The following is a 57000-nucleotide window of genomic DNA, read 5'->3' as shown; positions in this document are numbered from 1 at the left end:
CTGCTGGTGCATCCTGCCGCGCGATGGTGCCCGCACGCAGTACCCGGGCTCGGTTGATGTCGCCGACAAAGGCCTCAATGTAAGGGTCAGCCGGGTTCATCACGATATGCTGCGGCGCGCCCTGCTGCACCAGCGCGCCGTCTTTCAAGATCACCAGATGATCCGCCAGTTTCAGCGCCTCGTCCAAGTCGTGTGTGATAAAGACGATGGTCTTGTGCAGCTCGGTCTGCAGCTCAAGCAGCAGATCCTGCATGTCGGTGCGGATCAGCGGATCCAGGGCCGAAAACGCCTCGTCCATCAAGAGGATGTCACTGTCTGCCGCCAATGCCCGGGCAATTCCCACGCGCTGCTGCATGCCGCCCGAGAGCTGGCTGGGGTAACGGCCCTCAAACCCCTCCAGACCGACCCGGGCCAGCCACTTGCGGGCTTCCGCCTCACAATCTCCGCGCTGAAGCCCTCGGATTTTCAACGCTGTTGCCGCGTTCTCCAGCACTGTCTTGTGCGGCAGCAGGGCAAATTTCTGAAACACCATCGACATGGCATTCTGGCGCAATGCCTGCAGCTCTGCCGCGCCCATCGCCATCACGTCGCGCCCGTCCAGCAGGATCTCTCCGGCGGTGGGTTCGATGAGCCGGTTCAAATGCCGGATCAGGGTCGACTTGCCAGAGCCCGACAGCCCCATGATCACCGTGATCCCGCCCGCCTGCATATCGATGCTGATGTCCTGCAGACCCAGCACATGCTGATGCTGCTCCAGCAGTGCCGTCTTGCCAAGGCCCTGCTCGCGCACCAGCGGCAGCACCTCAGAAGGCCGGGCGCCAAAGATCTTGTAGAGATTGCGGATGCTGATCTTGGGGATGCTCATCGCCGGCTCCTATTTGCTTTTGTGGGCGGGGTCGATGCGTTGCAGCGCAGCCTTGGAGCAGCGGTCCAGCACCACCGCCAGCAGCACGATGCCGAACCCTGCCACCAGGCCGACGCCCAGCTCCAGATTGCGGATGCCGCGCAAGACCAGCACGCCCAAGCCCGGTGCCGAGACCAGCGAAGCGATCACCACCATCGCGAGGCTCATCATAATGGTCTGGTTCACGCCCGCCATGATATTGGGCAGCGCCAGCGGCAGCTGCACCCCGAACAATTTCTGCCGTTCCGACATGCCAAACGCGTCTGCTGCTTCGATCACATCACGGTCCACCAGGCGGATACCCAGATCGGTCAGCCGGATCACCGGCACAATGGCATAAAGGATGATGGCAATGCCGTAGAGCTTCGGCTCGGTCACCGAGAACAGGAAGATCAGCGGGATCAGGTAGACGAAACTGGGCAGCGTCTGCAGCATGTCCAGAACCGGCAGCATCACCCTTTGGGTGCGGTCGGAGCGGGACATCAGGATGCCAATGGGCACTCCGAACAGCACGCATAGACCGGTGCAGACAAAGATGATCGACAGCGTCTGCAGCGCCACGTCCAGGTGATCGATCAGCCCGAAGAACAGGAACACCACAGCCACAAAACCGGTCACCGCCCGGCGCCGGGTCGCAGCCCAGGTGGCCCAGATCAGCACCGGGATCAGCACCCACCAGGGCACCGCGGTAAAGACATAAAGCGCGGCCTCCAGCAGCCAGGACAGGGGCTGGGTCAGCGGGTCCAGCACGAATTTCAGCCCGTCTTTCACGGCCAGGAACGCTGCTTCGACACCGGCAGTCATGTCGCGCGTCTGCGGGATCGCACCGCAGGCCTCGTGCAGCGTGTCCAGCGACGGGAACGGCAGCGCCTCGCCGCCTTCCGCGTTACTGCCATTCGTCTGGGCCAGCAGCTGCGCCATGCTCATCGGCGTATCGGCGGCGCCGTCTTCGCACCAGCTGCGCAACCCCAGCCGGTCAATTGCGGTGTCGTAAAATGCCATTGCTGCCGTGCCCGTTCTGTCTTCTGCGAAGAGGCCCCGCCGCAGCAGAGCCTCTCCAGAGGTCAAGTTACTTCAGCAGCGCCGAGACGTTTTCGCGCGCACTATCGCTCAGCCACTCGGGCCAGATGTCCTTGTGCCTGGTCAGGAAGTACACCGCCCCCTCCTCGGCCGAGGCGTTGTTGTCTTCCATCCAGGCCAGGATCCCGTTCATCTGCGCATTGGTGAACGTGACCTTGGACATCAGATCGGCAATCTCCGGCTCGCGCTCCTGGAAGCTGGCGGTGGCTGCAGTCTTCACCGCTGCGCTGGGATAGGCGGAAACACCCGGTGCGGCGCAGTCCTTGTCGCCGTTGCAGGTGTGGGTCTCCGCGTCATGCCCGCCCATGTCGACCAGCACCATCGGGTACTTGCCCAGCACCGCCGTCGGCGCCCAGTAGAAGCCGAACCAGGGCTTTTCGTCCGCATAAGCCGAGGCCAGCGCTGTCGCCAGCGTCTCGCCCGAGCCGTGGTTGAACACCTCGATGCCCTTGCCTTCCAGGCCGATCACCTTGTTCATGTTGTCGTTGACCGTGCGGCAGCCCCAGCCGTCCGGGCAGTTGTCGAACCGGCCTCCGACCAGTGCCGGATTGGCCAGGATCCCCTCCAGCGTCGCGGCTTCGGGGTTGGCATCGACCACATACTGCGGCACCCACCATCCCTCGACACCGCCGTCGGACAGCACGTCGGCCAGCTCCACCAGCTTGCCCTCCGCCACCAGCTCCGCATAGGCCGGCGCGGTGTTGACCCACAGCTCGGTCAGAACGTCCGGCGTGCCGGTCTCCGCCACCGAGGTCAGCGCGGTCGGGGTCGAGGACGGCACCGTGGTCACCTTGCAGCCGTATCCCTGCTCCATCAGAAACTTCGACACCGAGGTCACCACATTGGCCGAGGCCCAGTCCATCTGGGTGATGGTCACCTCGCCGCAGCTCCCGGCCCAGGCAGGCGCCGCAAAGCCCAAGGCGCATACGGATGATAACAGCAGTCTTTTCATTCTGATCTCCCTGAAACAGCTGGCAGGGCTCCGCGGCCCGGCAGGTTGTTATGGGAGGGAACGCTTCCACATTTCCCAGGATCAGCAGACACAGAACGCACTGCTCCAAGTTTTTGCTATCATTATTCAGAATTTTTGCGAAACCTCATGACGCAGCCCTGTGTCTGTGGAAGAGATGCGCCATGCCTAGCCAAACCGCCCGCAAAGACCTGAGCCTCAAGGGGCTGGAACTGTTTCAGATCACCGCCCGCAAGGGCTCGCTGCAGGACGTCGCCGAGGAGACCGGCCTGTCGGTCAGCACCATCTCGCACCATCTGCGCAATCTTGAGGATCATCTGGGCGTGGAGCTGTTCAATCACAGCCGCCGCCCGATGGTGCTGACGCCCAAGGGCCAGGTGTTCCTGCGCAATATCGACGACGCGCTGCACGCGATCCGCAAAGCCAAGGCCGAAGCCTCAGCCGGCAATATCTCGGAAGCAAGCTATCTGCGGCTTGGTACGATCGAGGATTTCGACAGCGACATCATGCCGGAGCTGGCGGTGTTCCTGTCCTCCAGCATGCCGCGCTGCGATTTCATGTATCACACAGATTCCAGCCACGCGATCCTGGCCATGCTGCGCGACCGGCAGCTGGATCTCGGCATCACCACCACTCCGGCCGAGCGCCTGCGCGACCTGCAGGATGCGCCGCTGCTGCGCGACCCCTTTGTGGTGGTGCTTCCCAAGGCCGGGGAGCACCTGCTGCAGGAAGTTATTGAAGGCAAAAGCAAACTGCCCTTCCTGCGGTTCTCCGGCAGCCTGATCATTGCCCGGCAGATCGAATCCCAGCTGCGGCGCATGGGGCTGTCGCTGCCGCACCGCTTTGAATGCGCCAGCAATCAGACGCTGATGGCCATGGTCGCGGCAGGTGCCGGCTGGACCATCACCACGCCGCTCCTGTTCTCCCGCGCCAAGCGGTTTCAGCCCAAGCTGAAGATGGTCGCCTTCCCCGGCAAAAGCTTCTCACGCACGCTGGCGATAGTCTCCACCCCGGACTGCTCCCGCTCGATCCTCGACCTTGTGGACAACCGGATGCGTAGCCTGATCACCGACCACGCGATCAAGCCCTTCCACCAGAGCACGCCCTGGCTGGCAGACAGTTTCAAACTGATTTCCTGACCCACAGGCACTACTGCAACAACCAAGATTAAAGACTGTACTGCCCGGCTGCAGGCCGGGCCGCGCCGACCCGCCCCCATGGGGCGGCGCGATTGCGCCACCCCGCGGGTCTCTGCGGCCCTATGCGTTCACATCTCTGTTTTACAGGTTTCTTTGATGCAATTCGAACCGCGTCAAAGGATCTTGAACCGCGACCGGATCTCCATGTCCTGCTCCGCAGTCAGATACTCCGGGTGGTGCGTCCGCAGGATCTCCTGCGCTTTGAGCCGCGCCTGTGCCCAGGCATCCAGTGCGCCCTTCTCTGCCCAGGTACGCGGCTCGTCCCTGTCGGCCAGGGCAGGATAAAAATAATCCCGCTCCATCGCCGCATAGGTATGCTGCCCGCCCAGGAAATGCCCCTCGCCCAGCACCGCCTCGCAGATCGCCTCGAAGCCCAGGTTCTCCTCGCTCACCTCGATCCCGCGCAGAGCCCGGTAGGTGTGCGAGTGCATCTCGTCATCCAGCACAAACCCCTCGAAACTTGCCCCCAGCAGGGACGCGGTCATGCCCGAGCTCTCATAGATCAGGTTCCCCCCCGCCAGCGCCGCCGCCAGCGAGGTCAGCCCCTTCTCCATCCCGTATTGCGCATCAATCGCTTTGGCGTCGGTCATTGAGCAGGCCACGCCCGAGGGCAGCCCCAGCCAGTTTGACAGCTGCGCCGAGGCCGCATTCAGCACCGCCGTCTCGCCGCTGCCGCCGGAAAACGCGCCGGTACGCAGGTCGATCACCAGCGGCCAGTTGGAGAACACCATCGGAAAGCCCGGCTGGATTGCATGCACCATCACCAGGCTGGCCAGGGTCTCGGCCAGCGACTGCGCCAGGAACCCCGCCAGTGTCGCGGGCGCCGTTGCCCCCGCCTGCGCCGCGGTGATGCAGGACATCGGAATGTTGTGCCTGATGCACTCGTAGACGACCTCCACCGCATCCTCGCCATAACGCATCGGCGAGATCACCGGGCTGATATGCGCCTTGACGAAAGGCCGTTTGGAGAACTCCCCCGGCCCGCCCGCGGCAATATCCAGCATCTCCACAATCGGTGCCACATGCTCCGCCAAAGTGAAGGAGGTTGCCACAGGTTTGGTCGTGTTCTTCAGCAGCCCATAGACCGTGTTCACGTCCAGATCATAGTTGTCCGGCACATCGGTTGCCACGCAGCAGCGGGTGAACCAGCTGACATTGGCCAGCGTGTCCTGCAGCCGGGTGAAATCATGCAGATCCTCCAGCGTTGAAGGCCGGTACAGGCTGCTTTCCATATCCAGCGTCTGCACCGCCGCGCCGCCGGTTCCAAAATGCACCGCATTGCCGCCAACGGTGATTGATCGGCTCTCATCCCGCCCGTGCAGCACAAAGGTCTTGGCCGCCTGATCTATTGCCTGCTCCACCAGCACCGGCGGAAACAGCAGCCGGCCGGCGCCGTTGTCCTCTGCACCAGCCTTCATCAGATCATCATGCAGCCGCGGCGGCACCTCGCCCATGCCCAGCTTGGCCAGAAGATCCAGCGCTGTGGAATAGATCCGCTCGCACTCTGCCTCTGTCAGCGGTTTGTATGCGCCGCCGACCTGGCCCGGCGGACAGGGATCCAGCGCAGGCTTCGCCGCCCGCTGCGCCAGCCGCTCCCGGCGCCCGCCTCTCTTTGCTCGCTGCTCTGTCATATCCCGGCCTCCTGCGGCAATTCTTGCCCCAACTCTTCCCGCCGCAGCCTCTGGCTGGCAATCGCCGCCGCCATCCTTGCAATTCATTCAAATAAATTTTCGAATTTCTGAGAATAGACGCCGCCCGCATTGCAGCCCCTGCCGCCAAGGCGCTTAGTCACTGCAAATCTGTCCGGAGGCACATTCCATGAAATCGCGCACCAAGGTTGTTGTGATCGGCGGCGGCATCGCCGGCTGCTCCACCCTCTACCACCTCACCCAGGAAGGCTGGAGCGACGTCGTTCTGGTCGAACGCAACGAGCTGACCAGCGGCACCACCTGGCATTCGGCGGCGCAGGTCACCAACTTCGGTATGAACCAGACCATGGTCGGGCTGAAAACCCACTCGATCAACCTCTACAAGAAACTGGCCGAGGATCCGGAATACCCGATCAACTACCACCATGGCGACGGCGGCATCCGCATGGCCAATACCGAGGCGCAGATGCAGGGCTACCGTCATTTCGCCTCTATGGCGCGGGGCATGGATGTGCATTTCGAGGTGATCGACGCCGAAGAATGCGCCCGCCGCCACCCGCTGATCTCCACCGACAACCTGATCGGGGGCCTGTGGGACCCGCTGGACGGCGACATCGACCCGGCGCAGCTGTGCCAGGCACTGGCCTACCACGCCCGCAAGGCAGGAGCCGAAGTCTACCGCAACACGCCGGTGACTGCTCTCACCCAGCACAAGGACGACACCTGGACGGTGCACACCGAGCACGGCGACATCGACTGCGATATCGTGGTGAACGCCTGCGGCTACCGGGTGAACGAGGTCGGTGCGATGATGGGCGTCCACCACCCCGTCGCCTCGATGGAGCACCAGTACTTCCTGACCGAGGACATCCAAGGCATCATCGACGCGGGCCACCGGATGCCGCTGATCCGCTGCCCGATCTCGGACTACTACTGCCGCCAGGAAAAGAACGGCCTGCTGATCGGCTTCTACGAGCAGGACTGCAAGACCTGGGGCATGGACGGGATCGACCCGAACTTTGTGAACGCCCTCTGCCCTGACGATCTGGAGCGCGTCATGGATGTGCTGGAGGGCGCCTTTGCCCGGATGCCCGCGCTGCGCGAGACCGGCATCCGCTCCATCGTCAACGGTCCCATCACCTATACCATCGACGGTGCCCCGCTGATCGGCCCGATCCCGGGCAAGCGCAACGCCTTCTGCGCCATCGGCCTGCGCGCGGGCCTCGGCGAAGGCGGCGGCCACGGCTGGCTGCTGGCGCAGATGATCGTGCATGGCGAAGCCTGCTATGACACCTGGTGCCTCGATCCGCGCCGTTTCACCGGCCATACCAACGTTGAGCTGACCGCACTGAAGGCCATTGAGGATTACCAGAACGAATTCCGCTTCCACTTCCCGCGTGAGCACCGCCCCGCAGGCCGCCCGGCGAAGACCACACCGCTCACGCCCATCATGGCCGCCGAGGGCGCCGAGTTCACCGTGGTGAACGGCTGGGAGCGGGTGGAATACATCAAGCCTTCGCCAGACTTCCATCCGTCGCTCAGCTTCAACTTTGACGAGGCCTTCGACATCATCGCCGCCGAAGTGAAGAACGTGCAGGAAAACGCCGGGCTTGCCGAGGTCAACGGTTTCAACCGCTTCGAGATCACCGGCGCCGACCGCCACAGCTTCCTCGACCGGATGTTCTGCGGCACCGTCACCAAACGCGCGGGCCGTGTAGGGCTGGGATACCTCTTGAACCACCACGGCATGGTCAAGGGAGAGGCCACCGTGGCCAACCTCCCCGCCTCGGACCGCGGGCCGGAGCGGGTCTGGTACGGCTCTGCCGCTGCCAGCGAATTCCACGACATGGACTGGCTGACCCAGAACATCGGCGCGGATGAGGACGTGCAGATCCGCTCCCTCACCAATGACCAGACCATCCTGGTCCTGGCCGGCCCCCGGGCAAGGGACGTGCTCTCAGCCTGCGCCCGGGGCGACTGGTCGCGTGAGGCCTTCCCCTGGCTCTCGGTGCGTGAATGCTTCATCGGCTTTGCCCCCGCCACTGTGATGGGCGTCAGCTTCTCCGGTGAGCTGGCCTATGAAATCCACATCCCCAACGCCTCGCTCTACGCAGCTTATCTGGCACTGCGGAAAGCGGGTGAGGAACACGGGCTCAAACTTTTCGGTGCCCGCGCGGTGGAATCGATGCGGATGGAGAAAGGCTTCCTGCACTGGAAAGCCGATCTGATCACCGAATTCGACCCGTTCGAGACCGGGCTGGACCGGTTCGTGAAGCTGGAGAAAGGCGGTTTCATCGGACGCGAGGCCCTGTTGAAGCGCCAATCCGAAAGCGTCCGCAAGAAGCTGGTGACGCTGCAGATCGACGCCACCCACGCACCCGCTCATGGCGGCGCCTCGCTGATGCAGGGCGACAAGGTCGTGGGCACCGTAACCTCCGGCGACTGGGGGCACCGGGTGGGGATGAACCTGGCCTATGCCTTTGTCGAGCCGGAAATGGCCGTCGAGGGCAGCACCCTTCAGCTCGATCTTTGCGGAGATCTGGTCGCAGCAACAGTTATCGCGCCATCGCCTTATGATCCGGGATTTGACCGGATCCGCGGATAACTCTCCGCCCGGCCCTCAGAAAGTTCCTTCACTTGTCTAACTTTGAAAATGCAAAACGCCCGGGGACTTGCCCGGGCGTTTTCTTTTGTCTTGCTAGGGTCTCAGATCAGCTGCGGCCTTTCCACGGCACCAGCCAGTTCTCGGCCTTGCGCATCAGGATGTCGATGCCATAGCCGATGATGCCGATCAGCACGATGCCCATGATCACGATGTCAGTGAGCTGGAACTTGGACGCGGCGATGATCATCATGCCCGCCCCTTTCTGCGCGGCAACCAGTTCGGCAGCCACAACCGTGCCCCAGCAGACCCCCATGGCAACCCGCGCACCGGTAAAGATCTCCGGCAGCGAGTTCGGCACGATCACATGGCGCATGATCTGCCATTTGGAGGCACCCAGCGAATAGGCGGCATGGATTTTCGAGATATTCACCCCGGACACCCCGGCCCGCGCCGCAATTGTCATAATCCAAAGCGCTGCCAGGAACAGAAGCACGATCTTGCCCGTCTCCCAGATGCCGAACCAGATGATCACCAGCGGGATCAGCGCCAAGGGCGGCACCGGGCGCATAAATTCGACAATCGGGTCGAACCAACCGCGGAACCAGCCGCTCAGACCCATGGCATAGCCCAGCGGGATACCGACAATCGCACCGGTCACAAAGCCCGCGATCACCCGGGTCAGCGACCAGCCAAGGTGCTGCCACAGCGAGAAGTTCTGGTAGCCTTCATTGGCGATTTCAAAGAACCGGCCCACCACGGTTTCCGGTGCCGGCAGCCAGATCGGGTTCATCTGCATGCCCTGATGCGGCGTAAAGCTGATTGCCCCCTTGCCGGTCAGCGTGACACTGCCGTCGCCGGTATCCACCGAGCCATCCGCGCCGATCGCCTCGCCGTTGATGGCAACGATTTTGGCGCCCGCCTTGCGCTTGGCCTCATCGTTTTTGTCAAACAGCAGCGTGGTCGAGCGCCCGGCCTGAGCCGGCAGCGCATCGTTTTGGGCAAAGCCGTCGCCGCCCTCCACCTCGAATTTCTCGACCTCCTCGCCAAAGCCGAAGACCCGCACGGTCACCTGGGCATCATCCGTCGCGCCCTCGGCGTTCTCCAGCGTGTAGGTGAAGGTGGTTTCCCCGGTAAACGGCCCCGGCACATGGATCGGGATCAGCTTGGAGCCGGTGAACGCCCCCCAGATGATAAAGATCACCAGAACCGAGATGATCGAAGCCGCCCGGTCCGGCGTCACGGCGCTTTCGTCGCCGAAGGTTACGGTTTTCAGGCTGGTGAAATCCTGCCGGGACTGCATGCCGCGGCGGATCAGATGCACCAGGAAGAAGGCGCCTGCAAACAGCGCGAGATAAAAGATAAGGACTGTCATGCCACCTGCTCCGTCCGGCCCATGATTTCCTCTTCCATCTCCCAGATCATCGAGAGGATCTCATCCCGGGTCTCGGCAAAACCTTCGGACTTCTTCACGTCGCGCAGGTCGGCATTCACGCCGCGCTCCGCAAAGGGCAGGTTGTATTCGCGGTGAATACGGCCCGGCCGCGGCGCCATCACAATGAGCCGCTCGCCCAGCAGCAGTGCTTCCTCAACCGAGTGGGTGATCAGGATGATGGTCTTGCCGGTCTCTTTCCAGAGCTTCAGCACCAGGCCTTGCATCTTCTCCCGCGTCAGCGCGTCCAGCGCGCCCAGCGGTTCGTCCATCAGGATCACGTCCGGCTCATTGGCCAGGCAGCGGGCCAGCGCCACGCGCTGCTGCATGCCGCCCGACAACTCGTAAACCGCCTTCTCCTTGAAGTCCTGCAGGCCGACGATGTCCAGCAGGCGGTCCGAGATCTTCTCGCGCTCGGCCTTGGCCATGCCCTTCATCCGGGGGCCGAATTCCACATTGTCGCGCACGTTCATCCACTCGAACAAGGCGCCCTTTTGGAACACCATGCCGCGCTCGGCGTCCGGTCCTTCAACCACATGGCCGTTCAGCTCCACTGCGCCTTCGGTCGGCGCCAGGAACCCGGCCAGAATGTTCAGGAGCGTGGTCTTGCCGCAGCCCGAAGGCCCCAGCACCGACATCAGCTCGCCCGCTTTCAAATTCAGTGAAACGTCTTTCAGCGCCTGGACCGAGCTGCCGTTGGGCAGGTCGAAACGCATGGAGACACTCTTGATGTCCAGTCCCGACATCTCTCCCCCTTTTCTTCTTAGAGCCTGGTTCCGTTTTGCGCTGTTGCGCCGGCCGGAAGGCTCAAAAACCGCGGATGCAAACGGCCCGGGAACCGGGCCGTTCACAAAAATCTAAGTGTTGCGGCTCAGTTCTGTGCGTCTGCCAGCGGCGCGCTGTCAACAGCCCTTTCATAGGAGTCCAGCGCCGCTTCGATGCTGCCTGCGTTCACGAACACATCCGCCACGCCCTTCATGAAGCTCTGCGCACCGCCGCCCAGCCATTTCTCGGACAGCTGCTCTTCGGCAGAGGGGAAGCTGAAGGTTGCGATGGTCGCCGCGGTCTCGTCCACATCCATGCCTGCGTCCTTGGCGATCACCGGCAGCATCTTGTCGTTGTGCTCGCCCGAGTTCCACATGGCGTTGGCATCAGCCGTCACCTTCAGGAACTTGCTCAGCAGTTCGCTCTCTTCGGCGATGAAATCGGCCGGCGCGCTGGTCACGTCAAACACCAGGATGCCCAGTTCTTCCTTCTCGGCGCCGGTCAGCAGCACGTTGCCATGCTCCAGCATCCGCCGCAGGCCGCCGCCCCAGCCGCAGACCATGTCCAGGTTGCCCTGGGCAAAGGCTGCTGCGCCATCCGCAGGCGCCATGTCGACGATCTCCATCGAGCCGACGTCCACACCGAAATGCGCCATCTGCGACAGGAAGCCGTAATGCGCTGCAGTACCGATCGGCACGCCAACCTTCTTGCCGTTCAGCTCACCGGCGTTGGTCTTGTCGATCTCCAGCGCTTCGGCCACCACGCAGTTATCGTTGTCGGAATAGCTCACGGCCACATCCACGGTCTGGATGTCCTGGCCCGCCGAAGTCGCCACCACAAACGGCGGCACGCCCTGGCTCACAGCAATCTGCACGTCGCCCGAGGCCATCGCTGCCGACATTGCGGTGCCGGTGTCGAAGGAAACCCAGTTGATCTTGACGCCCAGCTCTTCCTCGTAGGTGCCGTTGGCTTTGGCAAACTGGAACGGCATCGGCCATTCGAGGAAATAGGCAACCGTGATTTCATCCAAAGCCGAGGCAGATGTGGCCGAAATCGCAGCAGCGGCTGCACAGGCTGTTGAAAGCAGATACTTCTTGATCATGTGGTTCTCCTCCCAGATGTTTTTCCGGACCCGTTCCTTGCAAGCCTCGGACAAGTATTTTTGCACGGCAAACCATATCCGGGAAGCAATTCCACAGTAGAATAAAGTTACTTTTGCGGGCAAAGTAAAACTTAGTTTCGTTTTTTACGGAATGATGACGCTAAACGGGAGGGTCCGCCAGTGCAGAAATCCCTGAGCCTGCGGTGGCTGGAAGTGTTCCAGCTTATTTCGAAGTCCGGATCAATACAAAAGGTTGCCCAGGAAACCGGCCTGTCGATCAGCACAGTCTCCAACCATCTGCGCAGCCTGGAAAGCGCGCTGGGGGTCGATCTGGTGGACCACACCCGCCGCCCGATGGGGCTGACGCCTGCGGGCGTGGTCTTCGCCCGCTATGTCTATGACGGGCTGATGACCCTCAAACGCGGCGAGGCGGAAATCCGTTCCGGCAGCTGGCAGCATGCCACCGATCTGCGGATGGCGCTCCTGGATGATTTCGACAACGAAGTTGGACCGGAACTGTTCCAGTTCCTCTCCAACGCCCTGCCCCGCTGCAGCTTCCGCCACTACACACGCCCCAGCCACGAGATCATCGAAAAGCTGCAGGAGCAGAAATTGGACGCGGGAGTCGCCACCCGGCCCGCCGGCCTCTTGCCCGACCTGATCGAATACCCGCTGATGCGCGACCCTTTCATTCTGGTGGTTCCGTCAGGGTTCTCCGGCGACGTCAAGGACTTGACCAAGGCCGACGCCTCTCTGCCCTTTCTGCGCTACTCCCGCGACCACACCATCGGCAAACAGATCGAAACCCAGCTGACCCGGCTCAAGATCTCGCTGCCCAACCGGTTTGAACTGGAATGCAACCAGTCGATCATCGGCCTTGTCTCCGAGGGCAGCGGCTGGACTGTCACCACCGCCGCCAGCTACCACCGCGCGGCGCGATTTCATGACAAGGTCAAGGTGGTGCGCTTCCCCGGCAAAAGCTTTGCGCGCACCGTGTCGCTGTTCACCACCAACGTCTATCCCGCCGCCACCTCGCAGCTGATCCACGAGGCGCTGCAGAAATCCCTGCGCCATCATTTCACCGACCCGATCAGCGTCCGCTTCCCCTGGCTGGCCGAGGAGTTCCGCACCCTTCCGGCGCAGGGCGGCTGACGCGCAGCGCGCTCCGGCAATTCGAAACAAACATCCGTGTTTTTCGAAATCACCGGCCTCCGGCTTGACCGTTTGGCCCGCCGGGCGCTGTTTTAGGCACACCCCGCGCCGGGCCTGTGCCTGCACCTCCGGCGGCCCTCTAACGGAAATGAGCTGACCCAAATGGCAATCACCTACCTGAAACAGGCCCAGCCCCGCCCCGCCGCCGAGAACAGCGACATCCGCGACACCGTCGCCGTCATGCTCGCCCATATCCAGCGCGAGGGCGAGGACACCGTGCGCCGCTATGCGGAAACACTCGACGGCTGGACCGGCCCGATCGTGGTGACCGACGCCCAGCGCCGTGCTGCCTGCAACCGGGTCTCCGACCAGCTCAAGGAAGACATTCAGTTCGCCCACACCAACATCCGCCGCTTTGCCGAGGCGCAGAAGGCCACCATGGGCGAATGCGAGGTCGAGGTGATCCCGGGGCTGATTGCCGGCCAGAAGCAGATCCCGGTTTCCAGCGCCGGCTGCTATGTGCCCGGCGGCCGCTACAGCCATATCGCCAGTGCCCTGATGACGATCACCACCGCCAAGGTCGCCGGCGTGCCCCATATCACCGCGGTCTCGCCAACGCGCCCCGGAACCGGCATTCCCGACGCCATCATCTATGCCATGGACCTCTGCGGTGCCGATCTGATCCTCAATCTGGGCGGCGTGCAGGGCATCGCGGCGATGGCCCAGGGCCTGTTCGGCGCCAAACCCGCCGACATCCTGGTCGGCCCCGGGAACACCTACGTTGCCGAGGCCAAGCGGATGCTGTTCGGCAAGGTCGGCATCGACATGTTTGCCGGCCCCACCGATTCACTGGTGATCGCCGACCACACCGCGGATGTGGAAACCGTTGCCTGGGACCTGGTCAGCCAGGCCGAACACGGCGCCGACAGCCCGGTCTGGCTGGTCACCACCAGCGAAAGCCTGGCCAAGGGCGTCATGGCCCGCGCCCAAGCGCTGATCGACACCTTGCCGGAACCCAACCTCTCCGCCGCCCACCGCGCCTGGCACGAGCGCGCCGAGGTAGTCCTCTGCGATACCCGCGAAGAAGCCGCGGAAACCGCCGACCGCTATGCCCCCGAGCATCTGCAGGTGCAGGCCGAGGATCTCGACTGGTGGCTGGACCGGCTCACCGCCTATGGCTCCCTGTTCCTGGGCAAGGAGACCACCGTTTCCTTCGGCGACAAGAGCTCCGGCCCCAACCACGTGCTGCCCACCAGCGGCGCCGCGCGCTACACCGGCGGGCTCTCGGTGCACAAGTTCACCAAGACCGTCACCTGGCAGCGCTGCACCGCCGAAGCCTCGCACGAGCTCGCCCAGCGCACCGCCCGCATCAGCCGGATGGAAGGCATGGAGGGCCACGCCATCGCCGCCGAACTGCGGCTGCAGCCCGAGCTGGTTTAAAGCTCAGTCAAAGTTCAGTCAGCGCAAAGCAGGGAGATGCTCAGGACGGCGTCTCCAATTGCTGGTCCAGATCGACTGGCCCAAGCACCGCGTCATCGGGAATACCATCAAACCCAGCCACGGCTCCACCGTACCGGGCCGCGAACCGGCTGGCCTCTTCAGGCGAAGCAAAGGGCACCACTTCCGGCGCCCCCATGCCTCCCGCCACGTTGGATCCCACCACAAAATGCGCTCCCTCCGCTGCAATCCAATTCTTACTGCCGGGATCTGCCCAACTGGCCGCCGCACCCATGTCGCTCACGTAGATCGCGGTGATCTCCGCATCCCGCTCCGGGCTCTTCACATAGGCTGCCAAGTCGCGCACCTGAGCAAAGAACAAAGGCGCCGGGAAGCCCTCCAGATGGATCTGCCCTTTGGGCCCGCCGTGTTCCGCGACATTCATCTGGCAGAAGTAGCTGAGCGCAACCTCGGTCAGTTCCACCGGCGCAGGCGGCGCCTTGGCTTCTTCCTCCTGGCAGGCAGACAGCACCAATGCGGCGGCAAGGATCAGGCGTTTCATGGCTCCACCCTCCGGAATGCGGCGCAGGCCAGCAGGAAACCCAGAGCAGGCCACAAAAGCAGCGACAGCGGTGCCGCCCAGGCAGGCAAGGCGCTGGCCGCCCCCGCCATACCGCTGGACAGGGCCACACTTTCCGAGGCCGCGACATTCCACAGCCGGAACGCATCCGCCGGATTAGCAACCATCACCCAAGGGAAGATCTTCTGAGTGAACACCCCGCCGCTGTCCATCACCACAGCACCCAAAAGACCAAGATCATAAAGCACCACAAACACCAGCCACACACCTGCCGAAAGGCCCGCGGCGGCTGTCGCCCCGCTGCTGAGCGCCGACAACGCATAGCCCAGTACCAGGAACACGGCGCCCAAGAGGATCGAGGTCAGCACCAGCCGTCCCAGCGCCATCAGGCTTTCAGCCCCGGCACCGCCGAACCAGGCGGCGACGGCCCCCGCCGCGCCAAAGCCGATGCACATCGCCACCGCCAAAGCGGCCAAATGCGCCATCAGCTTGCCAAGCAGAATCTCTGCCCGTCCGGCCGGGTAGGCCAAGAGTAAAGCCAGGCTGCCCCGATCACGGTCGCCTGCGACTGCATCGAATCCCATCATCAGCGCCAGTAGCGGCGCCAGATAAACCGACAGCGTGGTCATCGAGGCAACCGAGACCGTCAGCATATCCACCCCCAGCGTCCCTGTCGGCGCCGATCCGGCAAAGGACAGCGCCAGCGAGAATGCCAGCATGATCAGCGTGGCCATGACCAGCCAGCGGTTGCGCCGCAGGATCAGCATCTCGGCGCGGGCAATGGCAAAGGCGCGTCTCATTTGCGGTCCTCCCCGGAATAGTGGCGGTACAGGTCTTCGAGCCGCGGCGGCACCATGTCGATGTCAGCCACCGCATCGCCCATGGCCACGATCTTGCGCAACTCTTCCATCTTGTCCTGCGGGCGGCAGAGGATCTCGACCGAGGCGCCGTTGATCCGCCGCCCGCCGGTCTCCACCGCAATCCGGTCCGCCTCTGCGCCGCTCGCTTGCACCCTCAACCGGACCGGCAGCCCGGCCTGTGCCGACAAGCCTGCCAGCGTATCATCCGCTACCTTCACGCCTTTGCGCAGGATCGCGATGCGGTCAGTGCGTGCTTCCACCTCAGTCAGCGCATGAGAGGCGATCAGCACCGCCGCGCCCTGCTCCGCCAGTTCATTGATGATGGCATAAAGATCCTGGCGCGAGATCGGATCCAGCCCGCTGGTCGGTTCATCCAGAAGCGCCAGCTTGGGACGTCCCAGCAGCACCTGCGCCAAGCCCAGCCGCTGCCGCATCCCCTTGGAATAGGCGCCAATACGGCGGTGCATCGCCTCGCCCAGGCCGACGCGTTCCAGCAATGCGCCGATGTCCGCTTTCTCCCCGGCCAGACGGGCAAACAGCGCCAGCTGCTCATGCCCGGTCAGCGCCGGGTGAAAACTGACAGCCTCGGGCAGAAAAGCCGTGGCGGCACGCGCCGCGGCACTGCCGGGGGCTGCACCGCAAATGCGGATACTGCCGCCCTCATGCCGGATCAGACCCAGCACCGCCTTGATCAAGGTCGACTTGCCCGCGCCGTTGTGGCCCAGCAGCGCCAGCCGCTCACCCGGCGCGATGTCCAGGTCGATGCCGTGCAGCACCTGCGTTTTGCCGCGGAACTTGTCCAGGGCGCGGATTTGCAGCGGGCTCTTAGAACACTGAGGGCTGGGCCCGGCCGCCGGGTGGGCGTGAAGCGCCCGCCCGAGGGGGGCGGTCGGGCGCTGCCCGGCGGTGCCGCCGGGCGGTACGTTTCTGTTATCCATCTTGTTCAACCTTTCTGGCGGCCTCAGGCCGCACGGGGACCATCAGCGGGTGGCTGTCGATCACCCCGCCGGGCAGCAGCGCCGGGAACGCCGACTGCGACCAGCGCACCAGCTGCACCGCGGGCGAGCCCATCAAGAGTTTCGCCGCCGGCTGGGTCCACAGCACATGGTCCATGCTGTCATTGGGGCGGTAGGGCGCATCGGCGATGCCATCCCCGTCCACGTCAAAGCCTGCAAAGTCGGACCAGTAGTTGCCTTGGCCCTCTTCGCTCCATTCCACCCATTTGGTGGAGACAAACTTCACCTGATGCCGGTTGCCAACAAAGGCATTGCCCACCATCCGGTTGCCCGCACTGCCCGCGGTGAAATGGATGCCAATCCCGCAGCCCTCGAACCAATTGCCCGAGAAATCATTCTTGTGCGCGTTGTAAAGGAAGGTGCACTTGTCCTTCGCGCCCTTCACATAATTGCCGCGCACCTCGCCCTGATTGGCATAGTTCAGCATCACCCCGTGGTCGCGGTCGTTCAGAGAGACATTCCCGGTCACCTTGACCCGTTTCGAGAACATCACCGCATAGCCCAGGTGGTTTCCGATCGAGACATTGCCCGAGACCTCGGAGTTGTCGGCATACATGTAATGCACGGCAAAGCGCAGATCGCGGAAGGTGTTGTTGGTGAACGTGTTTTTCTTGGAGCTGTTCACAAAAATCCCATCGCGGCCAAAGCGGATCTCATTGCCGTCCACCACCGCACCCGGCGCGTTCCAGACATAGACCCCATTGCCGCGGGCATTCATGTGCCGGTCCTGGCGGCCCTCGATCCGGTTGCCCCGCACCAGGCTATCCTTGGCGCCGTGAACATCCACGCCGTACAGATTGCCCAGCAGCACATTATCCAAAATCTGCGGCGCCTTCGCCGTCTTGGTCAGCTTGATGCCGCTGTCGATCTCCTGATGCGAGGAGCCGGAGCCAACCACCGTCAGCCCCCGCACCGTCACGCCCGGCCCGGTCACGGTGATCACCGATCCCGCACCCTGCCCGTCTAGAGTGGCGTGGCCCTGCCCGTCCAGAGTGACAGGCCGGTCCAGCACCAAGGTTTCACCATAGGTGCCGGGGGCGAGGCGGAGGGTGTCGCCATCCGCCGCCTGCGCCAGTGTTTCAGTGATGGCCCCTGCCCGGTTGGGCACATCCCAATCCTTTGCCCAAGCAGGCGCCAGACAGGTCAAGACTGCAACCAGGGAAATGGGCAGGAGCCGTCTCATCGTCAGGCGCTCCGCGGCTCGACCAGCATCCGGCCGCGCATCTCCATGTGCAGCGCGTGGCAGAACCACTGGCAATAGTACCAATGCACGCCCGGACGCTCGGCAACAAAGGTGACCGAAGCAGTGGCCATCGGCCCCACTTCCATCGCAATGCCGAAGTTCGACAGGCAGAAGCCATGGGTCAGGTCGTCGATATCATCCAGATTGGTGACATAGACGGTGACCTCATCCCCCTGCTTGACGGTGAACTTCTCAAGGCTGAAGTTCGGCGCCTGGCTCGACATGTAGACCCGCACCTTGTTGCCGTCGCGCACGATGGTGTCCTGCCAGTCGTCCAGGTCGACCCCGTCCGCCTCGGCCTGCGCGCGCGCTTCAGACCACATCGGATCGTTGCGGTCCCAGATGCTGGCCGGGTTTACCTTGGAGCGGTGCACGATGATCGAGTCATGCGGCTCGGCAAAGGTCGGGCCGTCATGCACCACCTTCATCTTGTCGCCGGAGATGTCGATCAGCTGCTCGTTCTCGGGCTTCAACGGACCCACGTTCAGGAACCGGTCCTTGGAGAACTTGTTCATGGAAATCAGCCACTTGCCGTCCGCCTCGGCGGTCTCGCCCATCGAGGTGGAGTTGTGGCCCGGCTGGTACTGCACATCGACCTTGTCGAGGATCGGGTCCACATCCGCGCCCGCATAGGCCTCAATCGCCTTGGCGATGTCCCATTTCACCACCTGGCTGTCGAGGAACAGAGTGGTGTAGGCATAGCCGCGGTTGTCGAAGGCGGTGTGGAGCGGGCCAAGGCCCAGCTGCGGTTCCGCCACGATGGCCGAACGCGGATCGGCATCCGCATCAAACAGCGCGTCCAGCTTCTCGACGTCGATGACCGAGACAGTCGGCGACAGCTTGCCGTTGACGCAGACGTGCTTCTTGTCCGGTGCGGTGTTGATGCCATGCGGCGAGTTCGGGATCGGGATGTAGCGGGTCAGCTTGCCCGGCGCGCCCTTGCGCCCGTCAACCACCTTGGCGCCGTTCAGCTCCTGATAGTCGCCCGCTGCAACCGCCGCCTCGATGGCCGCGATGTTGAAGACAACCACGTGGTCCAGCTCGTTCTCGGTCATCTCGGCCAGGGTCATCCCCATTTCCGAGTTGTAGGAGGTCGAATAGGCGTATTTGCCCTGATAGTCGCAGTCGGTGTTGTCCAGGTTGCCCGAGACGATCACCTGCCAGGCGACTTCCATGGTGTCGCCGTCGATGGCCGAGAAGATGTTCACATATTGCGACGGATCATCCAGGATCTGGCCGTCATTGATCAGCGGCGCCTCGTGCTCGCCATTGGCAAAGACATAACCGGTGCGCGGGAACTTCTGCGGGCGCAACCCGTGGATGTCCTTGGCATTGGGGATCTCGATGATCTTGTCGCATTTCATCACGTCGCAGCGGACGCGGGCCACACGGGTGTTGGCCTTGTCGTTCATGAAGATGTAGCGGCCGTCATAGGTGCCATCGGTGAACGACATATGCGGGTGGTGCAGGTCGCCGTTGTCATAGGTTTCCTTGCCGTTGGCCGCCAGGAACTCCTTGGTGTCAGGCAGCAGGCCTTCGGTCAGGATCTTCTTGGACTCATTGGTCTGGCCCCAGCCGGTTGCCGAGCAGCGGTTGAACACCGGGATCCGCATCAGCTCGCGCATGGACGGTACGCCCAGAATGCGCAGCTCGCCGGTCTGGCCCGAGGACCAGAAGCCGTAGTATTCATCCAGCTCGCCAGGCTCCAGGGCCACCTTGCCCGCGGCCCGTGCAGGCCCAGCGCCCAAGAGCGAAGAGCCCACGCCGGCTGCGGCCAGCGCTGCCCCGGTTGCAGTTGCCCCCAGCAGCCCGCGGCGGGTGACTGGCAGTTTGTTTTTCAGATCATCAGACATGACGTCCTCCTTCAGGAAACTTTTGTCCTGTTCGCGTTGGGGTGGTTTGCCGGGGGCCGGCCCAGAGCAGCGTCCGGCGCGGGGCTCCCGGTTTTGGCCCGGCGTTTCAGTTGCTTGATGACAACCGGGCATTTGGTTTCGGATTGGTACAGAACCTGGCAATGCAGGCAGTTCACACATTCGTTCGGGTTGATCTCACCGGTGGGGTGGATTGCCTGAACCGGGCACTCGTTCCGGCAGGTCTGACAGGGGTAGCCGCATTCGTGATAGCGTTTCAGCCAGTCGAACATGTGGATCCGCGCGGGAATGGCCAGCGCCGCGCCCAACGGGCACAGGTAGCGGCAGTAGAAGCGCTCGACGAACAGCCCCAGGCCCAAGAGCACCAGCGCAAAGACCACAAACGGCCAGTCGCGCACGAACTTCAGGATGATCGCGGTTTTGAACGGCTCCACCTCGGCATAGGTTTCCGCCAGCGGGATCGAGACCATCGAGAGGCCGAACAGCCCGAGGAAGATCATGTATTTGGCAGGCCACAGCCGCTCATGCAGCGCCCAGGGCAAGGTGATCTGCGGCACCTTGAAGGCGCGGGCGATCTTGTTGGTCAGCTCCTGCAGCGCACCAAAGGGGCACAGCCAGCCGCAATAGGCGCCGCGGCCCCAGAACAGCAGCGCCGCCGCCACCGCAAACCACTGGATAAACACCAGCGGGTCCAGCAGGAAGGCATCCCAGGAGAAGCCGCTGCGCAAGGACCCTGCCAGCGCCATCAGGTTCACCACGCTCAGCTGTGCATTGGCGTACCAGCCGAGGAACACCAGGGTGATGGTCAGGTAGCCGATGCGGAACCAGTAAAACGTGCGCGCATTCACAGTCGCCTGGAACTGGAAGAAGAACACCCCCGTCAGCACCAAGAGCATCACGCCCAGAACACCGATCTCGACGGTGCGGTCTTTCCAGATCCGCTGCCACAGCGCCGCCTTGGCAGCAGCCTCATCCGTGGCATCCTCCACCACTTTGGGCGCAGGCGCGGCGGGCAGCAGATACTGCTCAGGCAGCCTGTAGCCCAGGTCAAAGGTCAGGAACGACCGTTCCAGCGCCCCGACAGCCCGCTGCACCAAGAGCTGCAGACGGAACGGTTCGGCCGGGTCAAACTCTGCATCCGCCGGGATCTTGAACAGGTCCAGTTCGGTGAAACTGGGGCTGTCTTCGGTGGCCAAAGCCCCCAGCCGCTTGTGCTGCTTGTCAAAGAACCGCACCGAGGCATCGCCCTGGATCAGCTGGATCCGGTCAAAGATACCGCCACGCACATAGCCCGAGCCCTTGAAGCTATAGCTGCCGCGCCCCAGCACCAGGATGGCCTGCTCGCCGTCCTTCAACCAGTTCTGCAGGTTCTTGTACTCTGCCTCGCCCAGCAGCGACTTGCCGATTGAGGGCACGGAAACCAGCGCCACATGCATATCGATGAAAGTGTCCCCGGGCGCCCCCGCCTCAGGCCGCTTGATCGCGCGCGCATCGCCGGTCGCCTCAAAGGCCGCGTTGATCTGCCCCACATCCAGCGTCATCCGGCGCACCGAGCCGTCACCCGCCAGCGTGGTCCAGTCCTCCACCGTCTCGCGGCCCATGTCGACTTCACGCTTCGGCCCGTCCGGCTGCACCGGCGACAGGCCGCCCAATCCCAGCGCGCGGGCCACCTTGATGCCCGCCCGCACAAGGCTGTCGTCGATCACCATGATCGTAACTGTCGCGCCCGAGATGATGTCCAGATCGTGCGCGTCGCCGCCTGCTGCCGCTTCGGCCTTCAGATCCAGCCCGGCATAGCCTTCGGTCAGCTTGACCATTTTCGAGTTTGGGATGCCGATCAGCACAATCGGTTCGGAGTGCTTGACCAGCTTCACACCGGTCAGCACCGCATCGGTGTCAATCGCCGCCACCACATGGATCGGCTTGCCGCTGTAACCGGTGGTGCCGACAAAATCCGAGGTCAGGAAAGCATAGGCGACGGTTTCGCCGCCCCTCAGCACCGGCGCCACCGGCACATCGCTGCGCACCGGGCCAAAGGCCTCGGCGCCGGGCACCAGATCGGCAGGGGTCAGCTCTGTCAGGAAACTGTCGAGGCTGTCGGCCTCGGCTGCTGCCGCACAAACTGCGGCGAATGTCATCACAAGGGCTGTCAGCCAGCCCCGGAAGGCGCGTGTCAGACCCATGGCGCCTCTCCTTTACTTTGAGTGGCCGCCACGGACGCGCGCAGGGCGCGTTCGGAATTCTTCTGGTTCACCAGCGGAGGCCCGCGGCCGTCATGCCAGTATTGCGCCGGGTTCGGGCGCACCTGCGTCCCGTCAGGCAGAAGCACCACGCAATCCGCCGCCCGGCCGCAGCTGGCCGGCACGATGCCAGCTGGCCCCGCCCCGTTTTCAGCCGCACACAGCGCGCAGGTGCTGCATTTGGGGCAATCCTGGTCCCCGCCGTCCCCAGCCGGCATCTGGATTTCAACCGCGCCGAACTCGCCGCAGATCTCGATCCACTCGCCGCCTGCTGCTGCTTGCCCCGCGCCGGGGAAAGCAACCTGCAGCACCAGCATGACGGCTGCACACATCCCCGCCAGCCGCCGGAGAAGCCCGGCGCGGCAAAATGAGTATATGACAGAGATGCGCAGCATAAGTTACAGGAATCGCCCCATTGCTTCTGCCGCTGACACTAATGAGGATGATGCCGCCGCAATTTGATTTACATCAGGTGTTTTGGATTTCGCCGCGCCATGGCGCTGGACAGAATTTCAAAACCTTGCGCATCCTTGCGCCAAAGCCTGCCCCCCTTCTCAAAGCGGCGCAAAGGAACCGGACCTTGAAGAAATTCCCCTTGCCGCCGCTGCCGCAGCTCCACACCTTCGAAGCGGTGGCGCGGCGGCTGAGCTTCACCGCCGCCGCTGATGAACTCTGCCTCACCCAAAGTGCCGTCAGCCGCCAGGTGAAGGCGCTGGAAACCAGCCTCGGCCACAGCCTGTTCCTGCGCCGCCACCGCGCCATCGACCTCACCCCCGAAGGCCGCCAGCTGTTTGCCGCCGTCACCCGGGGGTTTGAGGAAATCTCCCGCTGCGTCGACAGCTTGCGCGCCGCCCAAGCTGCGCCGCAGATCACCGTCGCTGCCTCGGTGGCTTTTTCCTATTACTGGCTGATGCCCCGGCTGGAGCGCTTCAGCGAACGCCACCCCGCCGCGGACTTGCGGGTCCTGGCCACCGACCAGCAAGTGGACCCCAGCAAGGGCGACGCCGATATCGCGGTGCTTTATGGCGACGGGCACTGGCCCGGCACCAAGGCCCGCCGTCTGTTTGGCGAGCAGGTCTACCCGGTGTGCAGCCCCGGGTTCCTGCAGCAGCATCCGGAACTGCGCCACCCCGAGGAACTGCTGGACCAGACGCTTCTGCATCTGGAGGGCGGCGGCAATATCTGGGGCGGCGTCGACTGGCAGGTCTGGCTGGCACAGCAGGGCGTCACAGCCCAGCCGCAGCGCCCCGGCATCCGCCTCAACAGCTACCCGATGGTGCTGCAGGCCGCCGAGGCAGGCCGCGGCATTGCCCTGGGCTGGCACTACATTACCGGCCCGATGCTGGCTGACGGCCGCCTGGCCTGTCCCGCGGACAGGCCCTTGGAAACAGACAAAGGCTATTACGCCTGCACATCCCAGGAAGGCGCCTCGAACCCGCTGATCAAGGAATTCCTCCGATGGATCATGGAAGAAATTGAGGCCGGAGACGCCGAAGCATGATCTGAGGGAATGCAACGCATTCGGAATGATCGTTTGAGCGCGCCCCGGTTTTGGCTGCAACTGGACCTCGAATTCGACATGAGGTCCGTCAATGCCAGCCACCGCCCCCCGCCGATCCGGCCGCCGCGCCCGGGGTCCCTCCGAAGCTGCCGCCGCTGCCCCGCCGATCAGCCCCGGTATGACCGGCGGCCATTACCAGCCGCTGAGCCTGGCGGAAATGGAGCGTATCCACCATCTGGTGCTGCAGCTCTTAAGCGATCTCGGCCTGTCGCAAGTTACCCCCAGCCTTGAAACCCGAGCTGTGGCAGCAGGCTGCACGGTGGACGATACCGGCCGCTTGCGCTTCCCCCGCGCCCTGGTCGAAGACGTGATTGCCCGCACCCGGCGCAAATTCACCCTGCACGGCATCGATCCCGCCAAAGACATCGAAATCGGGGGCAAGCGCGTGCATGCCGGCACCGGCGGTGCCGCCCCCACCATGATGGACTTTCACAGCGGCAAGTACCGCGACAGCACGGTGGCGGATCTTTACGACATCGCCCGGCTGGCGGACCGGATGGACAATATCCACTGGTACCACCGCTCGGTGGTGGCCCGCGACGCACGAACCGTGCTCGACCTGGATATCAACACCACCTACGCCTGCCTCTCCGGCACTTCTAAATCCATCGCCGTCAGTTACACCGACAGCGCCAGCGTCAAGGCGGTGATGCCGATGCTGGATGCGGTGGCAGGCGGCGAGGGCAAGTTCCGCCGGCGCCCCTTCTGCACCGCGGTCTGCTGCCACGTGGTGCCGCCGATGCGCTTTGCCACCGAAAGCTGCGATGCGCTTGAGGCCGCGGTTGAGGCCGGAATGCCAATCCTGCTGGTCGCCGCAGGCCAGGCCGGAGCCACCGCCCCCGCCGCCCTCGCAGGCGCAGTGGCGCAGGCCTGCGCCGAGGTGCTGGCCGGGCTGATCCTCTGCAATATCATCGACCCGGACTGCCGGGCAATCTTTGCCACCTGGCCTTTTGTCAGCGACCTGCGCACCGGCGCGATGTCCGGCGGCTCGGGCGAGCAGGCGCTCTTGTCCGCCGCCTGCGCCCAGATGGCCGGGTTCTATGACCTGCCGAACTCGGTGCCGGCAGGCATGACCGACAGCAAGCTGCCCGACATGCAGGCGGGCGGCGAAAAGGGCTACACCATCTCGCTGGCCGCCCATGCCGGCGCCTCGATGATCCACGAATGTGCGGGCATGCATGGCAGCCTGATGGGCACCAGCTTCGAAAGCTACGTGCTCGACAACGACTTGCTCGGGGCAATCCTACGCACCGTCAAGGGCGTCGAAGTGACTGAGGACACGCTGAATTTTGAGGTGATCCGCGACGTGGTGCTGGGCGAAGGCCACTACCTTGGCCACCCGCAGACCTTTGCCCGGATGAAGACCGACTACCTCTACCCCGAGATCGCCGACCGCCGCAGCATCAGCGCGTGGGAGGAGGCCGGCGCCCGCGACGCCCGCGACGTGGCGCGGGACCGGGTGCAAACCATTCTGGCGGAACACTACCCCCGCCACATCCCCGAGCAGCTGGACCGGCAGCTGCGCGAGAATTTTAACATCATTCTGCCCCGCGCCCGGATGTCCGGCGGCAACGGCGTCTGGTGAGCCCAGCAGAAAAGGATTTCAACATGCAGTCTCATGCAAAAGCGGTGATCATCGGCGGCGGCATGATGGGGGTGGGCCTGGCCTACCACCTGGCCGAAGAGGGCTGGAAAGACGTCCTCCTGATCGAAAAGGGCGAGCTGACAAGCGGCTCCACCTGGCACGCGGCCGGCCAATGCCCCAGCTTCATCAGCAACTACAACATGGCCAAGATCCACCATTACTCCAACACGCTCTATCCGCGGCTGGAGGAGATCACCGGCCAGCCCGCCGGCTGGCACGGCTGCGGCGGCATCCGGCTCGCCACCACCCAGGAAGAGGTCGACTGGTTCAACCACGTCGCGGGCTTCTCGGCCAATGTCGGCTTCCACATGGAGGTGATCGGCCCCGATCGCATCAAGCAGCTGAACCCCTGGCTGCAAACCGATGGCATCCTGGCCGGCGCCTATACAAACATGGACGGCCATGTGGACCCCTCCAGCGCCTGCAATGCCATGGCAGCGGGCGCCCGGCAGATGGGCGCCGCCATCCGCCGCCGCACCCGGGTGACGGACATCAAGGTGCTGCCCTCAGGCGAATTCGAAGTGGTGACCGACGCAGGCACTATCCGCGCCGAGCATGTGGTGAACGCCGCCGGCTGCTATGCCCGCGAGGTCGGCAAATGGGTGGGCGTTGAAACCCCGATCACCAATATGGAGCACCAGTATCTGGTGACCGAACCCCTGGCGGAGTTTGCCGGTTCGGACACCGAACTCCCGGTCATGCGCGACCCGGCCACCGCGGGCTACTACCGGCAGGAACAGCAAGCGGGCCTCGTCGGCATCTACGAGCACTACGGCAGCCGCGAAGCCTGGGCCGGGCGCGGCGGCTTCCCGGAGTGGGACAGCGAGAACGAGCTGTTCGAAGGCAACATCGACCGCATCGCCCCCTGGCTGGAGAAGGCGCTGGAGCGGATGCCCATCTTTACCAACGCGGGCATCAAGCGGGTGATCAACGGCGCCATCCCGCATACGCCTGACGGCAACCCGCTGGCCGGCCCCGCACCGGGCTTGCGCAATTTCTGGCAATGCTGCGGCTCCGCCATCGGCATCGCACAAGGCGCAGGCATCGGCAAATACCTGGCGCAGTGGATGGTGCATGGCGACGCCGAAATAAACATGTACTGCACCGACCCGCGCCGCTTTGGCGCCTATGCAGATCCAGACTACACCCGCGCCAAAAGCTTTGACGACTACGAAAACATGTTCGAAACTCCGCTGCCAGGGCGCGAGATCCAGGCCGGCCGCCCCAATCGGGTGACGCCTCTGTTCGAACCGCTGAAGGCCAAGGGCGCGGTGTACACCGAGGTCTACGGCTGGGAGCGGCCCAAATATTTCGCCCCCGAAGGCTTCGAGGAAAAGCTGCAGTACCGCCGCAACAATGTGTTCGCCATCATCGCAGAAGAATGCCGCGCCGTACGCGAGCAGGCTGGCATCATGGACCTGTCCAGCTTTGCCAAATTCGACGTCACCGGCCCCGGCGCCGAGGCGCTGCTGGACCGTCTGACTGCCAACCGCCTGCCGAAAAAGCCGGGCGGTATCAACCTGACCCATGTGCTGTCTGATAATGGCCGGATCGAAGGGGAATGGACCACCACAAGGCTGGCTAAGGACCGTTTCTACGTCCTCTCCGGTGCCGGGACCGAGCGGATGGCCCAGGACCAGCTGACATTTGCCGCGGGTGGGGACGTGACCGTCACCAACGTGACGGATGACTACGGCATGCTGGTGGTCGCAGGTCCCAAATCCCGCGAGGTGCTGGCACCGCTCACCGGTGCCGATCTGACCAATCCTTCCTTCCGCTGGCTCACAGGCCAGGAGATCGAAATCGCCGGCATTCCCGTCCGTGCCCTGCGGGTGAACTATGTCGGCGAGCTAGGCTGGGAGCTGCACGCCCCGATGGCGCAGCTTGCCACACTCTACAGCGCCATCTGGGAAGCGGGCGAACCCCATGGCATTGCCGATTTTGGCGTGCAGGCGGTGAACTCCTTGAGGATGGAGAAAGCCTACCGCGGCTATGGCACCGAACTCACCAATGAAATCACCCTGATCGAGGCCGGTTGCAGCCGCTTCTACGCCCCGGTCAAAGGCGATTTCAAAGGCCGCGCCGCTACCGAAACCGTTCGCGGCAAAGGCATTGCAACCCGCCTGGTCTATGGCGAAGTTGCCGCCACCGACTGCGATATCCACGGCGGCGAACCGGTAATGCAGGGAGACACGGTGGTTGGCGTCTGCACCTCCGGCGGCTACGGCCATGCCACCGGCAAAAGCCTCGCCTTTGCCTATGTCGACCCCGGCGCAACCGGCGGCCTAGAGGTTGTCATTCTGGGCGAGCGCCGCGCCTTCACGCTGCTGGAAGCCCCGGCCTGGGATCCCTCCAACGCACGCCAGAAAGCATAAGAAAGCGGCTCCAGCCCGGCGGCCTTCGCCGGGCCGGCCCGATCAGCGGCGCTGCGGCGCGCCGGCTTCGAAGCGCCGGAACGCCAAGGCAATCACACCGGCAATCGCCATATAGACCACCGCCAGCAGCAGCAGCGGCTCATAGACAATAAACGTATCCGCCCGCACCCGGGACGAAACCGCATAGATCTCGACCACCGTGATCGTCGCCACCAGCGGCGTCGCCTTCAGCTGCAGGATGGTCTCGCCGCCCAAGGTGGGCAGCACGTTGCGCACCGCCTGCGGCAGCCAGATCCGGCGGAACATGGTGAAGCGCGGCATGCCAAAGGATTTCGCGGCTTCCAGCTGGCCCTTGGCAACACCAGAAAACGCGCCCCGCATCACCTCGCCCTCATAGCCCGCGTAGGACAAGGTCAGCGCTAGCACCGCATAGGGCCAGGCTTGGCGAAGATAGGGCCACAGCTCGGACGAGCGGATCCAGGGAAACTGCGGAAACAGCGAGCCCAGCCCGTAGTACAGAAGCCAGATCTGCAGCAGCAGCGGCGTGCCGCGGATGATGGTGCAGAAGGTGCGCGCGGGAATCGACAGATACCAGGGCCCGACGGCCTGCGCCAAGCCCAGCGGCACCGCCAGCAGGAAGCCCAGGAAAGTCGAGACCGCCAGGATCCACACCGTGGCCCACAGCCCCTCCAGCGCCAGCGGCGCGTATTTCGGGATCCAGTCCCAGCGCAGCGAGACCGCGCACCAGATCACCAGCGCCGCAAAAACCAGCATCATCACGATGCGGTGCGGCTGCATCAGCTCCTTTGCATTGATCATGCCGTGCCTCCCTTCAGAGAAGGCTGGCCGCGCCGCGCCCATTTCTCGATCCGGGCAAAGACCGCGCCGGAACACAGCGTCACCATCAGATAGAGGAAGCCCGCCGCCAGGAAGAAGGTGAAATAGGCCCGGGTGCTGCTCGCCGCCTGCCGGGTTTCCAGTGTCAGCTCATTAAAGCCCACCACAGCCAGCAATGCCGTGTCTTTGGTTGCAATCAGCCACAGGTTCGCCAGACCCGGCACCGCAAAGCTCATCATCGCCGGGATCGTCACCCGCCGCATGATCATGAAAGCGGGCATGCCATAGGATTTCGCCGCCTCGATCTGCCCCACCGGCACCGCCTGGATCGCGCCGCGCAGCACTTCGGTGGCATAAGCCCCCTGCACCACGCCCAGCACCCAAATGCCGGCCGCAACGCCGTTGATTTCAACCCGGCCGCCGCCCAGCGCTTCCGAGATCTTGTTGATGATATCGCTGCCCACGTAATAGAGGATCAGGATCAGCACCAGCTCCGGCACCGCCCGGATCACCGTGGTGTAGATGGCGAGAAGATCACGCGTGACCTTCCCGCCATACAGTTTGCCATAGGCTCCGAACAGCCCGATCACCAGCCCCAGCCCAAAGGCGCCAAAGGCGATTTGCAGCGAGTTGGCAAGTCCGCGTAAGAGGTTGCCTCCCCAGCCCGACAGCGACAGCAGCTCCGCGCTGGCGCCGAGGCCCAGTACTTCAAGCAGTCCGGTCACGGCAGCACCTTAGTAGATGCTGGTGGTGAAGTATTTGGCAGTGATCTTCTCGTGGGTGCCGTCGGCCAGGATCGCCGCCACGCCCTTGTTCAGCGCTTCCAGTAGGTCGGTATCGCCCTTGCGCACACCGGCACCAACGCCGCGGCCCAGGATCGCAGGGTCATCCGCCACCGCGCCCTTGATCTCACAGCAGCCGCCATTGGCCGAATTCACGAAATCCGCCATCGCAATGCTGTCCGCCTGGGTGGCGTCGATACGGCCGGCAAACAGGTCCTGGTTGGCCTCATCCTGGGTCTGATAGACCTTCAGCTCCGCCCCGGTGAAATAGGCCTGTGCATAGGCCTGGTGGATGGTCGAAGCCTGAATACCAACGATCTTGCCCGCCAGCGAGTCCGGGGTCGCATCGATATCCATCGCCTTGTCCGCCACAATCACCGCCGGGGTATTGTAGTAAGGGTCGGAGAAATCGATGGTCTTCAGCCGTTCCTCGGTGATCGACATCGAGGCCATGATTGCGTCGATCTGCTGGCCGGTCAGCGACGGGATGATACCGTCCCAGGCCACCGGCGTGATCACGCAGTCCAGCTCCGCCGCGGCGCAGACCGCATTGATCACTTCAATTTCCCAGCCAACCCAGTTGCCCGAGCTGTCGAGCGAGGAAAACGGCGGATACGGCTCAGCGGCGATACCGATTTTGACCTGTTCAGCGGCAGCGGCGCCAGCCGTCAGGGCGGCAGCTGCGGTTGCAGCGGCAAGCAATGCTTTCAGTTTCATGAGGTTCTCTCCCTGTTGATTTTATTGGGTTCTTCTTGTGTCAGCCGACCGAGCTCAGGAATTGCTTCAGCCGCTCTGATTGCGGATTGCCAAAGACCTCGGCAGGCGGTCCCTGCTCTTCGATGCGGCCCTGATAAAGGTAGACAACATGGTTCGCGACTTCGCGCGCGAACTTCATTTCGTGGGTGACCAGCAGCATGGTGCGCCCCTCGGCGGCTAGATCGCGGATCACCGTCAGCACCTCGCCCACCAGTTCCGGGTCCAGTGCCGAGGTTGGTTCGTCAAACAGCATCGCCGACGGGTCCACAGCCAGCGCCCGGGCAATCGCTGCCCGCTGCTGCTGGCCGCCGGACAGATAGGCGGGAAAAGTATCTTCCTTGCCGCCCAGCCCCACACGCTCCAGCAATTCGCGGGCGCGCTCAACGGCTTCGGCCTTTGGCACCTTCAGCACATGCACCGGCACCTCAATCACGTTCTCCAGCAATGTCCGGTGTGTCCACAGGTTGAACTGCTGGAACACCATCGCCAGTTTGGTGCGGATGCGCTCTATCTGCTTCTGATTGGCCGGACTGCCGTCGCCGCGCATCGCGACTTCCTCGCCGCCGATCACGATTTTGCCCGAGCTCGGCGTCTCCAGAAAGTTGATGCAGCGCAGCATGGTCGACTTGCCCGAGCCGGAGCCGCCGATGATCGCCACCACATCGCCCTGATGCGCAGTCAGATCCACGCCTTTCAGCACTTCCAGATTGCCGAAGGACTTGTGCAAGTCCTCCACCCGGATCGCCTCGCGGCGCGTCTCCGGCTCCTGAACTGATGCGGCGGCTGCGGCTGTGTCCATTGTTGCGTCACCCTCAATTTTCCGATTGCAGTAAGCCGCGATCCCAGTAATTATGCAAGTGTATAATTTCTCCGCCCGGCGAAAAGGGAGCTAAGGTGAGCGAGGAACGCAAAAAATTCAAACGCGAGTCGGCCGAATCCCGGCAGGAAGCGCTGATTCTCGCCACCCTGGAACTGGTGGCCGAGAAAGGCGTGCGCGGCGCCACGGTGCGGGGAATCGCCGAACGCGCCGACGTGACCCAGGGGCTGATCCGCCATTACTTCAGCTCCAAGGAAGAGCTGATCGTCGCCGCCTACGAGCACCACATGAACCAGATGACGGACGACACCTTTGCCCCCGGCGCGGCAGAGGGCACAGCCCGCGCGCGGCTCAGGGCCTTTGTCGACGGCTCCTTGACGCCGCCGGTGGTCGACCCGCGCTCGCTGGCGCTCTGGGCAAGCTTTCTGAACAAGGTGCAGCAGGACCCGCAGATGAAGGCGACGCACGAACGCACCTACGCCTATTTCCGCGACCGGCTTGAAGAGCTGATCAAAGCCGCGCTGGAGGAAGCCGGCCGCCCCGCTCCGCCTGCCAGGCTGCGGCAGCTCTCGATCGCCTGCAACGCTGTGATCGACGGATTGTGGCTGGAGGGCGGTGCCCTGCCGGATGCCTTTGAACCCGGCGAACTTGTTGAAATCGGACGGCAATCCGTTGCCGCCATCGTTGAATTGGATCTAACGCAGGAGGCTGGCAAGACATGAGGCTGACAGCAATCACCGAACGCCTGGCCGGATTGGGCGGCGGCAAATGGGAAGTGCATCTGAAGGCGCGCGAATTGGCCGAGGGTGGCGCCGATCTGGTCGAGATGACCATCGGCGAGCCCGACGTGCCCGCCCCGCAGGAGCTGCTTGATGCAGCATCGCAGGCCTTGCAGTCGGGCCGGACCTGCTACTCCAACGGCCGCGGCGAGGCCGGGCTGTGCGCTGCCTTGGCGGACTCCTACACCGCCAGCCGCGGCCGGACCTTCACGCCGGAAAACATCCTCTGTTTCCCCGGCACCCAGACATCGCTTTATGCCGTCATGCAGGGCGTTGCCGAGGCAGGCACCGACGTGCTGGTTGGTGATCCGATGTATGCCACATACGAGGGCGTGATCCGTGCCTCCGGCGCCGAACCCGTGCCAGTGCCGCTGCGCCCCGAGGCCGGTTTCCGGCTGCAGGCCGCTGATATCGCAGAACGCATCACCCCGCGCAGCCGTGCCATCCTGCTCACCACCCCGCACAACCCCACCGGCGCCATTCTGACCGCCGATGACCTGCGCGCAATCGGCGAGCTGGCCATCAAGCACGACCTCTGGATCATCTCTGATGAAGTCTATGAGCACCTGGTGTTCGAAGGCGCCGAGTTTGTCTCGCCGCTCTCCGATCCGGCTCTGGCCGACCGGGTGATCGCAGTCTCCTCGATCTCCAAATCCCACGCCGCCCCCGGCTTCCGCAGCGGCTGGTGCGTCGGCCCCGCCGACTTCTGCACCGCGCTGCTGCCGGTCTCGGAAACCATGCTGTTCGGCAACCAGCCTTTTATCGCCGACATGACCGAAAAGGCCGTGCGCGAGGGCTCCTCCGTCGCCGCCGGCATGGCCGCCCGCTTCTCCGCCCGCGCGGCGCTGTTGGAACAGCGGCTGCATGGCGAAACCGGGCTGACCGTGCACCGCCCCGACGCCGGCATGTTCGCCCTGGTCAACGTTGCCGCCACCGGCATGGATGGCGACGCCTACGCCTGGGACCTTTTGGAGCACGGCGTCTCGGTGATGCCCGGCTCTGCCTTCGGCGACAGCCTGCGCGACTGGGTGCGCGTCGCCCTCACCATCGACGACAGCAAATTTGCCACCGCGCTCGACCGCATCGTGGCCCACGCAAACCGCAAGAAACGGAGCGTTGCATGACCAAACAAACAGTGGGGGAAGCGCTGGTCGCGGGCCTCAAAAACCGCGGCGTCTCCTGCGTCTTCGGCATCCCCGGTGTCCACACGGTAGAGCTCTACCGCGGCCTCGCCGCCTCCGGCATCCGCCATGTCACCCCCCGCCACGAACAGGGCGCAGGCTTCATGGCCGACGGCTATGCCCGCGCCAGCGGCAAACCCGGCGTCGCCTTTGTGATCACCGGCCCCGGCCTCACCAACACGCTGACCCCGATGGCCCAGGCCCGCGCAGATTCGGTGCCGATGCTGGTCCTTTCCGGCGTCAACGCAAGCGGCACCCTTGGCAAGGGCCACGGCCACCTGCACGAACTGCCCGACCAGCACGCGCTGGCCAAGACCGTGGCGCTGGTCTCGGAACATGTTGCCCGGCCGGAGGAGCTGGGCACCGCGCTCGACCGAGCCTTTGCCCCCTTCTCCTCAGGCCGCCCCGGCCCCACCCATATCCAGATCCCGCTGGATGTGGCCGGCACTGCCGCCGGGGGCAGCCCGGCCGCGGAAGAGACCGCAAAACCGGCGCTGGATCCGGCCCAAATCGCGCAAGCCGCAGACCGGCTCTCTACCGCCTCAAAAGTGGTGATCCTGGCTGGCGGCGGCGCAAAGACCGCAGGCGCTGATCTGCAGGCCCTGGCCGAACGGCTCGACGCCCCGGTAGTGCAGACAACCAACGCCCGCGGGCTGATGCACGGCCATGCGCTGACCGTCCCGGCCAGCCCCAGCCTGCAGGCCGTCCGGGACCTGATCGGAGATGCCGATTGCGTGCTGGCACTGGGCACAGAGCTCGGGCCCACCGATTACGACATGTATGCCACCGGCAGCATGGCGGCGATGGAAGGTCTGATCCGGGTCGACATCTGCGCCGAACAATTGGCCCGCCACGACACCGCGCTCGCCATCCGGGGCCGCGCCGATGAGGCTATCTCTGGCCTGCTGGCCGCCCTGCCCGGAAAGTCGAACCAAAGCGAGGGCGCTGCCCGCGCCGAACAGGCCCGCGCCGCCGCCTTTGAGGAAATCGGCCCGGACTACCGCGCCCAGGTCGAGGTGCTGAACGCCATGCGCGCCGCCGTGCCGGAGGCGCTGATGATCGGCGATTCCACCCAGCCGATCTATGCAGGCAACCTCTACTATGACCACGACCGCCCCGGCGGCTGGTTCAACGCCGCCACCGGCTACGGCGCGCTTGGCTATGGCATCCCCGCTGCCATCGGTGCCGCCATTGCCGCCCCAGGTACACCGGTGATCTGCATCGCCGGCGACGGCGGCGCCCAGTTCTCCCTGCCTGAGGTCATGGCCGCGGTGGATGAAAACTTGCCCATCACCTTTGTTCTGTGGAACAACCGTGGCTACGGCGAGATTGCCTCCTCGATGGAGGCCGTCGAGGTCGAAGTGGTTGGCTGCGATCCCACCCCGCCGGATTTTGCCGCGACGGCCCAGTCCTTCGGCATCCCCTTCACCCGCGTCACCCAGGACCCGCAGGCAATCGCCGCCGCCCTCACCGAGGCCCGCAGCCGCAACGCACCATCCATTCTGGAAATCGAGATCACCGGCCCCGTGCCGGAGCAGGAGTAACCCATGCGCAACCCCACCTACGAGTTCACCCGCGCCATCACCCGCCGCCCGGCATCCACCATCGCCGCGGGCCTGCGCGCAGAAGACATCGGCAACCCCAGCCTGGACAGCATGCTGGCTGCCCATGCGGCCTATGTTGCCGCCCTGCGCAGCACCGGCGCCGAGGTGATCGAGCTGGAGCCGCTGGAGGCCTTCCCCGACGCCCAGTTTGTCGAGGACACTGCGCTCTGCCTGCCGCAGGGCGCCATCCTGATGCGTCCCGGTGCGCCCTCGCGGCTGGGGGAAGTGGCGGAAATGGCCGCCACCATCCGCGCCTGCTATGACGATGTTCGCGAAATCAAGGGCCCCGGCCAAATCGAAGGCGGCGACATCCTTGTGACCGGCAAGGAAATCCTGGTCGGCCGCTCCGACCGCACCGATGCCGCTGGCGTTGCTGAGCTGGCCGAGATCGCCGCCGAATGGGGCCACGCCCTGCGCGAAGTCTTCACTCCCGAAGGTGTCCTGCACTTCAAGACCGACTGCTCGCTGATGGACGCAGAAACCATCCTGTCGACCAAGCGCCTGGATGCGTCCGGCTGCTTCGGCGGCTACCGGGTGCTGCATGTGCCCGAAGGCGAGGAAGCCGCCGCCAACGCCATCCGCTTCAACAACCTGGTGCTGATGGCCGCAAGCTTCCCGCGCACTGCTGAAATGCTGGACAAGGCCGGTTACGAGATCGTCCAGATCGACAACACCGACTGCGCCAAGCTTGACGGCGGCATGTCCTGCCTGTCCCTGCGGTTCTGATGCTAAAAAACAGGCCTGGTGCAACCGCTCCGGGCCTGCCGTCCGGCTTGATCGAATAGCGCCCCCGCTTCGAGAGCACATTATTGCCGACCGCTCAGCACCTTAGCCTTTCACTTAAACCGCGGCGCTTTTTCATCACGCGGATGGGTGGCAGGCTGATGCAGGCAAACGCCTATTATCCAAGAAAATCAAAAGATAATGGCGGAGACGAAGGGATTCGAACCCTCGAGACGGTTTCCCGCCTACTCCCTTAGCAGGGGAGCGCCTTCGACCACTCGGCCACGTCTCCGCTGACCCGTATATGTGCCGGAACACGAAGAAACAAGGCGTTTTTTCAATTTTCTCCCGGCCCTGGAAAAATAGGAAGATCAGGCCCGTTTGCGGGAACTTTTATCGAACCGCACATGGCTCGCGTGCAAAATCCACGCAGTGCGATTCCCCTCTTGTTCTCCATTTGATCCGGCAGCCGCATAGCTGAAATACACCAAGCATCCGCCGGATGCCTGGCTGTCCGGCGCACCCGCTCCAATCCTTGCCCGCCAGCCGGATGCCGCGTTCCAGGCCGGTCGCGCCGGTACAATTGATACCATATCCAGACAATTGTTACCGGCACTGACGCAGGCCCGACACCCCGCACCCGTAGGGGTCCCAGGATGTCAATGAATGAGTGACACGAGGATCTTTCATGTTTGGACTAAAGAAATTTGGCGCGGGAGGCTTTCCGGTCTCTGCACTGTTTAAGGCGGTTCCAGGATCCGGCGTGCCGGACGCCCTTGCCGGTGCTGCCCTGCCCCGCCTGAACGCAGATTTGTCGGGCAGCGGCAGCCTTGCACGGGTGTCTGATGCCGGCACCGGGCTGCCCCCCGCGCAATTGAGCAAAGAGGACGGTGAATCGCCGCCGCCCGCCGTATCGTTCTATGACAAAGGCAAGTTTCTGTTTGGCACCTCGGGCGACGACAGCCTGACCGGAAGCGCGCAGGACGACCTGGCTTACGGGCGCAGCGGCAATGACGTCATCGACTTGTCCTACGGCAATGACAAGGCCCGGGGCGGCGGCGGCAACGATCAGATCCTGGGCGGCGGCGGCAATGACTACCTGTCGGGCGGCTCCGGCAATGATTTCATCCACGGCGGCGCCGACGATGATAAAATCACCGGCGGTTCCGGCAATGACAGTCTTTGGGGCGGTACCGGCCGGGACAACATTCTTGGCAATTCCGGTGATGACAAGATTTACGGCAACCGCGGCGATGACGACCTGTTCGGGATGAACGGCGACGATCAGATCCGGGGCGGCGACGGCGACGATTTTCTGTCGGGCGGCAACGGGTCCGACCGGCTTGAGGGCGGCCGCGGCGACGATGAGCTGTTTGGAAACGGCGGCAACGACTTCCTTGATGGCGGCCATGGCAATGATTTCCTCACCGGCGGCGGCGGCAATGACAATGTGTACGGCGGCACCGGGCATGACGAGGTGATTGGCGCATCAGGCCACGACGGCCTGTACGGCGGAGCCGGCGACGACCTCCTCATCGGCGGCGCGGGCGTTGATAATCTGAGCGGCGGAAACGGAAACGATACGCTGGACGGCGGCAGCAATGGCAACGCCGCACCCTGGGGGGATTACCTGTCAGGCGGCGCAGGCGCAGATCTCTTTGTGTTCCAGGCCGGAGACAGCGGCGGCGGCGAAACACTTGATGAGGTCCTGGACTTCGAGGCCGGAGAGGATGCCCTGCAATTCGCCATTGGCGCAAATGCCGGTTTTGCAGGAATGAGCGGCGGCTTTTCCGGGCAGGCCGGTGCCGAGCTCTGGTTTCAGCACACCGAGGCTAACGGTGCTGACGTAACCCTGGTGCATGCACGCGACGCCACCGGCGCAGACGCCGACATCGAGGTGATTCTGCGGGGCCATATTGATCTGACGGCCGAGGACATCATCTTCGTCTGACCCTCAGCCTTTTGCCAGAACATGCCGATCCCGCCGCTGCCAGCGAACTCCGGCAGTGGCGGGACGCTCCGGCCTCGGCACCGCTGCGGCCTAAGCAGCGCTAAGAGAAAGAGCTGCTTCGGGCGGAAAGTCCCGCCAAACCTCAGGGCAGCAGCGCCAAACGCTTGAGAAACAGCGACTTCACCGCTTCAGCCTCCACCGTCATGCAGACCTTGACCGGAGCCCGGCCGCTGTCAGGCGCAGCCAGAGTAGCGCCGGACGTTTCGCCTTCGCAGGAGACTTGCAGCGGCACCTCCCGCATTCCGAACAGCTCGGGGTTGGTGCAGGCGATCACCGCCGCCGGGTCATGCAGCGAGCAGCCGTTGAGGCCTGCGACCTCAAGGTAGAACTTGATATAGAAATGCGACATCTCCTGCAGCATGCCGCCCAGTTCCGGCGACTGCGCCGCGATGGCCTCAAAGTCCTCCGGCAGGCACAGGATGCGGTGGGTGACGTCCAGCCCGACAAACACAACCTTGGCGCCGCCCTGGCAAACGATGTCCGCCGCATGCGGGTCGTGATAGATATTGGCCTCGGCGTGCGGCGTGATATTGCCGCCCTCCTCCAGCGAGCCGCCCATGATCACGATGGACTTCACGTTCTTCACAAAGTCCGGGTCGCGCTGCATGGCAAGGGCGATATTGGTCAGCGGCCCGATCGGGCAGACCACCAGCTCTCCCTTGTGCTCCCGCGCCATACGGCAGAGGAAACCGGCGGCGTCCTCCTCCAGCGGCTTGCCCTTGGGATCAGCCGCCGGGATGTCGCCAAAGCCTTCTTCGCCATGCACATGGGCCGACGGCGTGAACGGCGGCAGCACCAAAGGCGCCGCAGCACCTGCCGCAACCGGCACCTCCAGCTCCGCTGCCTCCAGCAGCCGAAGCGCGTTGCGGGTGGCGGTCGCGGTGGTCACATTGCCGAAGATCGTGGTCAGCCCCAGCAGCTCGATATCCGGCGCCGCGGCGGCATAGAAGATCGCCATCGCATCGTCGATGCCCGGATCGGTGTCGATAATCAGTTTCACCATCTGCCTGAACCCTCCGGCTTACTTGAACTTGTCGAGCAGTTTTTCCATCGCCGAGCGGGTGTCCGGCGCAGGCTCTTCCTTGGCAGGTTTCTTGCCCTCTGCCTTGGGCTTGGTCGTCGAGCTGCGCGGCGGCGCCACCCGCAGGGCAACCGCGTTCATGAATTTGCCGCCGTCGCCCTTGGCCAGCTCCGCCGCACCGTCCGAGATGCCGCGCATCAGATCGTCCAGCCAGCCCTCATCCGCCTTGGGGAAGTCGCGCAGCACATAGCCCGCCACTGCATCCTTGTGACCGGGATGGCCGATCCCCAGCCGCACCCGGGCATAGTCAGCCCCGATATGCGAATGGATTGAGCGCAAGCCGTTGTGGCCGGCATGGCCGCCGCCCTGCTTCACCCGCGCCTTGCCCGGTGCCAGGTCCAGCTCGTCATGCAGCACCACCACATCGGCAGGCGTCAGCTTGTAGAACCGCATCGCCTCGCCCACCGACTGGCCGGAGAGGTTCATGAAGGTTTGCGGCTTCAGCAGCAGAACCTTCTCGCTGCCCAGCTTGCCCTCGCTCAGCAGCGCCTGGAACTTGGACTTCCAAGGGCTGAACCCGTGGTCTGAGGCAATCTGGTCCAGCGCCATGAAGCCGATGTTATGGCGGTTGCGCTCATATTTCGGGCCGGGGTTGCCCAGGCCAACGAAGAGTTTCATCGGATCTCTGCCTGCTTGCGGTCTCAAGGAAACAGAGTGATGCCCTATTTGGACGCTGGAATCCAGAGGCTGGCAGGATCAGGCATAGCTCCGGTCTGCAGCAAAAGGCGCCAGGTCGATGTTGGGCTGCCGCCCCTCGGCCAGATCCGCGATCAGCCGCCCGGTGATGCCGCCCAGGGTCAGGCCGATATGCTGGTGGCCAAAGGCATAAAGCACCCGGTCCGAGTGCGGGCTTGGCCCGATCACCGGCAGCGAATCCGGCATTGTGGGGCGGAACCCCAGCCACTCGCTGGCGGGCTCCGGCAGCGGCCCCAGCATCTCTGCCCCTTTGCGGGCGATATGATCCAGACGGCTGCGGTTCACCGGCGCATCCAGTGCGGCAATCTCCACCGTTCCGGTCAGCCTTAGGCCTTTTGCATGCGGCACCGCATAGAACCCTGCCTCGCCCCAGCCGACAGGCCGCGTTACCCGCTGCGCCTCGCCGTCAAACATCAGGTGATAGCCGCGCTCGGTGCCAAGCGGCAGGTGTTCAGTCCCTGCCGCCGTGATCCGCTTTGAGAACGCGCCGCTGGCAATCACCGCGCGCTCTGCCGTCAGGCTCTGCCCGCCGGCCTGCAGCTCTACCCCCGTGTCGGAGGTCCGCACCGTTTCCACCGGCTCCCGCAGGGTGGTGCCACCCAGATCGGTAAACGCCCTGTGCATCCGGGTGATGAACTCCAGCGGGTCGCTCAGGCTGCGGGCCGCGTGGAAATGCACTGCCCGCTCCACCGGCAGCCGCAGCCCCGGCTCCATTTCATAGGCCTCATCCGGGTCCACCTCGCGCCAAGGCACGCCCAGGGCGCGGCGGCGCTCCAGGCCGGCGGTGGCCCCTTCCGCGGCCTTGCGCGTCGACCAGACCGACAGCTGGCCGCGCTCCACCACCAGGTCCTGGGCGCCTGCCGCCTCGATCAGCGGATTGATCCCTACGTCTGCATGGGCCAGCAGATCCGCCAGATGGCTGGCAATCCGTTGCGACGGGCCGCTGCGGCAATTGGCCAGGAAGGACAGCATCCAGCGCGGATTGCGCAGCGCATGGGCATAGGACAGCGACAGCGGGCTGTCTTTCGAAAACATCAGGCTGGGCAGCGACCACAGCACCGAGGGGTCGTTCACCGGCAGGCAGGCATAGGTCGCCAGCGTGCAAGCGTTGCCATAGCTGGTGCCCGACCCCGGCGGCTCAGGATCCAGCAGCACCACTTGGTGGCCGCGCATCTGCGCCCAGAGCGCACAGCTCATGCCCACCGCACCCGCGCCCGCAATGGCAATGCCGTAATCCGCCATGTCTGCCTCCCCTGCCCTTGCGGGAAATGGGGCAGCCAGACGTATGAAAGTCAAACGAAAAACGGGGCCCCGAAGGACCCCGTTTTCATCCAAGCCCGAAGGGGCGGAGGATTTATGCTTCAGCGGCTTCCGCTTCGCCTTCTTCGCCTTCTTCGTCATCGGAAGAAGCCAGGCCGGCCGGCGCTGCGATGTTCGCAATCACGAAGTCGCGGTCGATGGTCGGCTTGGAGCCTTTCGGCAGCTCGACGGAGGAAATGGTGATCACGTCGCCGATGTTCAGGCCGGTGATGTCCACAACGATCTTCTCCGGGATGTCGCCAGCGGTCACGTTCAACTCGACTTCCGGGCGGACAACGGTCAGCATGCCGCCTTTTTTGATGCCGGGTGCGGCGTCTTCGCCCACGAATTCAACCGGGATGAACAGGTTGATTTTCGAGGTGCGGCGCAGGCGCATCAGGTCCAGGTGGGTCGGCAGGTCTTTGACAACGTCGCGCTGAACGTCGCGGCAGATCACGCGCACGTCTTCCTGGCCTTCCACTTTCAGGTTCCATAGAGTGGACTTGAACTGGCCGGCTTTCAGCTTTTTCAGCAGCTCGTTGAACGGGATCTGGATTGCCAGCGGCTCTGCGTCGCCACCGTAAACCACACCCGGAACCATGCCTGCGCGGCGGGCAGCGCGAGCGGCGCCCTTGCCCGTCCCCGCACGTTCCTGGGCTACGAGATCAGGAATCTCTTTTGCCATCTTAATTCTCCAATATGACTATCGGGGTGCCTCCAAGGCTGTCACCCCGCGTGAAGCCGTGCCTATAGACCGGTTGATGCCGTTTGGGAAGGGGCAAAGCCCCCTGCCCGGCCCGCTGGCAGCACTATTCCTGCCAGCGCCCGCCGAAATCCTGCGGCACCAGCAAATTATGGCGCCCCAGCGCCTCGACCGAGCGTTCGCCGCACAGCGCCATGGTGGTGTCCAGCTCCTTGCGAATCACCTCCAGCGCCTCTGTGACGCCCTTCTGGCCCCGTGCGCCCAGCCCGTAGACAAACGCACGCCCGATCATGGTGCCCTTGGCCCCCAGCGCCAGCGCCTTCAGCACGTCCTGGCCTGAGCGGATGCCGCTGTCCAGGTGCACTTCGACGTCACTGCCCACTGCATCCATGATCTCAGGCAGCATCCGGATTGAGCTTAAGGCTCCATCCAGCTGCCGCCCGCCGTGGTTGGACACCACAATGGCATCCGCGCCCAGCTTGGCCGCCATGCGGGCGTCTTCGGCATCCAGGATCCCTTTCAGGATCACCTTGCCGCCCCACATCTCCATCAGCTTCTCGATCTTGCCCCAGTCCAGCGACGGGTCGAACTGCTCGGCTGTCCAGGCGCCCAGCTGCGAGGTGTCGGACACACCGTGCACATGCCCGACGATATTGCCGAAATTGCGCCGTTTGGCGCCCAGCATCTCGATGCCCCAGGCCCATTTGGTCATCAGGTTGGCAATGGTACGCGGGGTCAGCTTCGGCGGTGCCGACAGCCCGTTTTTCAGGTCCTTGTGACGCTGGCCCAGGATCTGCAGGTCCAGTGTGATCACCAGCGCCGAGCATTTGGCATCCTTGGCGCGCTGGATCAGGCGGCGGGTATAGTCCTCGTCCCGCATGGTATAAAGCTGGAACCAGAACGGCTTATCTGTGGCTTCGGCCACCTCCTCGATCGAGTTGATCGACATGGTCGACAGCGTGAAGGGCACACCGAATTCTTCTGCCGCCCGCGCCGCCTTGATCTCGCCATCGGCGTGCTGCATCCCCGTCAGCCCCACCGGCGCCAGGGCAACCGGCATCGCCACGTCCTGGCCGATCATCTGGCTGGCGGTGCTGCGCCCGGCCATATCCACCGCCACCCGCTGGCGCAGGCGGATCTGCTCGAAGTCCGAAGTATTCTCGCGGAAGGTCTGTTCGGTCCAGCTGCCGCTTTCAGCATAGTCAAAGAACATCCGCGGCACGCGGCGTTCATAGATGCGCTTCAGGTCGTTGATATTGGTGATCACCGGCACCGGACACTCTCCCGCTTCAATTTGGTAAAGTTTCCTTACCAATTCCAGGCACGCCATGCAATGCCGCCGTTGCCGCACCCTGAAAACGCAAAAAGCCGCACCCGGAGGCGCGGTTTTCAATCCTGCAGATCTCAAGCCTGTTACTCAGGCCTCAGCTGAAAACCTCAGCTTCGGAAAGCTCCCTGGCTTCTTCGTAAGCCATGCAAAGCGCCGTTGCAGTCAGGTGGATGCCAAACAAACCCACCAGCCCAGACAGAAAACTGAGAAACGTCTCCAGCGCAAAGTTTATGCCGCCACCAACGGCGAAAAACAGGAAGGTTGCGCCTGCAAGCGCTGCCAGCGTGAACAGGCCGTTGCCGGCAATCAGGCGGAACAACGTTCTCCAGAACGTTTTCTTTCCTCTGGCCAGTGCATTTGACATGGCTGCATCCTGCAGGGCGGCAGCGGCCGGAAACACCGTACCGAACAGCGCCAGGGCGACGTAGACAACAGGTGCCGCAGGAACGAGAGCAATAATCATCACGACGTAGAGAACGTCGCGGCCCTCCCCTCCGGCTATCTGGTACACCGCCCAACAGAACAGCGCCCACACTACTGCAGAAAACAGCCAGAAGGCCACGAGCCTCAGCATGAAAGGTTTCTGCGGCCCTTCCAGCGGGCTGTTCTGTTTCCTGCCGAACATTGCAGAAAAAGGAATACTTTTCCCGCTCAGCAGCAGCCTGTGGCTGTACAAAGTTATCAAGGCATACAGGAAGAGGTTTGCCCCAATCGCGCCGCTGCTGCTGCGTACGTTTGCAAATTCGATAAAGAGATCAAGCGCGACAGGAATTGCAGAAAAGATCGCAAAAAGCGGAAAATTGCCCCCAAAGGTCCTGCCTGCCCGGGCGTACATTCTGAACATGCCGGAGTCTCAAATCATCTAAAAATTTGGTATGTTTGGCCGCGTCACCCCTTATGGGCGCCGTCCGCCAGCGATTTCACAAACGCCAGCACCTCTGCCGGGGATTTGCCCGCGCCGATCTGGCTAACGATGGCGCTGCCCACCACCGCGCCGTCCGAGATCGAGGCGATGTTCTGTGCCTTCTCGGGCGTGTTGATGCCAAAGCCGACGATGACCGGCAGATCGGTGGCGGCCTTGATGCGCGCGACCTCGGGGCCAACGTCGCCAGCCTGTGCCTCGGCGGCGCCAGTGATGCCGGTGATCGACACGTAATAGACAAAGCCGGAAGTGTTCTGCAGCACCTTCGGCAGGCGCACGTCGTCGGTGGTCGGCGTCGCCAGGCGGATGAAGTTCAGACCTGCCTTCTGCGCCGGGATGCACAGCTCGTCGTCCTCTTCCGGCGGCAGGTCAACCACGATCAGCCCGTCGATACCCGCAGCCTTGGCGTCTTCCAGGAACTTGTCCACGCCACAGTTGTAGATCGGGTTGTAGTAGCCCATCAGCACGATCGGGGTGGTGTCGTCATCCTTGCGGAAGTCCGTCGCCAGCTGCAGCGTCTTCTCCAGCGTCATGCCGCCATCCAGCGCCCGCTGACCGGCCAGCTGAATGGTCGGACCATCCGCCATCGGATCGGTGAAGGGCAGGCCCAGTTCGATGATGTCGACGCCCGCGCCCGGCAGCCCTTTAACCACTTCCAGGGAGGTCTCGTAATCCGGGTCGCCCGCCATCACATAGGTGACAAAGGCTTTCTTTCCGGCGGCGTTCAGTTCAGCGAATTTGGCATCGATACGGGTCATGGGCGGGCCTTTTGAAATATGTCCGCCCCGGTGTGCCGAATGTTGCCGGGGAAATCAATCCCGGGCCGTGCCTTGGCCCGGGAGATACAGGGGCGGAACGGGCTCAGCCGCCCAGCGGGATGTGCCAGCGCAGAGTCAGCGAGTTCACGCCCGGGTTCTCATCCGCGGTGGAGGCATTGGATTTGTGGCTGAAGGCGAGCGACACGGCCTTGCCATTGGCAAACCGCTTGCCGATTGCCAGAAGCGTGCGGATTTCAAAGGTCGAGCCCAGGTCATTGCCTGCAGAGCTCTCGAAATAGGCCCCCGGCATGACGCTGTTTTCAATGAACCAATCGTTCTTAAGGTCGATCACACCGCTGATCCCGACGCCGGCAAAAACATCGCCGGTCTCCTGGGCTTCCAGAGTCGCGCCAAAGCGGGCCGACAGGATCCGCCCTTCGTGGAACGGTGCGTGCAGATAATCCAACGCAAATTGCGCGCCGTCTTCCGCCGCTTCCCGGTGGTAATCGGAATACCCAATGCCCAGGACCACTTCCTGAGCAGCCGCAGGCATGGCGATGGCAGCGGACAACGCTCCCGCCAGCAAAGCTGTGTGTTTCATTCTAGCCCCTCGCAGAATTATTTATTTGGCACCAAGATATTTTTTTGCGCTGGTTTTCCAAGGCTCCTCACGAAAAAGCAATATGAGGGCTTACTGTGCGGCGGCGCACAAAGCGGATTGTGGCGCTTTTGCCAGCCATACTTGGCTTGCGCGGGCGCCCAATGCTGCCTAGAAGCAGCTCCCAAGTGGCATCAGGAGGCCGAAATGGGCTTTAAAATGGGAATCGTCGGCCTGCCGAATGTTGGCAAATCGACACTGTTCAACGCGCTGACCAAAACCGCCTCGGCGCAGGCGGCCAACTTTCCGTTCTGCACCATCGAGCCCAACGTGGGTGAAGTGGGCGTGCCGGACGCCCGCCTGGACAAGCTGGCGGCGATTGCGCAATCCAAGCAGATCATCCCGACCCGGATGACTTTTGTCGACATCGCGGGCCTGGTGAAGGGCGCGTCGAAGGGCGAAGGCCTGGGCAACCAGTTCCTGGCAAACATCCGCGAAACCGATGCAATTGCCCATGTGCTGCGCTGCTTTGAAGATGGCGACGTGACTCATGTGGACGGCCATGTGAACCCGGTCGCCGATGCCGAGGTGATCGAGACCGAGCTGATGCTCGCCGACCTGGAAAGCATCGAAAAGCGCCGCGCCAACCTGGTGCGCAAGCTGAAGGGCAACGACAAGGAAGCCCAGCAGCAGGACCGCCTGCTGGCCGAAGCTCAGGCAATGCTGGAAGACGGCAAGCCCGCCCGTCTGGTCGAGGTCGACGCCGAAGACGCCAAAGCCTGGAAGATGCTGCAGCTCCTGACCACCAAACCGGTGCTTTATGTCTGCAACGTCGGCGAATCCGAATCGGTGGACGGCAACGAGCACTCCGCCAAAGTGGCTGAAATGGCTGCGGCGCAGGGCAACTCCCACGTAATCATCTCGGCCCAGATCGAGGAAGAGATCAGCCAGCTGGACGCCGATGAGGCGCAGATGTTCCTCGAGGAGATGGGCCTGGCCGAGGCGGGCCTCGACCGTCTGATCCGTGCGGGCTACGAACTGCTGCACCTGGAAACCTATTTCACTGTCGGCCCCAAAGAGGCACGCGCCTGGACCATCCGCACCGGCACCGCAGCCCCACAGGCGGCGGGCGTGATCCACGGCGACTTCGAGAAAGGCTTTATCCGGGCCGAAACCATCGCCTATGACGACTTCATCGCCTGCAATGGCGAGCAAGGCGCCAAGGAAGCCGGCAAGATGCGCGCCGAGGGCAAGAGCTACATCGTCAAAGACGGCGATGTGCTGCACTTCCTGTTCAACACCTGATCTCCGGACACGCCGGAACGCCAGCCGCCCGCCATCCCCTTGGCGGGCGGCTGTTTTTTGACCTATTGCGGGATTGACCCGGGGGCATGGATCGCGAACATGGGCGGCACTGGCGCCGGAATTCCCGGGACGCCTCCAGCAATCGCACTACCATTACGCCGGAACGCATTCAGGACAGCCCCATGGAAAAAGACGACAGCATCAATGTTCTGGGTGGCCCGCTTGCGCCCTGCTCCACAGCGCCGCTGACCGGCTTTTTCCGCGATGGCCACTGCAACACCTGCGCCGAAGACCAAGGCAGCCATACCGTCTGCGTGGTGATGACCGCCGAGTTCTTGGCATTTTCCAAATATGTCGGCAACGACCTGTCGACGCCGCGGCCGGAGTTCAACTTTACCGGCCTGCAGCCCGGCGACCGCTGGTGCCTGTGCGCTGCGCGTTTCCTGCAGGCCGCCGACGAAGGCTGCGCGCCCAAGGTGCATCTGGAAGCCACCCACAGCCGCGCGCTGGAGATCGTGCCGCTCAGCATCCTGCAAAGCTACGCCGCCGATCCCGCCTAAGCGGGCGCATTGACCTGCAGGCGGCAGTCCCGTAATTGCAGCGTTAAGCCAGCCTGCCGGACCCTCGCCGCTGCCAGCCTCCCTGTATTCCGCTACAAGATGAGGAGGCTCGCTGATGAGCTTTATCGCCATGAACCGCTTCAAGATCCGCCCGGGCCGCGAAGCTGATTTCGAAAACATCTGGAAAGAGCGCGAAAGCCGCCTGAAAGAGCTGAAGGGCTTCCGCGAATTCCGCCTGCTGAAGGGTCCGGCGACCGAAGAGCACTGCCTGTACTCCAGCCATGTGATCTGGGACAGCCGCACGGACTTTGAAGCCTGGACCAAATCGCAGCAATTCCGCGACGCACATAAAAACGCGGGCAAGCGCGAAGGTGAAAGCCCGATCCTGGGCCACCCGCAGTTCGAAGGCTTCGAGACCGTCCTGTTCGAGGCTTGAAACATAGAGATGACGGCCGCAGCGCCGGTCGGCATTGCCTGAAACACAAAAAAGCGGCAGCGCCTGAGCAGGCCTGCCGCTTTTCCAAAGCTGCTGCGGAGGGTGTTACTCCTCGAAGGTGCGGCCTTCTTCGGTGTCCGACATGTCGAAGCCCAGGTGTTTGGCGACAGTGAACACGTCCTTGTCGCCGCGGCCGCACATGTTCATGACGATGATATGGTCCTTGGGCAGATTGGGCGCGATCTTGGTGACATGGGCCAGCGCATGGCTGGGCTCCAGCGCCGGGATGATACCCTCGGTGCGGCAGCTGAGCTGGAAGGCTTCCAAAGCTTCCTTGTCGGTGATCGAGACATACTCGGCGCGGCCGCTTTCATGCAGCCAGGAGTGTTCCGGGCCAATGCCCGGATAATCAAGGCCCGCAGAGATCGAATAGCCGTCCATGATCTGGCCGTCAGGGTCCTGCAGCAGATAAGTGCGGTTGCCATGCAGCACGCCAGGGCGGCCGCCGGTCAGAGAGGCGCAGTGCTGGATCCGGTCGTCGACGCCCTTGCCGCCGGCTTCGACACCGATGATCTTGACCGAGGGGTCATCCAGGAACGGGTAGAACAGGCCGATGGCATTGGAGCCGCCGCCGATGGCTGCGATCACCGTGTCCGGCAAGCGGCCTTCGCCTTCCTGCTCGGCCAGCTGCCAGCGGACTTCCTTGCCGATGATCGACTGGAAGTCGCGCACCATGGCCGGATAGGGGTGCGGGCCTGCCGCGGTGCCGATGCAGTAGAAGGTGTCGTTCACATTGGTCACCCAGTCGCGCAGCGCGTCATTCATCGCGTCCTTCAGGGTGCCGCGGCCCGACTGGACCGGAACCACTTCGGCGCCCAGCAGGCGCATGCGGAAGACGTTCGGTGCCTGGCGCTTCACGTCATGGGCGCCCATGTAGACGATGCACTTGAGGCCGAACTTGGCGCAGACGGTGGCAGTGGCCACGCCATGCTGGCCGGCACCGGTTTCGGCGATGATGCGGGTCTTGCCCATGCGCCGCGCCAGCAGGATCTGGCCCAGCACGTTGTTCACCTTATGCGCGCCGGTGTGGTTCAGCTCATCGCGCTTCATATAGATTTTGGCGCCGCCCAGTTCCGCGGTCAGGCGCTCGGCATGATAAAGCGGGCTGGGGCGGCCGACATAGTGTTTCCACAGGTCGTCCATCTCGGCCCAGAAGGAGGGGTCGTCCTTGGCTTTGTTGTATTCTTCCTCAAGGCTCAGGATCAGCGGCATCAGGGTCTCAGACACGAAACGCCCGCCAAAGATACCAAAGCGGCCCTGTTCATCCGGACCGTTCATGAAGCTGTTGAAAAGATCGTCGGCCATGGTTGTTCCCTCACTTTCGCAGCGCCCGCAATGACTATAGCGCGGCGGTGGCTTGGTAAAGGGGGCATGGCACAAGCGGCTGCGGCCGGCCCGGGGCTCTGCCCTGCCGGTTTGCTTTTGCTGACTGCTTGCTGCCGGTCCTGGTCGTCAGGAGGTTTAAGATGGCGGCGCCGCCCAAAAGGCGGAGATGGGCAGGCGTATCCACCCGCGCGCTAAACGTTGTCTCTGCACGTCCCCTGCCAAGGGGCCCGGTTCCAAAGATGCCGGGGGTGTCAGGCCCGGCGCTGATCGCGATCAGAGGGAACTATGGCAGATCCGGATTAAGGTGCCATGAGACCGGCGTTCGCCGGTTACGCAACACCGCAGCCGTCTCTTCTCCGGCACGGCCTGTGCAATGCATATTTGTACGAAGAAGAAGCGGACGTCTTCCCCTTCTTCTTTGCCTAAATACTCAAAATCCCGCGGCCTGCCCCGAGCGCGTCGCAATCGGAGGGCGCGCCCGGTCAGCCCCTGGCTGACAATGCGGCTTTAGTGAAGCTTTCGATCAGAGCAGCATCCTTTTCGCCCGGCGCGCTCTCGACACCCGAGGAAACATCGACCTGACGGGCGCCGGTCATGCGGATTGCCTCGGCCACATTGTCCGGTGTCAGGCCGCCGGCCAGCATCCAGGGTTTCTGCCAGTACTTGCGGCCTGCCAGCAGCCGCCAGTCAAACGCCAGCCCGTTGCCGCCGGGCAGCTCCGCTTCCTTGGGCGGCTTGGCGTCGATCAGCAGCTGGTCCGCCACCTGCTCGTACAGTGCGATCTGCGGAATATCAGAAGCATCGGCGATGCCGACGGCCTTCATCACCGGCAGGCCGTAGCGGGCCCGCACTTCGGCCACGCGTTCGGGGCTTTCCTTGCCATGGAGCTGCAGCATGTCGAGCGGCACAGCCCCGGTGATAGCATCCAGCTCCGCATCCGTCGCATTCACTGTCAGCGCCACCTTGCACAGGCCGATAGGCGCCTCGATAGCCAGTGCGGCAGCCTGTTCTATGCTCACGTTGCGCGGAGACTTGGGGAAGAAAACAAAACCGGCATAGGCCGCCCCGGCCCCAGCTGCGGCGGCGATGTGCTGCGGGGTTTTCAGCCCGCAGATCTTGACCCGGATGTCGCTCATGGCCTGTTACCGTCCGCAGCGTCAGCTAGCGTCTTCGAGAAGCGCCAGGACCTCGTCCTTGCCTTCGTTCTTCTGCTTCTTGAGCCGGGTCACTTCGCGGTTCAGCTTGCGCACTTCGCGGGCCTTGGCGCCCGCCTCGCTGCGGTGCTTGTGCTCGCGCAGCCACTCCCACAGGAACCCGATCACCAGGCCGGCGCCAACACCGCCCAGCACCACCGCAAACAGCGGCAGCGAGATGCCGTAGTTGAAGCCGGCAAGCTCTGCAAAAGCGTCGGGCATCAGTTTCAGCTCAACAGCGGCGCTGTTGGCCAAAGACACCGAAACCAGCACAGCAGCCAGCACAAATAGAACCGCGTAGCGAATGTAACGCATCAGGCTTTCCCGTTCAGGCGGTCCCTCAAGAGTTTACCCGTCTTGAAGAACGGCACATGTTTTTCCTCGACGTGGACCGTCTCGCCGGTGCGGGGATTGCGGCCGACCCGCGAGTCCCGCTTCTTGACCGAAAACGCGCCAAAGCCGCGCAGCTCAACCCGGTCGCCGCGGGCCATCGCATCGGTCACTTCCTCGAACACCGTGTTCACGATCCTCTCTACATCCCGCTGATACAGGTGCGGGTTTTCGTCTGCAATCTTCTGAATCAACTCAGAGCGGATCATGATCTTTTTCCTCCCAGGGAACCGGCGTGTTATAGCTATTATTCTGAGAGTATAGGAAAATTTCCCGTAAGGGGGAAAGAAATCTGGCCTCTGACCCAGGGAAATTGAAGCCCCTTGCCCCGGTTTCCAGCCTGCCGCGGCGAATTTCCGCACCAGCCGCAGGTGCCGCGGCGCAGCAAGCGGGCGCGGCGGGCGGCGGCCCGGCCGGTTGATTCGCCCGCTGCGCGACCGTCAGGAGCGGCCCGCAATGGCCATCAGCGAGCCAAAACCGACAAAGGCACCGCCGGTGAGGCGGCGCAGCCACTTGACGCGCGGCGGCGATTGCAGAAAGCCGCGCAGCCAGCTGCCGCAAAAGGCGATCAGCACATGGTTCAGCGCGCATAGGGCACCATAGCTGGCGGCCAGGATCAGCACCTGGCGCAGCGCGGGCTGGCCGGGGTCCAGGAACGGCGGAAACAGGGCGGCGATGGCCACCATTGCCTTGGGATTGGTGAGCGAGATTGCCAGCGCCTGCGCAGACAGCCGCCGCAGCGGTGCAGCCTGGGTGCTTTGGTCTGGGCTGACCGAAAACGCGTTGCGGTCGCGCCAGATTTTGATGCCCAGCCAGATCAGATAGGCGGCGCCGGCCAGTTTGAGGATCAGGAAGGCCAGCATTGAGGCCTGCATCAGCGCTCCCAGCCCCAGCCCGACCAGCAGGCCAAGCGCTGCAATGCCCGCACCGTTGATCAGCCCCACCAGGATGGTGACCCGGACGCCGTAGCGCAGCGCATTGGTGATGGCGAACAGCACCCCCGGTCCCGGGCTGATCACCGGCACGATGCTGACCGCGAGGAAGAGGAGCCAGGTTTCAAATGCCATGCGGTCAATACCTTTTGAGGAACCTGCGGCCTTTCTCAGAAGGTGCGCCGGTGCAATCGTGAACAGACCGGGGCGGGCAGCCCGTCCCGGCCAGACCAATATGGCCGGTCAGGCCAGTTCTTTGGACATGGCGCTGAAGCCCTGTTCGATGGCCGAGGCGGCCTTGACCAGGTTTTCCCCGCCCGACGCAATGCTGGTCACGGCCGTCGACAGGCCCAGGCTGCCGATCCAGATCGCCCATTTGGTCCAGACCGGGTCCTTGTGGCGCAGCGCCTCCACTGCCTTTTGCGCATCGTCGCGGAATTTCTCGGCCGGTTTGATCGAGACGTGATAGGCTTCAATGCTCTTGATCAGCTTGGCGGTTTCCTTGCGCGCCGCCTCCATCGCCGTGAACAGCCCATCGAGCTTCTTGCTCTTGTAGCCGCGGTCCTTGGCCATCTTGCCCAGCTTCTTTTCGATTTCCTTGTCGAGCTTGCCCTGCTTGTCGAGGAGCTTATTCAGCTCCTTGCCAAGGCCTGCGATCTCCAGGTCGATGTTCTTGAGCTTGGCCTTGTAGGTTTCCAGATGCTTGTCGACCCGGTTGAAGCCGGCGGTTTCGATCATCAGGAAATCGGCGAGGAACTCCTTGCCGATCTCCTTGGCCTTCACCTTGGCCTTGGACTGTTTTTCATAGGCCGAGACCAGCTCCTTCAGCGCCTTTTCCAGCTGGCCGTGGATCTTGACGATGTCCGAGGTCACCTTTTGCACCGCGCGGGCGACCGAGACGATGCTTTGGGCGATGCCGTAGATGCTGGCCGCAATCGACACACCGCCGGTCACCGCGCCCGCCGCCAATGAGGCGGTGGAGCCGATGGCCGCGGCGCTGCCGAGCACAATCGCGCCGACCACCTTGATGCGGTACTTCTTGCGGTCCTTGTTGGCCTGTTTCCACTTGTCGAAATGCTTGTTCGTGACCTGCTCGATCGACTTCTGGTATTTGGCAAAGATCTTCTGGATGTCGGCGTCCAGCTCCTTGCACTCTTTGGCGCTGAGCGGCATCACCGAGCCGAGGTCATTGGCCTGGCTCACCCGCAGGCTGCATTCGTTCACCAGCTTTTTGTATTCCTTGGTGGCGTCGTCATAGAGCTTGGCGACAAAGCGCGCGTCGGTGTCGAGCTCCTTGGCCGCGCTTTTGTCGACTTCGACGGTGGCGGTGAAGTTCATATTGCCGAGCTGCACGAACTTGGGCTTCACCTTCTTGGTGACCTCGTTTTTCACGTCCGCCTTGATGATGGTGAGTTTCTCGGTCGCCATAATGCTCTCTCTTTTTGCCTGTCGCGATTGGCCGGCGGGCGGAACGGGGTACTGAAATGCGGCATCCGGGGACGCCGGGGAACTGAAAAACGGGGCCTGCCCTTGGGAGGGGAGTTTAGCGGATGCGGCTTCGAAGGGAAGGGGGAGGTTTTTGCGGAATGGAACCGCCACCCTAAGGCGGAACAGGTGCGGATTAAGCTTCCGCCCAGTTCCCGGCACCATAGATCAGAACGAACTAACGTAGCACCGGCGTCGACGGCCTATGTCCGCTTTCGAGACGAAGCTGACTTTAGAGTGGACCACGTCAATGTCCGCTTACCGAAAAAGCTCACCAAGATAGTTGGGAAGTTCCGCTGGGACTTCTGCAAGACGATCAACCTGCAATGCGGACGGATATAGGCGCCCGACATCGTGATCGATACCAATTGCAGCAATGCGAAAACGTGGCGTCGCCTTCAGATCAGAAACGACTGCCTCCAAATGGTGCCACAAGAAATCTGGTCGATTTTCGTTCAACGTACTGTCGTCGACTGGCGCCCCGTCAGAAACTACAATGACCAAGTTTTGCTCGGCGTCTAGGTTCTTCAATCTTTCAGCGGCCCAGAACACTGCTTCGCCGTCGATGTTTTCCTTTAGAAGGTCGCTCCGGAGCATGTTGTAGACTGACCAAGGTGCTCCAGGGTTTGTGTTTGATGCCTCGCGGTAGCGGATATGCAACAGGTCATTGAGGCGGCCAGGATTCCTTGGGCAGCCTTTGTCAATCCATAGTTGGCGAGACTTACCACCTTTCCAAGCTGCTGTAGTAAAGCCCAAAATCTCATATCTTACGCCCAGTCTACTTAGGAAATCGCTGACCATTTGAACCACCAAACAGGCAATTACCGCCCTTTGACCTTTCAACGATCCAGAATGGTCCACAACGAGAGAAACTGCGGTTGTTTCACCAATATTCGGGTCCTTAGCGAGGATAGCATCAATCTGGGCCAGCGAGTTCAAGCTCGTCTCTGTCCGAGACGTCTCGGTAGCTCTTTCGAACGCCTCGACCTGTTGATTTAGAGTCTTTCGCTCGACCGGAGAGAGCTCGCGGCCCAGTGCTTCGCCAGTGACCTCAACATCGTAAGCGGTTGTGTAGATGGAATACTCACCGTCATCTTCATTCTGTTTCCAAAACCAAGTCATTTGAGCCTACTGAATTCAAAGGATGGGATATATTGCGTCAATGCCAACGATCCAATCTTGTTCGATGACTATCGCTCAACATCGGACATCTGTGCAATGTGCAGCATTCGGTATTTTGGGCTCAAGCAGGACCTTCTCAAAATGCAAAAAGCCCCGCAGTTTCCTGCGGGGCTTCTCAATTTCTGCCGTGAGGCCGGGGAGATTAGTCGCCCGACTTCAGTGCGGCGCCCAGGATGTCGCCCAGCGATGCGCCGGAGTCCGAGGAGCCGTACTGTTCCACTGCTTCTTTCTCTTCCGCGATCTCGCGCGCCTTGATGGACAGGCCCAGGCGGCGGGTCTTGGAGTCGACGTTGGTGACGCGCACGTCGACCTTGTCGCCAACCGAGAAACGCTCAGGACGCTGGTCGGCACGGTCGCGGCTGAGGTCGGAGCGGCGGATGAAGGACTTCATGCCTTCGTATTCCACTTCGATGCCGCCGTCTTCGATCGCGGTCACGTTGACGGTGATCACGGAGCCGCGCTTCACGCCGCCAACCGCTTCGGCGAACTTGTCGCCGCCCAGAGCTTTGATCGACAGCGAGATACGCTCTTTGTCGACGTCCACTTCGGAGACAACGGCCGAAACCATGTCGCCTTTGCGGTAGTTCTGGATCGCGTCTTCACCGCGCTCGTCCCAGCTGAGGTCGGAGAGGTGAACCATGCCGTCGATGTCGCCGTCGAGGCCAATGAACAGACCGAATTCGGTGATGTTCTTGACTTCGCCTTCGACCTGAGTGCCCTCGGGGTTGTTCTCGGAGAACACTTCCCACGGGTTGCGCATGGTCTGCTTGAGGCCCAGGGACACGCGGCGCTTGGCACCGTCGATTTCCAGAACCATGACGTCGACTTCCTGGGAAGTGGAGACGATTTTGCCCGGGTGGACGTTTTTCTTGGTCCAGGACATCTCGGAGACGTGGACCAGACCTTCGACGCCCGGCTCCAGCTCAACAAATGCACCGTAATCAGTGATGTTGGTGACGCGGCCCTTGTGCACGGAGGACAGCGGGTACTTGGCGCCAACCAGATCCCACGGATCTTCCTGCAGCTGCTTCATGCCGAGGGAGATGCGGTGGGTCTCTTTGTTGATCTTGATGACCTGAACCTTGACGGTTTCGCCGATCGACAGGATCTCGGAGGGGTGGTTCACACGGCGCCATGCCATGTCGGTGACGTGCAGCAGGCCGTCAACGCCGCCCAGGTCAACAAACGCACCGTATTCGGTGATGTTCTTAACAACACCGTCGACTGCCTGGCCTTCGGACAGGTTGCCGATAACCTCGGCGCGCTGCTCGGCGCGGGACTCTTCGAGGATCGCACGGCGCGACACAACGATGTTGCCGCGGCGGCGGTCCATCTTCAGGATCTGGAACGGCTGCTTCAGACCCATCAGCGGGCCTGCGTCGCGCACGGGGCGGACGTCAACCTGCGAGCCGGGCAGGAAGGCAACAGCGCCGCCCAGGTCGACGGTGAAGCCGCCTTTGACGCGGCCGAAGATCGCGCCTTCGACGCGCTGATCGTCTGCGTAGGCTTTTTCCAGGCGGTCCCAGGCTTCCTCGCGGCGGGCCATCTCACGGGAGATGACGGCTTCGCCACGGGCGTTTTCTGCTGCGCGCAGGTAAACCTCGACTTCGTCGCCAACTGCGATTTCGGGCGCTTCGCCGGGGTTTGCGAATTCTTTCAGATCAACGCGGCCTTCCATTTTGTAGCCGACGTCGATGATGGCCTGGCCGGCTTCGATTGCCAGCACTTTGCCTTTGACAACCGAACCTTCGTCCGGAGTGTCCATTTCGAAGCTTTCGTTCAGGAGGGCTTCGAATTCCTCCATCGATGCGTTTTGAGCCATGAGGTCTCAGGTTTCCTTTACTAACGGTTTTCTGGCCGGGCGGTTGTCTCCGCCGGTCTTGGTTTCGCCCTACAGAACGTGGCCCGGAGCACATCTGATCAAACAAACACAAAGGGCCGAGGTGTACCCCAGCCCTGCTCAGATATGCCACCCGGACGTTGACCGCCCTTGTATTGACAGCGCGCGTATAGGCGGATTCCCCGGTGCGCGCAAGGGGAAAGCCCTGCAGGGCAAGGCGGAATGGCGCTGCCGACCGGCAGGTGGCCGTGTATTTGAGGCGCCCTACTATTGCAGTCAGCGATCTGGAGCCATGCCAATGCCCTCTGACTTGCACTACTACCCGGATGCCAGCCCTGTGGTCTGCTGGGCGGTTGCGGGGTTCGCCGCCCTGTTCGGGGCTGCGTTCCTGGCTCAGGGATTTGACCGGATCTGGCACCGCCCGGCAGAAGGCGGCGGGCAAGTGCTGCTGGGCGCGGCCATCCTGTGGATGGCCTGGCGGACAGGCCGTTATCCGGCCCGGCCGGCGCTGTCGCTGACCTGCGGCGCCCTGGTTTTGCGGCCCTTCTGGCGGCCGCCGTCCCGGCTGCGGTTTGCTGAGGTCGGCAGTTTCGGCCTCTACCGCCAGCACAACCAGGCGCGGCTGCGCACCGGCAGCCATGCCGGCCGTCTGCTGGGATGGACGGTGACTTCTGAGCATCTGGTGGCCAGCCTGAAAGGCGGCGGTACGCGCACCATCACCCTGCCCGGCTTCAGCAATGCCCGCCTGCTGGCAGAGCTGGAAGCCCGCAGCGGGCTGCCGATTGAACGGCTGCCGGACCGCAAGGCTGGCTAAGACCCGTTCGGCGCGTTTCCCTGGTACTCCCGCTCCAGCAGCACAACCCCGGCCAGCACATAATCAGCCCGGCCCTGCTCACCCAAAAGCGGCAGGTAGATTTCGGAGGTGCTCCGGTATCCCGATAGCGGACCGACATACGGCAGCGACACCAGGAGCGGCCGGGGAGCGGCAGCAATCTCGGCGAAGCCGCTCCAGATCATGGAACCAGGCCCGCAGCTGGGATGTTCAGAGAGCCGGGTGCCGACGAATTTTTCCCGCAGCGTGTTGTTGATCCTGCTGCGCGTATAGATCACCTGGAAATCCACCGGCTCGCCCCCGGCGGAGCGCTCGATCTCGAACACGGACAGAATATTGGGGGAGGCGACGGCATTGGGCAGACCAAAGGCAGCAAGGCTGGGGTAGACGCCCTCTTCCGACGCACTGTGCCAGAGCAGGTACATCGACTTTAGCTCTGGTTCCATTTCACTCACTGAAAACTCGGCTGTAAACATGGCGCACGAGGCCCCCGGTAACGTCGCTTCAAGCTGCAGCCCGCCCAAGGATGCCACTGTGGCATGTATTGCGGGAATACGGGCGGCTTACGATTGCAGCTTAAAATCAGTGTATTACGGGTTCCTTGCATGGCAAGTTTTTTGTCCGCGGCCCGGAACTGCCGGAGCCGGCCCGCCCTGGGCTACCTGAAAGCGTCCCAGACCTTTGCGTCGCGTTTGAGCATCACTTGTTCCGCAGCATCCATCCGGGCGGCGGCGGCATCGGGGTTTTGGCGGCCGCCCGCCTTGGTCCAGAGCCTGAGCGCTGAGGCCGGGCTCCAGGGCAGGCAGGCGGAAGCAAGCCACTGCCGCAGGGGCGGCGGCAGGGCGTCATAGGCCTGCATCGGATCCCCGGCCCGGCGGCGCCGTTTCAAGCGCGAATTC

General features: G+C 63.2%; 52 protein-coding genes and 1 tRNA gene (2 of these 53 running past the window's edge). 16 read left to right on the top strand and 37 right to left on the bottom strand.

All coding sequences use genetic code 11. The annotated features are described in order from the left end of the window. The 3 genes from RA19_RS15215 to RA19_RS15205 form a co-directional block, all read right to left on the bottom strand. Positions 1-865, bottom strand: the 5' portion of a protein-coding gene (locus RA19_RS15215; protein WP_039164066.1) for a quaternary amine ABC transporter ATP-binding protein. Its footprint begins 200 nt before the window's first position; the window shows 865 of its 1065 coding nt (coding positions 1-865); its start codon is at positions 863-865; the stop codon falls past the left edge of the window. A gap of 9 nt (positions 866-874) precedes the next feature. After that, on the bottom strand, positions 875-1906 hold the full coding sequence (locus tag RA19_RS15210) for an ABC transporter permease (RefSeq protein WP_039164064.1): 1032 nt from the start codon (positions 1904-1906) through the stop codon (positions 875-877). 67 nt (positions 1907-1973) lie between these two features. Next, positions 1974-2936 carry an ABC transporter substrate-binding protein gene (locus tag RA19_RS15205; protein WP_039164062.1) on the bottom strand — a complete coding sequence of 321 codons (963 nt, stop codon included), beginning with the start codon at positions 2934-2936 and terminating at the stop codon, positions 1974-1976. 182 nt (positions 2937-3118) lie between these two features. Between RA19_RS15205 and RA19_RS15200 the strand changes: the two genes are divergently transcribed. Further along, positions 3119-4093 carry a LysR family transcriptional regulator gene (locus tag RA19_RS15200; RefSeq protein WP_039164060.1) on the top strand — a complete coding sequence of 325 codons (975 nt, stop codon included), beginning with the start codon at positions 3119-3121 and terminating at the stop codon, positions 4091-4093. A 173-nt stretch (positions 4094-4266) separates the two neighbouring features. Here the strand turns inward: RA19_RS15200 and RA19_RS15195 are convergent, their stop codons facing one another. Then, positions 4267-5784 (bottom strand): trimethylamine methyltransferase family protein, encoded by a 1518-nt coding sequence (locus RA19_RS15195; RefSeq protein ID WP_039164058.1) that lies wholly within the window; start codon positions 5782-5784, stop codon positions 4267-4269. Between the two features lie 187 nt (positions 5785-5971). Between RA19_RS15195 and RA19_RS15190 the strand changes: the two genes are divergently transcribed. Further along, on the top strand, positions 5972-8407 hold the full coding sequence (locus RA19_RS15190) for a GcvT family protein (protein ID WP_039164056.1): 2436 nt from the start codon (positions 5972-5974) through the stop codon (positions 8405-8407). 106 nt (positions 8408-8513) lie between these two features. On the opposite strand, the gene RA19_RS15185 is transcribed toward RA19_RS15190, so the two are convergent. The 3 genes from RA19_RS15185 to RA19_RS15175 form a co-directional block, all read right to left on the bottom strand. Continuing rightward, entirely contained in the window at positions 8514-9779 is a 1266-nt protein-coding gene (locus RA19_RS15185; protein ID WP_039164054.1) for an ABC transporter permease, read from the bottom strand. After that, complete coding sequence (locus RA19_RS15180; protein ID WP_039134361.1) at positions 9776-10582, bottom strand: taurine ABC transporter ATP-binding protein; 807 nt, start codon at positions 10580-10582, stop codon at positions 9776-9778. Before RA19_RS15180 ends, RA19_RS15185 begins: the two co-directional genes overlap by 4 nt. Before the next feature lie 125 nt (positions 10583-10707). After that, positions 10708-11703: a taurine ABC transporter substrate-binding protein gene (locus tag RA19_RS15175; protein WP_039164093.1), complete on the bottom strand. Its 996-nt coding sequence runs from the start codon at positions 11701-11703 to the stop codon at positions 10708-10710. A 180-nt stretch (positions 11704-11883) separates the two neighbouring features. On the opposite strand from RA19_RS15175, the gene RA19_RS15170 reads away from it, so the two are divergent. Both RA19_RS15170 and hisD read left to right on the top strand, forming a co-directional pair. Then, positions 11884-12855 (top strand): LysR family transcriptional regulator, encoded by a 972-nt coding sequence (locus RA19_RS15170; RefSeq protein WP_039164053.1) that lies wholly within the window; start codon positions 11884-11886, stop codon positions 12853-12855. 162 nt (positions 12856-13017) lie between these two features. Then, positions 13018-14295 carry a histidinol dehydrogenase gene (hisD, locus tag RA19_RS15165; RefSeq protein ID WP_039164052.1) on the top strand — a complete coding sequence of 426 codons (1278 nt, stop codon included), beginning with the start codon at positions 13018-13020 and terminating at the stop codon, positions 14293-14295. Positions 14296-14335: 40 nt separating this feature from the next. On the opposite strand, the gene RA19_RS15160 is transcribed toward hisD, so the two are convergent. Genes RA19_RS15160 through RA19_RS15130 form a run of 7 tightly spaced genes read right to left on the bottom strand, consistent with a single transcriptional unit; the run spans position 14336 to position 22434 of the window. Beyond that, the gene (locus tag RA19_RS15160) at positions 14336-14854 is read right to left on the bottom strand and encodes a nitrous oxide reductase accessory protein NosL (protein ID WP_039164051.1); all 519 of its coding nucleotides are present in this window, start codon (positions 14852-14854) and stop codon (positions 14336-14338) included. Further along, positions 14851-15672 (bottom strand): ABC transporter permease, encoded by an 822-nt coding sequence (locus RA19_RS15155; protein WP_039164049.1) that lies wholly within the window; start codon positions 15670-15672, stop codon positions 14851-14853. The genes RA19_RS15160 and RA19_RS15155 overlap by 4 nt, the downstream gene beginning before the upstream one ends. Next, complete coding sequence (locus RA19_RS15150) at positions 15669-16670, bottom strand: ABC transporter ATP-binding protein (RefSeq protein WP_241479077.1); 1002 nt, start codon at positions 16668-16670, stop codon at positions 15669-15671. Before RA19_RS15150 ends, RA19_RS15155 begins: the two co-directional genes overlap by 4 nt. After that, entirely contained in the window at positions 16663-17931 is a 1269-nt protein-coding gene (locus RA19_RS15145; protein WP_039164047.1) for a nitrous oxide reductase family maturation protein NosD, read from the bottom strand. Before RA19_RS15145 ends, RA19_RS15150 begins: the two co-directional genes overlap by 8 nt. A 2-nt stretch (positions 17932-17933) precedes the next feature. Further along, positions 17934-19844 (bottom strand): TAT-dependent nitrous-oxide reductase, encoded by a 1911-nt coding sequence (nosZ, locus tag RA19_RS15140; protein ID WP_039164045.1) that lies wholly within the window; start codon positions 19842-19844, stop codon positions 17934-17936. Positions 19845-19855: 11 nt separating this feature from the next. Beyond that, positions 19856-22045: a NosR/NirI family protein gene (locus RA19_RS15135; protein WP_039164043.1), complete on the bottom strand. Its 2190-nt coding sequence runs from the start codon at positions 22043-22045 to the stop codon at positions 19856-19858. Beyond that, positions 22036-22434, bottom strand: coding sequence for a hypothetical protein (locus RA19_RS15130; protein WP_241479076.1), 399 nt, complete (start codon positions 22432-22434; stop codon positions 22036-22038). Before RA19_RS15130 ends, RA19_RS15135 begins: the two co-directional genes overlap by 10 nt. 248 nt (positions 22435-22682) lie before the next feature. On the opposite strand from RA19_RS15130, the gene RA19_RS15125 reads away from it, so the two are divergent. The 3 genes from RA19_RS15125 (at position 22683) to RA19_RS15115 (ending at position 27683) form a co-directional block, all read left to right on the top strand. After that, positions 22683-23603, top strand: a complete 921-nt coding sequence (locus tag RA19_RS15125) for a LysR substrate-binding domain-containing protein (RefSeq protein ID WP_193748282.1) — start codon at positions 22683-22685, stop codon at positions 23601-23603. Positions 23604-23694: 91 nt separating this feature from the next. Then, positions 23695-25248: a trimethylamine methyltransferase family protein gene (locus RA19_RS15120; protein ID WP_039164039.1), complete on the top strand. Its 1554-nt coding sequence runs from the start codon at positions 23695-23697 to the stop codon at positions 25246-25248. A 23-nt stretch (positions 25249-25271) separates the two neighbouring features. Continuing rightward, entirely contained in the window at positions 25272-27683 is a 2412-nt protein-coding gene (locus RA19_RS15115; RefSeq protein ID WP_039164037.1) for an FAD-dependent oxidoreductase, read from the top strand. Positions 27684-27725: 42 nt separating this feature from the next. Here RA19_RS15115 and RA19_RS15110 read toward each other — a convergent pair whose 3' ends face one another. From RA19_RS15110 to RA19_RS15095, 4 genes are read right to left on the bottom strand one after another with little or no spacing between them, the layout of a single operon-like run. Continuing rightward, positions 27726-28502, bottom strand: coding sequence for an ABC transporter permease (locus RA19_RS15110; protein ID WP_039164035.1), 777 nt, complete (start codon positions 28500-28502; stop codon positions 27726-27728). Beyond that, a complete protein-coding gene (locus RA19_RS15105) occupies positions 28499-29245 on the bottom strand; it encodes an ABC transporter permease (RefSeq protein ID WP_039164034.1) in 747 nt (248 codons plus the stop codon). The genes RA19_RS15110 and RA19_RS15105 overlap by 4 nt, the downstream gene beginning before the upstream one ends. A 9-nt stretch (positions 29246-29254) precedes the next feature. Then, on the bottom strand, positions 29255-30019 hold the full coding sequence (locus RA19_RS15100; protein ID WP_039164032.1) for a transporter substrate-binding domain-containing protein: 765 nt from the start codon (positions 30017-30019) through the stop codon (positions 29255-29257). A 40-nt stretch (positions 30020-30059) separates the two neighbouring features. Further along, a complete protein-coding gene (locus tag RA19_RS15095) occupies positions 30060-30857 on the bottom strand; it encodes an ABC transporter ATP-binding protein (RefSeq protein WP_039164029.1) in 798 nt (265 codons plus the stop codon). A 95-nt stretch (positions 30858-30952) separates the two neighbouring features. Here RA19_RS15095 and RA19_RS15090 point away from each other — a divergent pair, with 95 nt between their 5' ends. Genes RA19_RS15090 through RA19_RS15075 form a run of 4 tightly spaced genes read left to right on the top strand, consistent with a single transcriptional unit; the run spans position 30953 to position 35165 of the window. Then, the gene (locus RA19_RS15090) at positions 30953-31597 is read left to right on the top strand and encodes a TetR/AcrR family transcriptional regulator (RefSeq protein ID WP_039164027.1); all 645 of its coding nucleotides are present in this window, start codon (positions 30953-30955) and stop codon (positions 31595-31597) included. Then, positions 31594-32778, top strand: coding sequence for a pyridoxal phosphate-dependent aminotransferase (locus RA19_RS15085; RefSeq protein ID WP_039164024.1), 1185 nt, complete (start codon positions 31594-31596; stop codon positions 32776-32778). Before RA19_RS15090 ends, RA19_RS15085 begins: the two co-directional genes overlap by 4 nt. Continuing rightward, positions 32775-34379, top strand: coding sequence for a 5-guanidino-2-oxopentanoate decarboxylase (locus RA19_RS15080; protein WP_039164022.1), 1605 nt, complete (start codon positions 32775-32777; stop codon positions 34377-34379). The genes RA19_RS15085 and RA19_RS15080 overlap by 4 nt, the downstream gene beginning before the upstream one ends. 3 nt (positions 34380-34382) lie before the next feature. Then, positions 34383-35165, top strand: coding sequence for an arginine deiminase family protein (locus RA19_RS15075; protein WP_039164021.1), 783 nt, complete (start codon positions 34383-34385; stop codon positions 35163-35165). A 199-nt stretch (positions 35166-35364) separates the two neighbouring features. On the opposite strand, the gene RA19_RS15070 is transcribed toward RA19_RS15075, so the two are convergent. Next, positions 35365-35454 (bottom strand) — tRNA-Ser (locus RA19_RS15070). Between the two features lie 471 nt (positions 35455-35925). Here RA19_RS15070 and RA19_RS15065 point away from each other — a divergent pair. Continuing rightward, positions 35926-37113, top strand: a complete 1188-nt coding sequence (locus tag RA19_RS15065) for a calcium-binding protein (RefSeq protein WP_193748281.1) — start codon at positions 35926-35928, stop codon at positions 37111-37113. Between the two features lie 142 nt (positions 37114-37255). On the opposite strand, the gene RA19_RS15060 is transcribed toward RA19_RS15065, so the two are convergent. The 8 genes from RA19_RS15060 to RA19_RS15025 all read right to left on the bottom strand — a co-directional run bounded on the left by RA19_RS15060 (position 37256) and on the right by RA19_RS15025 (position 44563). Next, on the bottom strand, positions 37256-38176 hold the full coding sequence (locus tag RA19_RS15060) for a nucleoside hydrolase (protein ID WP_039164020.1): 921 nt from the start codon (positions 38174-38176) through the stop codon (positions 37256-37258). Positions 38177-38194: 18 nt separating this feature from the next. Further along, a complete protein-coding gene (pth, locus tag RA19_RS15055) occupies positions 38195-38872 on the bottom strand; it encodes an aminoacyl-tRNA hydrolase (protein ID WP_039164016.1) in 678 nt (225 codons plus the stop codon). Between the two features lie 78 nt (positions 38873-38950). Then, positions 38951-40192 (bottom strand): NAD(P)/FAD-dependent oxidoreductase, encoded by a 1242-nt coding sequence (locus RA19_RS15050; RefSeq protein WP_039164014.1) that lies wholly within the window; start codon positions 40190-40192, stop codon positions 38951-38953. Between the two features lie 112 nt (positions 40193-40304). Continuing rightward, positions 40305-40934: a 50S ribosomal protein L25/general stress protein Ctc gene (locus RA19_RS15045; RefSeq protein WP_039164013.1), complete on the bottom strand. Its 630-nt coding sequence runs from the start codon at positions 40932-40934 to the stop codon at positions 40305-40307. A gap of 124 nt (positions 40935-41058) precedes the next feature. Further along, entirely contained in the window at positions 41059-42225 is a 1167-nt protein-coding gene (locus RA19_RS15040; protein WP_039164011.1) for an alpha-hydroxy acid oxidase, read from the bottom strand. Positions 42226-42376: 151 nt separating this feature from the next. Continuing rightward, positions 42377-43126, bottom strand: coding sequence for a hypothetical protein (locus tag RA19_RS15035; RefSeq protein WP_152615782.1), 750 nt, complete (start codon positions 43124-43126; stop codon positions 42377-42379). Positions 43127-43170: 44 nt separating this feature from the next. After that, entirely contained in the window at positions 43171-43962 is a 792-nt protein-coding gene (trpA, locus tag RA19_RS15030) for a tryptophan synthase subunit alpha (RefSeq protein WP_039164007.1), read from the bottom strand. Between the two features lie 103 nt (positions 43963-44065). After that, positions 44066-44563 carry an acyloxyacyl hydrolase gene (locus RA19_RS15025; protein WP_039164006.1) on the bottom strand — a complete coding sequence of 166 codons (498 nt, stop codon included), beginning with the start codon at positions 44561-44563 and terminating at the stop codon, positions 44066-44068. A gap of 204 nt (positions 44564-44767) precedes the next feature. On the opposite strand from RA19_RS15025, the gene ychF reads away from it, so the two are divergent. The 3 genes from ychF (at position 44768) to RA19_RS15010 (ending at position 46861) form a co-directional block, all read left to right on the top strand. Beyond that, positions 44768-45865: a redox-regulated ATPase YchF gene (gene ychF, locus RA19_RS15020; RefSeq protein WP_039164004.1), complete on the top strand. Its 1098-nt coding sequence runs from the start codon at positions 44768-44770 to the stop codon at positions 45863-45865. A 182-nt stretch (positions 45866-46047) separates the two neighbouring features. Beyond that, positions 46048-46425: a DUF2237 family protein gene (locus RA19_RS15015; protein WP_039164002.1), complete on the top strand. Its 378-nt coding sequence runs from the start codon at positions 46048-46050 to the stop codon at positions 46423-46425. Between the two features lie 115 nt (positions 46426-46540). Then, entirely contained in the window at positions 46541-46861 is a 321-nt protein-coding gene (locus tag RA19_RS15010) for an antibiotic biosynthesis monooxygenase family protein (protein ID WP_039164000.1), read from the top strand. Between the two features lie 105 nt (positions 46862-46966). Here RA19_RS15010 and trpB read toward each other — a convergent pair whose 3' ends face one another. From trpB to rpsA, 8 genes are all read right to left on the bottom strand, one after another. Continuing rightward, positions 46967-48226, bottom strand: coding sequence for a tryptophan synthase subunit beta (gene trpB, locus RA19_RS15005; protein ID WP_039163998.1), 1260 nt, complete (start codon positions 48224-48226; stop codon positions 46967-46969). A 503-nt stretch (positions 48227-48729) separates the two neighbouring features. Continuing rightward, a complete protein-coding gene (locus tag RA19_RS15000) occupies positions 48730-49383 on the bottom strand; it encodes a phosphoribosylanthranilate isomerase (protein WP_039163994.1) in 654 nt (217 codons plus the stop codon). Between the two features lie 21 nt (positions 49384-49404). Continuing rightward, positions 49405-49755 (bottom strand): LapA family protein, encoded by a 351-nt coding sequence (locus tag RA19_RS14995; protein WP_039124792.1) that lies wholly within the window; start codon positions 49753-49755, stop codon positions 49405-49407. Beyond that, complete coding sequence (gene ihfB / locus RA19_RS14990) at positions 49755-50039, bottom strand: integration host factor subunit beta (protein WP_039163993.1); 285 nt, start codon at positions 50037-50039, stop codon at positions 49755-49757. The genes RA19_RS14995 and ihfB overlap by 1 nt, the downstream gene beginning before the upstream one ends. A gap of 231 nt (positions 50040-50270) precedes the next feature. Beyond that, entirely contained in the window at positions 50271-50897 is a 627-nt protein-coding gene (locus tag RA19_RS14985; RefSeq protein ID WP_039163991.1) for a LysE family translocator, read from the bottom strand. Between the two features lie 108 nt (positions 50898-51005). After that, a complete protein-coding gene (locus RA19_RS14980) occupies positions 51006-52190 on the bottom strand; it encodes a hypothetical protein (protein ID WP_039163989.1) in 1185 nt (394 codons plus the stop codon). Positions 52191-52505: 315 nt separating this feature from the next. Continuing rightward, positions 52506-53369: a cobaltochelatase CobT-related protein gene (locus RA19_RS14975; protein ID WP_052261814.1), complete on the bottom strand. Its 864-nt coding sequence runs from the start codon at positions 53367-53369 to the stop codon at positions 52506-52508. 202 nt (positions 53370-53571) lie between these two features. Beyond that, positions 53572-55251, bottom strand: coding sequence for a 30S ribosomal protein S1 (gene rpsA, locus RA19_RS14970; protein ID WP_039163987.1), 1680 nt, complete (start codon positions 55249-55251; stop codon positions 53572-53574). A gap of 316 nt (positions 55252-55567) precedes the next feature. Between rpsA and RA19_RS14965 the strand changes: the two genes are divergently transcribed. Beyond that, a complete protein-coding gene (locus RA19_RS14965) occupies positions 55568-56083 on the top strand; it encodes a hypothetical protein (protein ID WP_039163985.1) in 516 nt (171 codons plus the stop codon). On the opposite strand, the gene RA19_RS14960 is transcribed toward RA19_RS14965, so the two are convergent. After that, a complete protein-coding gene (locus tag RA19_RS14960) occupies positions 56080-56577 on the bottom strand; it encodes a hypothetical protein (protein ID WP_039163983.1) in 498 nt (165 codons plus the stop codon). The two genes, RA19_RS14965 and RA19_RS14960, sit on opposite strands and share 4 nt — an antisense overlap. Before the next feature lie 182 nt (positions 56578-56759). Next, positions 56760-57000 carry the 3' portion of a DUF6525 family protein gene (locus RA19_RS14955; RefSeq protein WP_039163981.1) on the bottom strand. 29 nt of this gene lie beyond the right edge of the window, so the window shows 241 of its 270 coding nt (coding positions 30-270); the start codon falls outside the window, past its right edge; its stop codon occupies positions 56760-56762.

Origin of the sequence: Leisingera sp. ANG-M1, assembly GCF_000813745.1 — a bacterium.
In the GTDB taxonomy this organism is placed as follows: domain Bacteria; phylum Pseudomonadota; class Alphaproteobacteria; order Rhodobacterales; family Rhodobacteraceae; genus Leisingera.
Note: the sequence above shows the minus strand (reverse complement) of the source record. Positions and strands in the feature narration are given on the sequence as shown.

Bases quoted from the DNA above. Each gene is read 5' to 3' on its own strand.
- RA19_RS15155 (WP_039164049.1), bottom strand. From the start codon at position 15,672: ATGAGACGCGCCTTTGCCATTGCCCGCGCCGAGATGCTGATCCTGCGG.
- RA19_RS15060 (WP_039164020.1), bottom strand. From the start codon at position 38,176: ATGGTGAAACTGATTATCGACACCGATCCGGGCATCGACGATGCGATG.
- RA19_RS15120 (WP_039164039.1), top strand. From the start codon at position 23,695: ATGCCAGCCACCGCCCCCCGCCGATCCGGCCGCCGCGCCCGGGGTCCC.
- RA19_RS15205 (WP_039164062.1), bottom strand. From the start codon at position 2,936: ATGAAAAGACTGCTGTTATCATCCGTATGCGCCTTGGGCTTTGCGGCG.
- RA19_RS15035 (WP_152615782.1), bottom strand. From the start codon at position 43,126: ATGTTCAGAATGTACGCCCGGGCAGGCAGGACCTTTGGGGGCAATTTT.
- RA19_RS15085 (WP_039164024.1), top strand. From the start codon at position 31,594: ATGAGGCTGACAGCAATCACCGAACGCCTGGCCGGATTGGGCGGCGGC.
- RA19_RS15025 (WP_039164006.1), bottom strand. From the start codon at position 44,563: ATGAAACACACAGCTTTGCTGGCGGGAGCGTTGTCCGCTGCCATCGCC.
- RA19_RS15130 (WP_241479076.1), bottom strand. From the start codon at position 22,434: ATGTGTGCAGCCGTCATGCTGGTGCTGCAGGTTGCTTTCCCCGGCGCG.
- RA19_RS15100 (WP_039164032.1), bottom strand. From the start codon at position 30,019: ATGAAACTGAAAGCATTGCTTGCCGCTGCAACCGCAGCTGCCGCCCTG.
- RA19_RS14960 (WP_039163983.1), bottom strand. From the start codon at position 56,577: ATGTTTACAGCCGAGTTTTCAGTGAGTGAAATGGAACCAGAGCTAAAG.
- RA19_RS15150 (WP_241479077.1), bottom strand. From the start codon at position 16,670: ATGGATAACAGAAACGTACCGCCCGGCGGCACCGCCGGGCAGCGCCCG.
- RA19_RS15185 (WP_039164054.1), bottom strand. From the start codon at position 9,779: ATGACAGTCCTTATCTTTTATCTCGCGCTGTTTGCAGGCGCCTTCTTC.
- nosZ (WP_039164045.1), bottom strand. From the start codon at position 19,844: ATGTCTGATGATCTGAAAAACAAACTGCCAGTCACCCGCCGCGGGCTG.
- RA19_RS15010 (WP_039164000.1), top strand. From the start codon at position 46,541: ATGAGCTTTATCGCCATGAACCGCTTCAAGATCCGCCCGGGCCGCGAA.
- RA19_RS15210 (WP_039164064.1), bottom strand. From the start codon at position 1,906: ATGGCATTTTACGACACCGCAATTGACCGGCTGGGGTTGCGCAGCTGG.
- RA19_RS14985 (WP_039163991.1), bottom strand. From the start codon at position 50,897: ATGGCATTTGAAACCTGGCTCCTCTTCCTCGCGGTCAGCATCGTGCCG.
- RA19_RS15115 (WP_039164037.1), top strand. From the start codon at position 25,272: ATGCAGTCTCATGCAAAAGCGGTGATCATCGGCGGCGGCATGATGGGG.
- RA19_RS15195 (WP_039164058.1), bottom strand. From the start codon at position 5,784: ATGACAGAGCAGCGAGCAAAGAGAGGCGGGCGCCGGGAGCGGCTGGCG.
- RA19_RS15050 (WP_039164014.1), bottom strand. From the start codon at position 40,192: ATGGCGGATTACGGCATTGCCATTGCGGGCGCGGGTGCGGTGGGCATG.
- RA19_RS15045 (WP_039164013.1), bottom strand. From the start codon at position 40,934: ATGGCAAAAGAGATTCCTGATCTCGTAGCCCAGGAACGTGCGGGGACG.
- trpA (WP_039164007.1), bottom strand. From the start codon at position 43,962: ATGACCCGTATCGATGCCAAATTCGCTGAACTGAACGCCGCCGGAAAG.
- RA19_RS14980 (WP_039163989.1), bottom strand. From the start codon at position 52,190: ATGGCGACCGAGAAACTCACCATCATCAAGGCGGACGTGAAAAACGAG.
- RA19_RS15190 (WP_039164056.1), top strand. From the start codon at position 5,972: ATGAAATCGCGCACCAAGGTTGTTGTGATCGGCGGCGGCATCGCCGGC.
- RA19_RS15160 (WP_039164051.1), bottom strand. From the start codon at position 14,854: ATGAAACGCCTGATCCTTGCCGCCGCATTGGTGCTGTCTGCCTGCCAG.
- RA19_RS15110 (WP_039164035.1), bottom strand. From the start codon at position 28,502: ATGATCAATGCAAAGGAGCTGATGCAGCCGCACCGCATCGTGATGATG.
- ychF (WP_039164004.1), top strand. From the start codon at position 44,768: ATGGGCTTTAAAATGGGAATCGTCGGCCTGCCGAATGTTGGCAAATCG.
- RA19_RS14995 (WP_039124792.1), bottom strand. From the start codon at position 49,755: ATGCGTTACATTCGCTACGCGGTTCTATTTGTGCTGGCTGCTGTGCTG.
- pth (WP_039164016.1), bottom strand. From the start codon at position 38,872: ATGAAACTCTTCGTTGGCCTGGGCAACCCCGGCCCGAAATATGAGCGC.
- trpB (WP_039163998.1), bottom strand. From the start codon at position 48,226: ATGGCCGACGATCTTTTCAACAGCTTCATGAACGGTCCGGATGAACAG.
- rpsA (WP_039163987.1), bottom strand. From the start codon at position 55,251: ATGGCTCAAAACGCATCGATGGAGGAATTCGAAGCCCTCCTGAACGAA.
- RA19_RS15145 (WP_039164047.1), bottom strand. From the start codon at position 17,931: ATGAGACGGCTCCTGCCCATTTCCCTGGTTGCAGTCTTGACCTGTCTG.
- RA19_RS15000 (WP_039163994.1), bottom strand. From the start codon at position 49,383: ATGAGCGACATCCGGGTCAAGATCTGCGGGCTGAAAACCCCGCAGCAC.
- ihfB (WP_039163993.1), bottom strand. From the start codon at position 50,039: ATGATCCGCTCTGAGTTGATTCAGAAGATTGCAGACGAAAACCCGCAC.
- RA19_RS14975 (WP_052261814.1), bottom strand. From the start codon at position 53,369: ATGACTTGGTTTTGGAAACAGAATGAAGATGACGGTGAGTATTCCATC.
- RA19_RS15180 (WP_039134361.1), bottom strand. From the start codon at position 10,582: ATGTCGGGACTGGACATCAAGAGTGTCTCCATGCGTTTCGACCTGCCC.
- RA19_RS14965 (WP_039163985.1), top strand. From the start codon at position 55,568: ATGCCCTCTGACTTGCACTACTACCCGGATGCCAGCCCTGTGGTCTGC.
- RA19_RS15015 (WP_039164002.1), top strand. From the start codon at position 46,048: ATGGAAAAAGACGACAGCATCAATGTTCTGGGTGGCCCGCTTGCGCCC.
- hisD (WP_039164052.1), top strand. From the start codon at position 13,018: ATGGCAATCACCTACCTGAAACAGGCCCAGCCCCGCCCCGCCGCCGAG.
- RA19_RS15095 (WP_039164029.1), bottom strand. From the start codon at position 30,857: ATGGACACAGCCGCAGCCGCCGCATCAGTTCAGGAGCCGGAGACGCGC.
- RA19_RS15135 (WP_039164043.1), bottom strand. From the start codon at position 22,045: ATGGGTCTGACACGCGCCTTCCGGGGCTGGCTGACAGCCCTTGTGATG.
- RA19_RS15200 (WP_039164060.1), top strand. From the start codon at position 3,119: ATGCCTAGCCAAACCGCCCGCAAAGACCTGAGCCTCAAGGGGCTGGAA.
- RA19_RS15175 (WP_039164093.1), bottom strand. From the start codon at position 11,703: ATGATCAAGAAGTATCTGCTTTCAACAGCCTGTGCAGCCGCTGCTGCG.
- RA19_RS15080 (WP_039164022.1), top strand. From the start codon at position 32,775: ATGACCAAACAAACAGTGGGGGAAGCGCTGGTCGCGGGCCTCAAAAAC.
- RA19_RS15075 (WP_039164021.1), top strand. From the start codon at position 34,383: ATGCGCAACCCCACCTACGAGTTCACCCGCGCCATCACCCGCCGCCCG.